The organism is Streptomyces sp. Q2, assembly GCF_056820935.1.
In genome coordinates this window covers 1-45,815 of sequence record NZ_JBXEJE010000066.1, presented here as the reverse complement: position 1 = coordinate 45,815, position 45,815 = coordinate 1, and the positions used below count along the sequence as shown (strand labels likewise).

The window sequence follows — 45,815 nt, the reverse complement described above, 5'->3', positions numbered from 1 at the left end:
CGGGCGCGGCATCCGCGGCGGGCACGGCATCCTGCGGCCCGGCGCCCGGCAGGGGGCGCGGGCCGGAGCCGGGTCCCGGACCCGTCGCGGCGTGCTCGTGATCGGTCATGAGTCCATGGTGACTGCCGCACCGCCGCGGCGGCAGTCGGAACGACCCTGGCCGGACCCTGATATCTGCCCTGAGCCGGCGCCGGGGAAGCGTTCGACGGACCCGCCCGCCGAAGATCAGGGGAGTCTCGGGGCACAACCCTGATGCCCCGGCCCTCGCGCCGTGTGAACATCGATGGCATGCCGGAAGCCGCAACAGCGCCACTCGTCGAACCGCGGCCTCCGCGCAAGCTCTACCGCAGCAGCGACGGTCGCTGGCTCGGTGGCGTGGCGCGGGGGCTCGCCGGGCATCTCGGCCTGCCGGTGATCTGGGTGCGACTCGTCTTCGTCGGCCTGTTCATGGCGGACGGCCTCGGCGCCCTGCTGTATGCCGCGTTCTGGTTCTTCGTACCGCTGGGTGTCGGTGGCGTCGGCGGTCAAAGACCCCCGTCCCTCGTCGCCACCGAGACCTCGGCGGACGGCCGCCGCAGACTCGTCACGCGCCGGCCGGACAAGGGCCAGATCGTCGCCCTGCTGCTCATGGTCGTCGTGGCCATGGTCTTCGTCGGCAACGTGAACCTCGGCAACGGCGCCAAGGCGTACCTCTGGCCGGTCGTCCTCGTCGGCGCGGGCGTCGCCCTCGTCTGGCGCCAGGCGGACAACGCCCGCCGGGCCCGCTGGGTCGAGGCCGGCCGTCGCCGGCGCACGCTCACCCTGCTGCGTGGCGTGGCCGGCGTCCTGCTGGTCACCGCCGGCGTCTCCGGCATGTTCGTCCTGCAAGGCTCCGCCGCCCACCTCGGCTCGGTCCTGCAGGCGGCCCTCGCCGTCCTCGTCGGCATAACGCTCCTGGCCGGCCCCTACCTCGTGCGCATGACCCAGGACCTCTCCGAGGAGCGTCTGATGCGCATCCGCGCGCAGGAGCGCGCCGAGGTCGCGGCCCACGTCCACGACTCGGTGCTGCACACCCTGACCCTGATCCAGCGCAACGCGGAGAACGCGGGCGAGGTGCGCCGCCTCGCCCGCGCCCAGGAGCGCGACCTGCGCACCTGGCTCTACAAGCCCGAGGGCACCGGCAAGGACGAGGCCGACGAGCCCACCACCCTCGCCGACGCGGTGCGGCGCAACGCCGCCGAGGTCGAGGACCAGCACGGCGTCCCCATAGAGGTGGTCGTCGTCGGCGACTGCCCCCTCGACGAGAGAATCGGGCCACAGATGCAGGCCGCACGCGAAGCGATGGTGAACGCCGCCAAGTACGGTGGCGAGGGCGGCGCAGTCCAGGTCTTCGCCGAAGTCGAGGGAAAGACGGTCTTCGTGTCCGTCCGGGACCGCGGCCCCGGCTTCGACCTCGACTCGATACCCGCCGACCGCATGGGCGTCAGAGAATCGATCATCGGCCGCATGGAGCGCAACGGCGGCACGGCGCGGCTGCGCGCGGTGCCGGACGGTGGCACGGAGGTCGAGCTGGAGATGGAGAGGGCGGAGACGTCATGAGCGACCCGACCGAGGGGAACGCGGAGCCCATGGACACGACGGCCGAAGGCACGGGCGGGCGCCACGTACGCGTGGTCCTCGTCGACGACCACCGCATGTTCCGTACGGGCGTCCAGGCCGAGATCGGCCAGACCGAGCAGACCGGCGTGGAGGTCGTCGGCGAGGCCGCCGACGTCGACCAGGCGGTCACCGTCATCACCGCGACCCGCCCCGAGGTGGTCCTGCTCGACGTCCACCTCCCGGGCGGCGGCGGCGTAGAAGTCCTGCGGCGCTGCGCCCCGTTGATGTCCGACGCCGAGCAGCCGGTGCGTTTCCTCGCCCTGTCCGTGTCGGACGCGGCGGAGGACGTGATCGGCGTGATCCGCGGCGGCGCGAGGGGCTACGTCACCAAGACGATCACGGGTACGGACCTGATCAACTCCATCTTCCGTGTCCAGGAAGGTGACGCGGTCTTCTCCCCGAGGCTCGCCGGCTTCGTCCTGGACGCCTTCGCCTCCACGGACGCGCCCCCGGTCGACGAGGACCTCGACCGCCTCACCCAGCGCGAGCGTGAGGTGCTGCGGCTGATCGCGCGGGGGTACGCGTACAAGGAGATCGCCAAGCAGCTGTTCATCTCGGTGAAGACGGTCGAGTCCCATGTGTCGGCGGTGCTGCGCAAACTTCAGCTGTCGAACCGGCACGAGCTGACCCGGTGGGCGACGGCGCGGCGGTTGGTGTGACCGTTGGTGTGAGCAGCCGGAGCGGGGACTCTCACACCACCCGAGTCGCCCCCGCGAACGGCATCTCGCTGATCGGCGCCAGTCGCACCGGCGCCGACGGGTTCGGGGCATGGATCATCTGGCCGTTGCCGACGTAGATGCCGACGTGGCTGACGGCGGAGTAGAAGAACACCAGGTCGCCCGGGAGGAGTTCGGAGCGGGAGACGCGTTGGCCGGCGTCGATCTGGGCGTACGTCGTGCGGGGCAGGGAGAGTCCGGCGGAGCGGTAGGCGGCCTGGATGAGGCCCGAGCAGTCGAAGGCGTCGGGGCCGGTCGCGCCCCAGACGTAGGGGCTGCCGAGCTTGGTATAGGCGTAGGAGACGGCGGCCGCGGCGCGGGAGCCGGGTGCCTGGGAGGTGGCGGAACCGGGAGCCGCCATGCCGTCCCGGGGTGTCGTGGATGCCCGTGAGGCGCGGGTCGGGTCGCTCTCCCCGAGCTGGGTCCGCTCCTCGGCCGGCAGCTGGAACAGCAGCCGTCGGGCCGCGTCCAGCTTGCCGTTGATGGTCTTCTTGTGCCGCTTCAACTCCGTCTGACGCGACTTCAGGGAGGCGAGCTCGATGTGGGCGGCGCCGCGCAACTGCTCGATCTCCCGCAGCTGTTCGCGTACGCGCGCGACGGACGAGGCCTGGCGGTTGCCGGCCCGTTCGGCGAACTCGGCGCCGTCCAGGTACCGGTCGGGGTCGTCGGAGAGGGCCAGCTGGAGGGCGGGGTCCAGGCCGCCGTCGCGGTACTGCGCCGCGGCCATCGAACCCAGCGAGTCCCGCGCAGAGTTGAGGCTGTCCGTCCTGCGCGCCGCCTCGTCCCGCAGGGCCGCCAGCCGTGCCTGGGCCGCCTCCGCCTTCTCCTTCGCGCCGTTGTACTTCTCGGTGGCGACCTCCGCCTCCTGGTAGAGCTTGTCCACCTTCGCCTTGACCTGCGCCGGCGTGAGCTGCGGTTCGGCGTGTCCGATCCCGTCGAAGCCGGTCGCGGTCGCCGCGCCGGCGAGGGCGATCGTCGCCGCCGTGCGGGCCTTGGTGCCGCTGACCGAGCGTTGCCGGGGCTTGCGGTGCGCTGCCACGTGGACTGCACGTCCTTTCGTACGACCGCCTTGTCCGTACGAACGCCAGGCGGAGCGGACGTACGGCCCGCCCGGTGGCGGTCACGCGTCCGGCGGCGTCCCGCACAGGGGGAGCGGACCGCCGCCGGACCTTTCTCGGCGGTGGTGGCCGACTGCCGCCCCTGGCCCGGGCGGCGGTGGGGAGCCGGTCACCTGGTGGAGGACGCTAAACCCGACAGTGACGGTGAGGTAACGCGATGTACGGAAGTTCTTCCAGCTGACCGCCGGGTGACCGGATGCGACCGTGATCCGCCGTCGGGGCCGTCCACTTCACGCAGAGCGATGACCGATGTGCCGAATCGGGACCTATGGGGGCGGCAGAGTGCTATGAGGCGCATATATGCAAGATCCGGTCAGTACCGGAGGCGGACTCGAGAGGTGCCCTTGGGGCGGGGCGGTGTCGGGTGCCGCCCGGTCCCTGATTAGGCTCCGGGCTCATGGACGTACTCATCCATCTCTTCGTCGGCCTGCACATCGTCGGCATCGCCGCGCTGCTCGGCGGCTTCCTCACCCAGATGAGGGCGATGGGGCAGGGCACCGCCCGCTTCGTCCCGGCGATGCTGCACGGGGCGCTGACGATGCTGGTCACCGGCGTCATCCTGGTCGGCCTCAACCAGGCCGACGACCAGCCCGTCAACAACATCAAGATCGGCGTGAAGCTGGCCCTGCTGATCGTGATCCTCGGGCTCGTCTACGTGAAGCGTGACGAGGAGAAGGTCGACAAGGGCCTGTTCGCCCTGGTGGGCGTGCTGACCACCGCGAACATCTTCATCGCGGTGCTGTGGACCTGACCTCGGCCCGGCCGGCGGCGTAGGCCGCCGGCACCGCCCCCGAGCGTCACGTCAGGCCGGCCGTACCACGCTGTGGATGGACGACTCGCCGTCATAGAAGATCGACTCCTCGCGGACGTACGCGCCCGGCTTCGGGGCGTGGATCATCATGCCGTTGCCGATGTAGATGCCGACGTGGCTGATGTCGTCGTAGAAGAAGACCAGGTCACCGGGCTGGGCGGAGGAGAGGGAGACCGTGGTGCCGGCGTTGACCTGGTCGTAGGTGACCCGCGGGATGTCGACGCCGGCGGCCTTCCAGGCGGCCTGGGTGAGACCGGAGCAGTCATAGGACTCGGGGCCGGTGGCGCCCCACACGTACGGCTTGCCGATCTGGGCGCGGGCGAAGGCGAGCGCCTTCTCGGCCTTGGTGGCGTACGAGGAGTCCGTGGCGGTCGAGGTGGACGTGGAGGGGGCGGTGGAGGGCGACGAGCTCGACGAGCCGCTGCTCGACTCCTGCTGAGCCTCCTCCTCCTGGGCCTTCTGCTCAGCAGCCTGCTGCCGTGCCAGCTCGGCCGCCTTGGCCGCGGCCTCCTGCTGCTTCTTCTGCTCGATCGCCGCGAGCCGTGCCTTCTCCTCGGCGGTCAGCTGCGAGAGCAGCGTCCGGGCGTCGGCGAGCTTCTTCTGGACAGTGGCCTTGGCCGTCTTCAGGTCGCCCTGCGACTCGGTGAGCGTCTGGAGGCTCTCGGTGGCCTCCTGTCGCTTCTTCATCGTCGCGGACTGCTCGGTGACGTAGTCGTCGACCGCGCCCTTCTGGCGATTGGTCAGTCGGCCCATCAACTGGGTCTGGTCGAAGTAGTCCTGCGGGGAGTCCGCGAGCAGGAAGGTCGCGGTGTCGGGGGTGGAGGCGCCGCTGCGGTACTGGGCGGCGGCGAAGGAACCGAGTTCCTCCCGCGCCTCGTTGAGGCTCTGGGTGCGCTTGGCGACGTCGTCGAGGAGGGTGTCGACGCGCTTGCGCTGCTTGGCGGTCTTCTCCTCGGCCGCGTTGTACTTGTCGGTCGCCGACTCGGCCTGCCGGTACAGGTCGTCGACCTTCTTCTCGACCTCTTCGAGGCTCGGTTTGTCGTCGGCCGACGGGGCGGCGTTGGCCGTCTGGGACAGCAGGGCCACGGAGGTGAGGGCGGCCGTGGCAAGGGCGGGGGTCCGTATACCTGCTACGCGCGTGCCCGAAGGACGCGACTTGCGGTGCGACGCCAAGGGAGGCGACTCCTTCCACGTTCCGCCTACCGAGTTAGCTGTCGGGTTCGGGCGGGTGGTTAGGAAGGTTTGCCCTACGGCCCTTCCCCGGAGGGACGCGGGCCGATTCACCCCAAGGTCGGTGGGTCCCCGGCTCCGGGCGCACGGCGGCGCGTCGGACTCGGCGGAGGCCGTGCGGCCCGGCGACGTTCGCCGGAGGGGGTCGTACGGCCTGCCCGGCACGGTAGCCAACTGGTGTGGCCCCTGTGAAGGTTGATGTGCGATATGCCCGATACATTTTCGTGACCTTGGGTCAGCTTGCCGCGCGCCGAGATCAATCCAGAGTGATCCGCTGCGGTATGCGTGCATTTCGGCCGACGATCCACCGGCCCGGCCCGCCCGGTCGCGGAACGTGACGGCACCTTTGCGAACGGTAAGCCGGCCTGCCGGTCGACTCCGCGAGATCTTCGGCTCCCGAGCCCGCCGAATCAGACGATGTTCTCGGGGCGGCGGCGGGCTGTCAGTGGGGCGCCCTAGACTCGGAGAGCGATGAGCAGCCTCTTTGACGACAGCTTCCTGGCGAACCTCCAGGCCCCCCGGGCCCACGAGGAGGAACACCCGCCACCCCCCGAGGACGACCACGTACCGGAACCGGTTCCGGACGATCTGTTCGGCGGGAAGTTCGACGTGCCGCCGGACCGGGACGCGTACTACCGTGACGGCGCCCCGCGCCCGGTGGTGGACGCGGCCGCGCTCCTGGACGGGCTGAACGACAACCAGCGCGCCGCGGTCGTGCACCAGGGCACCCCGCTGCTCATCGTGGCCGGCGCCGGTTCCGGCAAGACCCGGGTGCTCACCCACCGCATCGCCCACCTGCTGGGCGAGCGGAAGGTGCATCCGGGCCAGATCCTCGCGATCACCTTCACCAACAAGGCCGCGGGCGAGATGAAGGAGCGCGTCGAGCAGCTCGTCGGCCCGCGCGCGAACGCCATGTGGGTGATGACGTTCCACAGCGCGTGCGTGCGGATCCTGCGCCGGGAGTCCAAGAAGCTCGGCTTCACCTCCTCCTTCTCGATCTACGACGCCGCCGACAGCAAGCGTCTGATGGCACTCGTCTGCCGTGACCTGGACCTCGACCCCAAGCGCTTCCCGCCGAAGTCCTTCAGCGCCAAGGTCTCGAACCTGAAGAACGAGCTGATCGACGAGGAGGACTTCGCCGCCCAGGCCACCGACGGCTTCGAGAAGACCCTCGCCCAGGCGTACGCCATGTACCAGTCACGACTGCGCGAGGCGAACGCCCTCGACTTCGACGACCTGATCATGACGACGGTCAACCTGCTCCGCGCCTTCCCGGACGTCGCCGAGCACTACCGGCGCCGCTTCCGGCACGTCCTCGTCGACGAGTACCAGGACACCAACCACGCCCAGTACGCCCTCGTCCGGGAACTCGTCGGCACCTCCGAGCACCCGGTGGACGTACCGCCCGCCGAGGACGACCTCCAGCCCGCCGAACTGTGCGTGGTGGGCGACGCCGACCAGTCGATCTACGCCTTCCGTGGTGCGACCATCCGCAACATCCTCCAGTTCGAGGAGGACTACCCGGACGCGACGACGATCCTCCTGGAGCAGAACTACCGCTCCACCCAGACGATCCTCACCGTCGCCAACGCCGTCATCGAGCGCAACGAGTCCCGCCGCCCCAAGAACCTGTGGACCAACGCGGGCGCGGGCGCGCGCATCACCGGCTATGTCGCCGACACCGAGCACGACGAGGCGCAGTTCGTCGCCGACGAGATAGACCGTCTCACCGACGCGGGCGACGCGAAGGCGGGAGACGTCGCCGTCTTCTACCGCACGAACGCCCAGTCCCGTGTCTTCGAAGAGATCTTCATCCGCGTCGGCCTGCCCTACAAGGTCGTCGGCGGCGTCCGCTTCTACGAGCGTAAGGAGGTCCGGGACGTCCTGGCCTACCTGCGGGTGCTGGCCAACCCGGAGGACTCGGTCCCACTGCGCCGGATCCTGAACGTCCCCAAGCGGGGCATCGGCGACCGCGCCGAGGCGATGATCGACGCCCTGTCCCAGCGGGAGAAGATCAGCTTCCCGCAGGCGCTCAAGCGCGTCGACGAGGCGTACGGCATGGCCGCGCGCTCCACGAACGCCGTGAAACGGTTCAACACGCTCATGGAGGACCTCCGGACGATCGTCGAGTCCGGAGCGGGCCCGGCGACCGTCCTGGAGGCGGTGCTCGAACGCACCGGCTACCTCGCCGAGCTGCAGGCGTCCACCGACCCGCAGGACGAGACCCGCATCGAGAACCTTCAGGAACTCGCCGCCGTGGCCCTGGAGTTCGAGCAGGAGACCGGGGAGGGCGAGGCCCCGGGCGGGCTCTCCGCGTTCCTGGAGCGGGTCGCGCTCGTCGCCGACTCCGACCAGATCCCCGACGAGGACGAGGACGGCTCCGGAGTCATCACCCTGATGACCCTGCACACCGCCAAGGGCCTCGAGTTCCCGGTCGTCTTCCTGACCGGCATGGAGGACGGCGTCTTCCCGCACATGCGCGCCCTCGGCCAGGCCAAGGAGCTGGAGGAGGAGCGGCGCCTGGCGTACGTCGGCATCACGCGCGCGCGGGAACGGCTGTACCTGACCCGGTCGTCGATGCGCAGCGCGTGGGGACAGCCGTCGTACAACCCGCCCTCGCGGTTCCTGGAGGAGATCCCGGCCCAGCACGTCGACTGGAAGCGCACCGGTGCCATGGCGCCGATGTCCTCCGGTCCGGCGTCCGGGGTGGCGGCCTCGCTGTCGTCCTCCCGCTCCCGCTCGTCGGCCTCGGGCGCCTCCGGCTTCGCCACCCGCCGGACCTCGGAGAAGCCGACCGTGTCGCTGGCGGTCGGGGACCGGGTGACACACGACCAGTTCGGGCTCGGCACGGTCGTGGGAGTGAAGGGCACGGGCGGCAACGCCGAGGCGACGATCGACTTCGGGGACACCAAGCCGAAGCGGCTGCTGCTGCGGTACGCGCCGGTGGAGAAGTTGTAGGAGAAGGGGCCCTTGCGGGAGCAGGGCCCGGGGGCGGTCGATCTGCCCGGGCTGTCGATCTGAGGGACAGCCTGGGGCGGCCCTCTCACCTCCTACGCCGGGTCCACGTCCTACGTCGGGTCGATACCGTGGCTGCGCAGCCACGGCAGCGGGTCGATGGCCGAGCCGCCCGCCGGCCGTACCTCGAAGTGCAGGTGCGGGCCGGTCGAGTTGCCGGAGTTGCCGGAGTACGCGATCGGGTCGCCGGCCTTCACGGTCGTACCGGAGGCGACGCGGTAGCTGGAGAGGTGGCAGTACCACGTCTCCGTGCCGTCCTTCGCGGTCACGATCATCATGTTGCCGTACGCGCTGTTCCACTGCGTGCGCACGGTGCCGTCGGTGGCGGCCATCACGGTCGTGCCGTAGGAGACCGGGAAGTCGATGCCGGTGTGCACGGACATCCAGTTGATGCCGGACTGGCCGTAGTAGGCGCTGAGGCCGCGCTGCGCGACCGGCAGCGCGTACTTGGGCCGCAGCCGCTCCTTGCGCGCCGCCTCCGCGGCCGCCTTCTTCTTCTCCGCGAGTTGCTGGGCCTTGAGGTCGATACGTTCCTGCGTACGGCTGGCCCGGTCGGCGAAGTCGTCGGCGCCGGCGGACAGGCTCTTCAGCTGGGTGTCCAGCTTGTTGTTCGCCGCGGACGGCTTGACGGCGGTCGCGTCCGCCGCGGTCGTCGTCGTGTCGCTGCCCTCGTCGGCCAGCGCGCTGACGGACGCGGCGGCGATCCCCACGACGCCCATGACACAGGCCGAGGGGACGGCCACCGTCAGCAGCGCCGAGCGCTTGGGGGGCGTACGACGGCGGGAACGGGACGCGCCGCGGGCGGCGGCGCGAGAAGAAGGGGCGGGTGCCGCGGCCGGGGCGGGCGCCGTGGTGACTTCCTCCTGGTCGTCCAGGAGGTGCGCGTCGGCGGTGGCGGGCGTGGCGCCGGTCGCGGTGCCAGTGCCGGCACCGGTCAACTCGCCGTCGTGCGAAACGTTTTCGTTGTACGGCTCGTCGTAGGCATCGTGGTAAGCGACCTGCTCGAAGGTGGCCGTCGCCGCCTGCTGCTCGTACTCGTCGTGGGCCGTCGTGGAGGCGCCGCCGTCGGAGTTCCACTGCGTGGCGTCGTAGGCGCCCGTGTCGAAGGCCTGCGTGCCCCATTCCCAGTGCTGGGTCTGGTCGGCCGGGCCGGCGCAGGACTGGTCGGGCTGGAGCCAGGCGCTCGCGTCCCACTGGCCGCTGGCGTCGGGGCTCGTGGCCTGCGGCGGGATCGCGGAGAGCTGCTGGTGCTCGCCGGTCCAGGCGGTGGTGTCGTACGCGCCGGTGTCGTAGGCGGCGTGGTGCTGGGCCGCGTACGCGTCGTAGTTCGGGGTCTGCTGACGGCCCGTCGACCATGCCGTGGTGTCGTACGAGCCCGTGCCGTCGCCGGGAAGACAGCCGAACAGGGGGTCGGCCTCGAAGGAGGTGGTGGCCTGGCCGGTGGTGTCGAAACCGGCGCCCGAACCCGTGTCGAAACCTGTGGCGTCGTAGTTGGCATACGTGGTGAAGTCGCCGTGCTGGACTTCCTGGGTGCCGTACGACGCGTAGTGCGCCGAGGCGGCTTCGGAAGCCGGAGTCGGGGTGGTCATGGTCCCCGACGGGTGACGGTCGTTCACCAACTTCTCTTTCGCCTCGACAACAGGGGCTGGCAGAGCAGTGCGGTGACTGTACCCGGCGGTATGCGGGCACGACAATCTTCGTCAGGTTTCGTGCTTGAAGGAAACGGGCATTCGGCCGTGTTTCGGGGGACTGCGGGCGCGGGTTTGGCCCTGTGTTCGAAGAATGTTCGATGTCCGGGGTCTTCGGCTGGGCCGTCTGCGGCTTGTCTGCGGCTTGTTCGCGGGGTGCCTGTGGCTTGTCCGCGAGTTGTCCGTGGCTTGTCCGTGGCCTGTTTGTGGCTTGTGTGCGGCTCTCGCCCGTGGCGGCTTCCCGGGCTGTTGTCCGGCCGCTGTTACGCCACTGTCAGACCGTCTGTGTGCGGGTCGGCCTCCGCTGCCGTCCGTGCCGTGTCGAGCACCTGCCGTATCCCGGTCGCGACGGCGGGATGCACGGGCAGGGCGAGATGTCCGACGCCGCTCACCCGGACGTTCTGTACGGACAGGTCGGGATGGTCGATGCAGGCGGCCTCCAGCGGGTCCATCAGGTGGTCGAGGTCGCTCCAGAAGCTGACGAAGTGCGTACGGCAGCCGGGTGCGGGGCGGGTCAGCTCCTCGATCAGCTCCGAACCGGGGCGCATCTGCCGCACGATCGGGTGCGCGTTCGCCAGCCGCGCCACCCGGGTGCCCGAGTGCGGGGTGCCGAGGGTCACCAGCGTCCGGACGCGGAGGTCGCCGCCGAGCCGCTGGACGTAGTAGCGCGCGATCAGCCCGCCGAGGCTGTGCCCGACGATGTCGACCTGGCCGTGGCCCGTGCGCTCGCAGATCTCCTCTATGTGCCGGCCGAGCAGCTCCGCCGCGGTACGGATGTCGCAGGTCAGCGGCGAGTAGTTGAGCGACTCGATCTGCTGCCTGCCGTGCTGGGAGAGGCTGCGGCGCAGCAGGACGAAGACCGAGCGGTTGTCGATGAAGCCGTGCAGCAGGACGACCGGCGGCTTGGCCTCCGTGGGCAACTGGGGTGTGCCGGCGTCGTCCGGAGAGGGGAGCTGAGGCAGGGGGGACCGGCGCTCCTGGATGATGCCGGAGGGGTAGAGGAGCAGATGGCCCGCGAGGATCGCGATCTCCAGGGCGGTCGCCTTCAGGAGTGCCACGGACAGACCCGCCAGCCTTCCCGGGAGCTTGCCCGGGAGAAGACGCTGGCAGAGCGGAAGAAAGGGCAGCGTTGCCCCGGTGACCTTCATGGCCGACCTCCTGTCGGCACGCTGGAGGACGGCTCTGTCCCCCGGGTGCCCTTGTGGGGAGGCGTGGCGGAGGTCCTCGACGGAGCGCGAGTGGGGCACGTGGGGTGAGGATGGTGCGCGGCGCGTGATTCCAGGATCGCCGATGTGGCGTGTGTTGTCGCGGCTGGTGGTGCCTGTGGTGTTGATGGTGCTGTTGTTGCGCCGATGACGTGACGAGGTTCCCTGCCCGTGTGGCGACGAGGCTCCCCGCTGTCGTGCCTTACCTGCCCTGCGTGCCTTTCGTGCCCTCGCCGAAGCGTCTCACCGCCGCGGCGCGCGGCCTGCGGCGCGGCGGTGAGACGACCTCGTTGCGGCTCCCGAACGTGTCCCACCGTGTGATTTCCCCCTCGGTATCCACCGCGAAACTGCCGGTTGCGGGATGCTGGCGATAACGTTCGTTCACTTTCCCGGCCGGTGCGGTACTTGTCGGTACGGATGGATGTAGTCGCTTCATGGAGGCAGTGATGGGTGTGGCAGCCGGTCCGATCCGCGTGGTGGTGGCCAAGCCGGGGCTCGACGGCCACGATCGCGGGGCCAAGGTCATCGCGCGAGCGCTGCGCGACGCCGGTATGGAGGTGATCTACACCGGGCTCCACCAGACCCCGGAGCAGATCGTCGACACCGCGATCCAGGAGGACGCCGACGCGATCGGCCTCTCGATCCTCTCCGGGGCGCACAACACGCTCTTCGCGGCCGTGATCGGCCTGCTCAAGGAGCGCGAAGCGGAGGACATCCTCGTCTTCGGCGGCGGGATCATCCCCGAGGGGGACATCGCTCCGCTGAAGGAGAAGGGCGTCGCGGAGATCTTCACGCCCGGTGCGACGACGCAGTCGATCGTGGACTGGGTTCGCGCGCACGTGCAGCAGCCGGCCGGCGCGTAGGCGCCCGCACCGTCGCGGGCAGTCGTGCCGCGGCGGGCAGTCGTGCCCCGGGGGCGGCGTGGGTGGGCGTGGGTGGCAGTCGGCAAGCGCCGGGCCGCGCGCCCGAGGGGTCGATGCGGCCCAGGTCGGCCCGCCCCCTACGCCGCCTCCAGCTCCTCGGCCATCGCCGCCCGCAGCCGCAACGTGGTCACCAGGCGCTGGAAGGCCTCCGCCCAGTAGCCCCCGGCCCCCGGAGACGCGTCCTCCGGTTCGTCCGGCACCGCCAGCAGGCCGGTGAGGCGGCTCGCTTCGGAGGGGTCCAGGCAACGCTCGGCCAGCCCCATCACTCCGCTGAAGCTCCATGGGTAACTCCCCGCATCCCGTGCGATGTTGAGCGCGTCCACGACGGCCCGGCCCAGTGGCGCGGCCCACGGCACCGCACACACCCCGAGCAGCTGGAACGCCTCGGACAGGCCGTGGACCGAGATGAACCCGGCCACCCACTCGGCCCGTTCGGCGGAGCCGAGCGTGCCGAGCAGCTTGGCGCGCTCGGCCAGTGACACCGCGCCGGGGCCGCCGGCCTCGGGTGCGGCGGGCGCCCCGAGCAGCGCCCGTGCCCACTCCGCGTCCCGCTGGCGCACCGCCGCCCGGCACCACGCCGCGTGCAGTTCGCCCTGCCAGTCGTCCGCGACCGGCAGGGCCACGATCCCCCGGGGCGTACGGCCGCCGAGACGAGCCGACCAGGTGGTGAGCGGTGTCGCCTCCACCAGCTGGCCGAACCACCAGGACCGTTCGCCACGGCCCGTCGGCGGCTTGGGTACTACGCCGTCGCGCTCCATGCTCGCGTCGCACTCGTGCGGTGCCTCGACCGCCAGGGTCGGCGCGGCCCCCGTGTGGTCGACGGCCACGCACGCCCCGGCACGGACCGCCATCCGGGCCGCGAGCGCCGAACCCGGCAGTGCCGACAGCAGCTCCGCGGCCGTGGACCGTACGTTGCGGCTCCGGTCGGACAGCGCCTGCTCCAGGAACGGCTCGTCCGCCGCGGTCAGGCCCGTGCGCAGGGAGTCGAGGAACATCAGCCGGTCCTCGGCCCGCTCCGTCGACCAGGTCGCCGCGAGCAGCTCTCGCGCGGCAGCGGGTTCGCGGGCGCGTATCGCGGAGAGCAGGGCGACCCGCTCGGCGAACAGACCCTCCTGCCACAGCTGCCGGATCTTGCCGGTGTCCTCGGAGGGCGGCAGTGCCGCGCCCCCGCCCGGCGTCGCGCGCAGGGCGAACCGCCAGTCCGGGTTCAGCCGGGCGAGCCACACGGCACGCGGACCGGCGAAGGCCAGCGCCGCCGGACGCAGGTCCGTACGCCCGCGGGCCGCGTCCAGGAGGGCGGGCAGCATCTCGGGGGGTGCGGCGTAGCCACGGCTGTTCGCCGTCGCCAGCCACTGCGGCAGCAGTTCCATCAGGTCCGGTGCCGTGCCTCTGCGTCCGCCGCCACCGGTGCCGGGGCGGTCGGCCAGAAGCATCGCCAGTCGGCGGGCCGCCGCGGCGGGCAGGGGCGGGCGCGCGTCCCGGGCCGCCGGTTCCGGACGCCGGGCCGCCTGCCCCGGCCGTAGGCCGGCCCGCCGACGCACGGTCTCCACGGCCGCCGCGTCCAGCAGTGCCACCGGCGCCCGGCGCCCCGGTGCCGAGCCCGGCGGTGTGCGCCGTTCCGTGCCGAGCAGCGCCGCCGTGACAAGTTCCTCCCAGGCGCCCGGCGCGGGCGCGTCCGCAGGAGCGGAGGTCCTGTTCATTCGGTTCCTTTCCTTGCGGTGCCTGGGAGTGGTTGAAGACTCACTCGATGCGAGTTTCCCGTGAGGCGGGTCACATGCGTGGATCGGGGGAGAAAGGGCGGATTGTCGGACCGTTGTGTGCGGCGTGGGACTGTCGGGGGTGGGGGTACGGACATCCCGACGGGGCCTACGGTGCTGGTGAGACGGCGTGTCATCCGGGTGAGTGCACGGCTGGTTACCTTGAGTGTCGCAAGCTTCGGCGGGTGCCGCCGGGCGGGTTCGTCCTGTCGGTTCAGCACAGCGGTACCGCCTCGCCCGGCCCCTCCGGCCAGGCCGTCAGCGGGGTGAAGCCCCGGTGGCCGCACTCGCCGAAGACCTTCACGGGTGCCCCGCCCGAAAGGGCGACGAGGCGCCACAGGCCCGGACGGGAGCGGGCCGTGGGGGTGATCGGCAGGGCCTCGTCCCCGTCGGCGTCCGCCAGCTGCCAGGAATCGCCGTCCGGGGTCGGGACGACCCGGTCCAGCGTCACCGGGACGGCATCCAGCCATGGATCGTCACGGAGGGCCTCGCCGTAGCGGTCGGCCGCCCGGGCCGGTGTCACTCCCGGCGGCCGGGTCGCCGCGGGAGCGGGCAGCGCGAACTGCTCGCCGAGTGCCGCCCGCTGTTGCCCGCTGCCTGGATAGGCGGAGACCTCCGCATCCAGGGCCAGACCGACCGGCAGCGCGAGTTCGGGTGCGCGGCCGGCGGCGCCGTAGGAGAGGAGCAGCGCCGTACGGGCCGACTCGGCGCCGTACAGCCATATCCGGCGCGTTGTCAGACGCGCGTCCGCCGTGTCGTACTGGGCGAGGACCAGCCAGCGGTCCCGCACCGGCGGGCCGTCCGCGGAGGCGGACAGGCCGATTCTCGAACGGACCGTCGCCGCCAGGCCGTCGGGCAGGCGCTCCCGGCGCAGCCAGCCCTGGTCGAGGAGGTGGAGGAGAGCGCACTCCTCCAACAGCCGCACCGGCCAGCCGGGACCGGACGACGGGATCGCCCCCAACTCCCGCACCCGCGCGGCCAGTCCGGAAGCCTGGGCGTCGACCATGCGGGCCGCCGTCTCCTCCCACAGTCCGTAGCCCGCCTGCTCCGCGCCCGCGAGGCCGCCGCGCAACAGGTCCGCCAGCCGCTGCTCCAGTTCCGTCGCGCCCGCGGTGATCCGCTCGGCCCGGCGCTCCGCCCTGCGCCGCGCCGCCTCCGGATCACCGGAGCCCGTCGAGGAACCGGCCGCGCCCGCCGCCCGTTTCTCCGTCGCGCGCCTCTTTCTCCCCTCTATCCACTCCCCGGCCCAGTCCGGCGGTTGCGGGGACGGCACCACACCGTCCCCGCCCGCCCAGAGAAGCAGCAGCCCGAGCGCGTGCTTGCACGGGAACTTGCGGCTCGGACAACTGCACTTGTACGCCGGGCCCGACGGGTCCGCGACGTCGACGACCGTCTGATACGGCTTGCTGCCACTGCCCTTGCACAGCCCCCACACCGTCCCCTCGTCAGCACTGCCCGTCTCGGACCACGGGCCGGCCGCACCGAGTTTGCTTCCCGCTTTGCGTGATGCGGCGTCAGGCGCCAGTGCCAGCACCTGATCCGCACTCCAGCGCACCCCCTGCTGAGTCATGACACCGAAGGTAGATCCCGCCACTGACAATCGGTCCGGCGAACACCTCCGCTGGGCCGTTTCCGCAGGTCAGATCGCATTGTCAGTGGCGTGGTGCACGGTTGGTACCAGATCCGAACCGGCCGAGCTGGAGGGGGCCTCAGCCATGTCTGTGTCCGTGGAACCGATGTCTGTCGAAGTACCTGACGAGGAGCCCACCGTCGCGTTGCGGCCGCACGCCGAGGACGCCTTCGCCGACGAACTCGGCGCACTCGCGCGGCAGGACGACCGACCGCGCCCGGCCCGCTGGAAGCTGTCCCCGTGGGCCGTCGCCACCTACCTGCTCGGCGGCACCCTGCCCGACGGCACGGTGATCACACCGAAGTACGTGGGCCCTCGCCGGCTCGTCGAGGTCGCCGTCACCACCCTCGCCACCGACCGCGCCCTGCTCCTGCTCGGTGTGCCCGGAACCGCCAAGACCTGGGTGTCCGAGCACCTCGCAGCCGCGGTCAGCGGCGACTCGACGCTGCTGGTGCAGGGCACCGCCGGCACCCCGGAGGAGGCGATCCGGTACGGCTGGAACTACGCGCAGTTGCTCGCGCACGGCCCGAGCCGCGACGCCCTCGTCCCCAGCCCGGTCATGCGGGCCATGGCGGAGGGGATGACGGCCCGGATCGAGGAACTGACCCGTATCCCGGCCGACGTACAGGACACGCTCATCACGATCCTGTCGGAGAAGACGCTGCCGATACCGGAACTGGGCCAGGAGGTGCAGGCGGTCCGCGGCTTCAACGTGATCGCGACCGCCAACGACCGAGACCGCGGGGTCAACGACCTGTCCAGCGCCCTGCGCCGCCGCTTCAACACGGTCGTGCTGCCGCTGCCGGAGAGCGTCGAGGCCGAGGTCGACATCGTCTCGCGACGCGTCGACCAGCTCGGCCGCTCCCTCGACCTGCCCGCCGCGCCCGACGGCATCGACGAGATCCGCCGCGTCGTGACCGTCTTCCGCGAGCTGCGCGACGGCGTCACGTCAGACGGCCGTACGAAGCTGAAGTCGCCGAGCGGCACGCTCTCGACGGCCGAGGCGATCTCCGTCGTCACCAACGGCCTCGCGCTGGCTGCCCACTTCGGCGACGGCGTTCTGCGGGCCGGCGACGTCGCCGCGGGCATCCTCGGCGCCGTCGTCCGCGATCCGGCGGCCGACCGCGTCATCTGGCAGGAGTACCTGGAAGCGGTCGTCCGCGAGCGGGACGGCTGGAAGGACTTCTACCGGGCCTGCCGGGAGGTGAGCTCGTGAACGATGCCGGGAGGGGGCGCCGGGGCGGAGGCCCGAAGGGGAACGGGCGGGCGGGGGCGGCCCTCTGTCCGGTGGGTGCCCGAATGGAGGCGGTGCACGTCGGGGGTGTGCGGGGCCCTGTGGCGGCGGCTTGCGCCGTGATGGTGGGTGGTCGTCCGGGGGTGGCGCTCGGCGGGGGCGGAGGCGGCCGTCTGGGGGCGGCGCTCGGCGGGGGCGGAGGCGGCCGTCTGGGGGCGGCGCTCGGCGGGGGCGGAGGCGGCCGTCTGGGGGCGGCGCTCGGCGGGGGCGGAGGCGGCCGTCTGGGGGCGGCGCTCGGCGGGGGCGGAGGCGGCCGTCTGGGGGCGGCGCTCGGCGGGGGCGGAGGCGGCCGTCTGGGGGTGGCGCTCGGCGGGGGCGGGGGCGGTCGTATGGGGGTGGCGCTCGGAGGGAGCGGAGGCAGAGCTACGGCGGTGGTGCGCGACGGGGGCTGGGGGCGACGTGGGGATGCCGGCGGGGGCGGTTGGTCGGTGGCGGTGTGTCGTGGGGGCGTTGGGCTGATTGAGGACGATTCGCGGTGGACTCGGAGGCGAGGGGGACGGTGTGACAGGCACTGAGGGGTCCGGAAGCTGGGGGTCCGGGAACACGGGCCCGGCGGCGGGGCCGTTTCTGCTCGGGGTTCGGCATCACGGGCCCGGTTCCGCGCGGGCCGTGCGGGCGGCACTGGCCGCGGTCCGGCCGAAGGTCGTGCTGATCGAGGGGCCGCCCGAGGCAGACGCCCTGATTCCGCTCGCCGCGGACGAGGACATGCGGCCGCCGGTCGCGCTCCTCGCCCACGCCGTGGACGAGCCCGGCCGCTCGGCGTTCTGGCCGCTGGCCGAGTTCTCCCCGGAGTGGGTCGCGATCCGCTGGGCCCTGGAGCACGACGTCCCGGCCCGTTTCATCGACCTGCCGGCAACGCACACCTTGGCGTGGGGGAGGGAAGACGAGCCCGGAGAGGGGGTGCTGAAGCCCGCCGGTGGGGGTGACGGCGGACCCTCGGCCGGGGAGCCCGTGGCCGGGGAAGGCGGCGAGCCCGTCGGTGGGGACGGCGGTCAGGCCGACAGTGACCCTGGTGACGAGGCCGTGGTCGGTGCCGATGTTCGGGTCGATCCGCTCGGGGTGCTTGCCGACGCTGCCGGTTATGACGATCCGGAGCGGTGGTGGGAGGACGTCGTCGAGCACCGCGGGGCGGGCGAGGGGGACGTCCTCGCGCCCTTCGTCGCGCTCGAAGAGGCCATGGGGGCGCTGCGGGAGACGTACGGGAGCGGGGGGCAGGACCGGGATCTCGTGCGGGAGGCGTACATGCGGCTCCAGATGCGCGCGGCGCAGCGCGAGTTCGGGGACGGCGTGGCCGTGGTGTGCGGGGCCTGGCACGTGCCGGCGTTGCGGCAGAGGAGCGCCGTCGCCGCCGACCGGGCACGGCTCAAGGGGCTGCCCAAGGTCAAGTCGGCGATGACGTGGGTGCCGTGGACGCATCGCCGGTTGTCGCGCCACAGCGGATACGGCGCGGGCATCGACTCGCCCGGCTGGTACGGGCATCTGTTCAGCGCGCCGGACCGGCCGGTCGAGCGGTGGCTGACCAAGGTGGCGGGCCTGCTGCGGGACGAGGACCGGCTCGTGTCCTCGGCGCACGTCATCGAGGCGGTGCGGCTGGCGGAGACGCTCGCCGCGATGCGCGGGCGTCCGCTGCCCGGGCTGAGCGAGACGACCGACGCCGTGCGGGCGGTGATGTGCGAGGGCTCGGACGTGCCGCTGGCGCTGGTGCACGACCGGCTGGTCGTGGGGGACGTGTTGGGTGAGGTGCCGCAGGCGGCGCCCGCGGTGCCGTTGCAGCGGGACCTCGACCGGATCCAGCGCCGGCTGCGGCTCAAGCCCGAGGCGTTGGAGCGGGAGTTGGAGCTCGACCTGCGCAAGGACACCGACGCCGAGCGCAGCAGGCTGCTGCACCGGCTGCGGCTGCTGGGCGTGGGGTGGGGCGAGCCGGTGGCCTCGCGCGGAAGTACGGGCACGTTCCGGGAGACGTGGCGGCTGCGGTGGGAGCCGGAGCTGTCCGTGCGGGTCGCGGAGGCCGGGGTCTGGGGCACGACCGTGCTCGGCGCCGCGACCGCCAAGGCCGAGGCGGACGCCGTCTCCGCACAGGCCCTCGCCGACGTCACCGCCCTCGCCGAGCGCTGCCTGCTGGCCGAACTGCCGGACGCACTGCCGACGGTGATGCGGATCCTCGCCGACCGCGCGGCGCTGGACACCGACGTCGGCCACCTCGCCCAGGCCCTGCCCGCACTGGTCCGCTCCCTCCGCTACGGCGACGTGCGCGGCACGAACACCGGCGCCCTGACAGAGGTCGCCGCGGGCCTCGCCGAACGGATCTTCGTCGGCCTGCCCCCGGCCTGTGCCGCACTCGACGCCGACGCGGCCGAGGAGATGCGGCGCCATGTCGAAGCGGTGCACGGGGCGGTGGGACTGCTGGGCGAGGCCTCCGCGGCTACCCACGGCGACCTGCGGGAGCGTTGGTACGGCGTGCTGCGGGTGCTGTCCGGGCGGGACACCGTGCCCGGTGTCGTCCGGGGGCGGGCCGTGCGGCTGCTGCTGGACGAAGGGGAGTTGGCCCAGGGCGACGCGGCACGGCTCATGGGACTCGTGCTGTCGCCGGGCACGCCGCCGGGCGACGCGGCCGCGTGGATCGAGGGCTTCGTCGGCGGCGGCTCCGGCGGCGGAATGCTGCTCGTGCACGACGAGCGGCTGCTCGGCCTGGTCGACGCATGGCTGACGGGCGTGCCGGCGGAGGCGTTCACGGACGTGCTGCCTCTGCTGCGGCGGACCTTCTCGGCGTACGAATCGGGGGTGCGCCGAACCCTGGGCGAGTTGATCCGACGCGGGCCGGGACAGCGGGGCAGCGGGGCGCCGACCGGGACCGGGATACCCGGCTTCGGAGCCGACCTCCACAGCGAGCGTGCGGACGCGGTGCTGCCGGTGGTGCGGCTGCTGCTGGGGTTGGACGGCGAGGCGGGCAGCACCGACGACAACGACCTTGTGGGGGTGGCGTGATGACGACCGTGACGGCCGCGACGGCCATGGCGAACACGACGGCCATGACGGCCATGGCGAACACGACGGCCATGACGGCTACGGCGCACATGACGGCTACGGCGCACACGACGGCCGGCCGGCCGAGCGAACCGAGGCAGCTGAGGGAGCCGATGCAGCCGGGCGAGTCGGTGGCGACGGTCCGGGCCGGGCACGGGTGCGGGGCGGCGGACGGACCGACCACGACCACGACCACGACCGTACCGGTGGTTCCGCTCTGGGAACGGCTTTGTGCGGGGGTGCGGGGATGACGAACGGGTCGGTGGGACGGGTGATCTGCGAGCGCGGAGGAGGGGCGGGATGACGGCGGAGCTGATCGTCGACCCGGCGCAGGAGCGGCTGCGGCGCTGGCGGCTCGTCCTCGGGGGCGACGCGGCCGACGGCACCGGATGCGCGCTGTCCGGGCAGGACGCCGCCATGGACGGGGCGCTGGCCGCGCTCTACGGCAAGGCGGACAAGGGGCCGGCGGGGCGGGACCGTTCGGCGGGGCTCGGGGCGTCGGCGCCGGCCGTGGCGCGCTGGCTGGGGGACATCCGGACCTACTTCCCCTCCTCCGTCGTGCAGATCATGCAGCGCGACGCCATCGACCGGCTGGGGCTGTCCACCCTGCTGCTCGAACCGGAGATGCTGGAGGCGGTGGAGGCCGACGTGCACCTCGTCGGCACGCTCCTCTCCCTCAACAAGGCGATGCCGGAGATCACGAAGGAGACGGCACGGGCGGTGGTGCGCAAGGTCGTCGAGGACCTGGAGAAGCGACTGGCGAGCCGTACCCGGGCCACCCTCACCGGCGCGCTCGACCGCAGCGCTCGGATCAACCGGCCGCGCCACCACGACATCGACTGGAACCGCACGATCGCGGCCAACCTCAAGCACTACCTGCCGGAGTACCGGACGATCGTGCCGGAGCGGCTCATCGGGTACGGGCGGGCGTCCCAGTCCGTGAAGAAGGAAGTCATCCTCTGCATCGACCAGTCGGGGTCGATGGCGGCGTCCGTCGTCTACGCGTCGGTGTTCGGGGCGGTGCTGGCGTCCATGCGGTCGATCAGTACGCGGCTGGTCGTCTTCGACACGGCGGTCGTCGACCTCACCGACCAGCTGGACGACCCGGTCGATGTCCTGTTCGGGACCCAGCTCGGCGGCGGCACCGACATCAACCGGGCGCTGGCCTACTGCCAGTCGCAGATCACGCGGCCCGCGGAGACCGTGGTCGTACTGATCAGCGACCTCTACGAAGGGGGCATACGGAACGAGATGCTCAAGCGGGTCGCGGCGATGAAGGCATCGGGGGTGCAGTTCGTGACGCTGCTGGCCCTGTCGGACGAGGGGGCGCCCGCGTACGACCGGGAGCACGCGGCCGCGCTCGCCGGACTGGGGGCACCGGCCTTCGCCTGTACGCCGGATCTGTTTCCGGAGGTGATGGCGGCGGCGATCGAGAAGCGGCCGTTGCCGATACCGGAGAGTGCGTGAGGGGCCAACGCGTGGTGGCTTGCCGGTGATTTGTCGACCCGTTGACCTGCATTGTCGGACGACCCGGGTCGGCAAACCGGACATGCCTACGCATCGGTAACAGGGGACTTGCGCAACCTCGGGAGTGCCGTGCGAGGATCAACGCGCCTGTCAGCGGCGCGTTGCGCTCCGCTTGTTCCGCACGGGAGGAACCTCCCCCTCTTGACCTCGCCAGCCGTTCTTTCCGGTGCCGCCCTGCGCGTGATGCGTACGGCGGCCGGGCGGCGTGCGCTGCAAGTGGCCGTGCTGGTGGGCGGGTTGTTCGCGCTCGGGTTCCTCTGCGGAGGGCAGGCGCATGCGGCGGACGGGGCGCTGTCGGCGACGTCGACGAAGTCCGTTGCTTCGACGGCCTCGCTTGATTCCTCGACCTCCCCTGGTTCCCGGACCGCCCTTGATTCCTCGACCTCCCCTGGTTCCCGGACCGCCCTTGGCTCCCCGACCTCCCCTGGTTCCCGGACCTCCGTGACGTCGGTATCGACAGGTGCGCCCGCGGACGACGATCACGTCGTCCGGCCGGTGGTCCGTCATGTCGTCCGGAGCGTGGACGCNCCGTGACGTCGGTATCGACAGGTGCGCCCGCGGACGACGATCACGTCGTCCGGCCGGTGGTCCGTCATGTCGTCCGGAGCGTGGACGCGCGCGTCGCGGAGCCGGTTCGCCGACTCGTGGGCGTCGTGGCCACAGGTCTGGCCGGGGCGGAGGCGAAGCTGCCGGCGTTCCCCGCGTCCCCTGCGCTGCCGAGCCTGCCGGAAGGTTCCCAGCCGCCCGCTCTTCCGGAGCTGCCCGGCCTGCCTGGTCCGCCCGGTACGCCCGCGCTCCCGGGGCAGACGTTGCCGACGCCGGTGACTTCCGTGCCGGGGCCGAGTTCCTCGGTCGCACCGCAGACGGTGAAGGAACAAGGGCCGGAGGGGCGTACCGCCGCGGCGGCGCCCCTGGCGTACGGACCGCGGTTCGCGGCCGGTGCCGTGGTGACCGGCGGTGTGGCGCACACGCCCGTACATCCTGCCGAGCCCGCCGGGCAGGGCCCCGAGCGTCACAGGCCCCCCGGCGATGCGGGCGGCGTGCTGAGCGGCAAGTCGGCGATCGACAACGGCACGCCGCGGCACGGTGACGCGCATGCCGTCACCGGCGACAGCCGGGCAGCGGTGCGGCTCATGGCCGGCGTCGCCGCGCGGACCGCGGCGGACGGCACCCGGGACAGGCACCGGGACATCCCCGTATTCCCCGGCTAGGGCAGGGCCTTCCCCCGCTGTAGACCTGCCGCGCGGGGGCGGAACAGGTCTGCCCGACCGTCCGGACGCCCCTCCGATCTCCGGATGGAGCCCCGGAGCCGCCACCGCATTCCGTGGTCCCTCATGGACGTGATCCCGGAGTTTCCGGATCCCTCACTCCAGGACCGCGGCCGGAGACGGCACCGGCATTGTCCCCAAGCCTGCCCAAGTCCCGAGGCCCTGAGTGCCCTGAGAGCCCTTCGAAGGAGCTCTCCCGTGTGCCTCGGACTCCCGAGGATCTAAGGATCTGACGTACGCATGAACAAGAACATCCGCCGTTCCATCGTCATAGCCGCCGGCGTCACCGGCGCGTGGGCGCTCGGTTCCGCCGTGGCCAGCGCCGACGAACTGCCCGCGTCCTCCCTCTCCGCGCCGGACGCCACCGCCACCGCCACCGCTGACGCGACGACCGACCTCACCGACACCCTCGGCACGGTCACCGGCACCGTCACCGACACGGTCGACGGAGTCGTCTCCGGCGTGCGGGACACCGTCTCCGGTGCCACCGTCACCACCGGCACGGCCACGAACACCGCGTCCACCGATGCCGCGGACCAGGCCCGCCGGTACGTCGACGCGAAGGTCACCGTCCCGACGGTGTCCAAGGTGAAGGGTGCCGCGGCCATCCAGGGCGCGCAGGCGGCCCGCGCGGCGCAGGCCGCCACGGCCACGGCGACCGTCACCGCCGACGAGAGCGTCACCGCCGTCCGCTCCACCGCCTCCGACGCGCGCGCTCACACTGCTCAGATCGATTCGAGCACTCCGAGCACTCCGAGCACTCCGAGTGCTCCTCAGAGCGAGATCGACTACCTCTTCGGTCCCCTCACCGCCTTCGCACCCGAGCTGGAGCAGGCGCTGGCCGCGGCCCAGACGAGGCTGCAGGGCGTCCAGTCCGCGGCCCGTTCCCAGGCGCAGGGCGTCGAGGGCGTCGTACGGACGAAGGCGCAGCACACGGTCGCCGGCGCGGGCCGCACGGCGGCAGGCGTGACCGGCGCGGCGCGGACCACGGTCTTGGGCGTCGAGAACCGGGGCGCCGGCGCGGCCACCACCGTCCAGGGTCCGACCGGTGCCGTGACGAGCGCCGCGGGGGCCACCGTCTCCTCCGTCCCGAGCCACCTCACCGGCACGGTAGGCGGAGTCGCCCGGCAGGTCACCGGCACGGTCGCCGGCCTCCCCGGCACCGTCACCCCGGTCGTCCAGCAGACGGCGGCAGCGGTTGTCCCGCCCGTGGCGACCGCCGCCGTCGGCGGGATCGTGCCGGTCGCCGGGCAGGCGGTGGCCGGTGTCGTGCCGAGTGCGGAGCACGCGGTCGCCGGTGTCGGGCCCGTCGCCGGGCACGCGGTCAACGGGGTGCACCCGGTCGTCACCGACACGGTGAACGGCGTGTATCCCGTGGTCACCGACGCGGTGAACCGCGTGGCACCGGTCGCGGGCGGCGCTGTGGCCGGGGTCGAGCAGACCGCCGGGCACACCGTCGACGCCGCGAGCGGGCTGGCGTACGGAGTGGTGGCCGACGTCCAGCCCGTCGCGGGCGGCGTCGTGCGGGGTGTGCAGCCGGTCGCCGCGGGTGCGGTGCAGGGCGTGCGGCCGGTCGTCGGCGGGGTCGGTTCCGACGTACCGCAGTACGCCGCCGCCACGGCCGGCGACGCCGGGTGGGTCGTGGACGGCGTCGCCACGGACGTGCCGCCGTACGCCACCGGCCTCCTCGGCCAGGTCGGCGACGGCACCACGGACGCCGTACTGCCGCCGGTCGCGAACGGCGCCGTGCACGGCGTGGCGCCCGTCGCCGGGCAGGCCGTCGCGGACGCGACCGCGCTGGCGTACGGCGTCACGCAGGACGTCCAGCCCTTCGCGTACGGCGTCGCCGCTGACGTACCGCCGCTCGCGCATGGTGTGAGCGGGCACGCGAGCGACCTCGGCCACGGCGTCGCCGGCCAGGTGGCGCCGTTCGCGCAGGGTGTCACCGGTGCCGTGCGGCCCGTCGTCGACACCGTCGTGGAGACCGTGCGGCCCCTCGTGCGGGGCGTGGGCGGCAGCGCCACCGCGCTGGCGTACGGCGTCACGCAGGACGTCGAGCCCTTCGCGTACGGCGTCGCGGGCGAGGCCGCCCCGTTCGCGTACGGCGTCGCGGGCGAGACCGCCCCGTTCGCGTACGGCGTCGCCGGCCAGGTCGCCCCGTTCGCGGAGGACCTGACCGGGACCGTCCGGGCCACCGCCGGTCCGCTCGCGGGCCACGCCGTCACCGGCATCGAGGGCGTCGCCCGGTCGGCCACCCCGGGCTACGTGCGGGACGTGCGGAACACGGCCGCGCAGAACCTGTGGGACGTGCAGCACACGCAGGCCGCACAGAACCTGCACCACGGCAGCACGTACGGCGTCTGAGTCCGACCGGACCACGGTCCGGGCGACTGCCCGACCACCTGACTCCATGAGGCCGCAGGACCCGGACGGCCGAAAGCCGTCGGTCCGTCCGGCCGGAACCTCATGGACGGGGCGCGTGGTCCCCATTGGGGTGGGGATCATCCGCCCCACGCCCCTCAGGGGCTGTTCAAAGGGCCTCACCGGGTCAACCCCAGCCCGGTGAGGCCCTCACACACGGCACCCCGTGCCGGTGAGCACGGCATCATGTGACAGGTATCACCGCTCAGGTGTGACCCGCGATTTAGAGGCCTCCGGCAAGCAGGGATAACCTGCGAGACGGACATGCCGCGCGCTCGGACACCGTGTGCGCCTCCCTTGTGACTGACAGACGGCGGACGTCACGTTGCCCTCGCGGCACGCCCACGCAGACAACGAACCGCGAGATCACTGATAGGGACGGAAGCGCGTGGACCTGTTCGAGTACCAGGCGAGGGACCTCTTCGCCAAGCACGATGTACCGGTGCTGGCCGGTGAAGTCATCGACACGCCTGAGGCGGCCCGCGCAGCCACTGAGCGTCTTGGTGGCAAGTCCGTCGTCAAGGCCCAGGTGAAGGTCGGCGGCCGTGGCAAGGCCGGTGGCGTGAAGCTCGCCGCCACCCCGGACGAGGCCGTCGCCCGTGCGACGGACATCCTCGGCATGGACATCAAGGGCCACACGGTCCACAAGGTGATGATCGCCGAGACGGCCCCGGAGATCCTGGAGGAGTACTACGTCTCCTTCCTCCTGGACCGCACCAACCGCACCTTCCTCTCCATCGCCTCCGTCGAGGGCGGCATGGAGATCGAGGAGGTGGCGGCCAACCGCCCCGACGCCGTCGCCAAGACGCCGATCGACGCCAACGAGGGTGTGACCCCGGAGAAGGCCCGCGAGATCGTCGCGGCCGCGAAGTTCCCGGCCGAGGTCGCCGACAAGGTGGCCAACGTCCTGGTCACCCTGTGGAAGACCTTCATCGCCGAGGACGCGCTCCTCGTCGAGGTCAACCCGCTGGCGAAGGTCGCCTCCGGTGACGTCATCGCCCTGGACGGCAAGGTCTCCCTGGACGAGAACGCCGAGTTCCGTCAGCCGGATCACGAGGCCCTCGCCGACAAGGACGCGGCCAACCCGCTCGAGGCCGCCGCCAAGGAGAAGAACCTCAACTACGTCAAGCTCGACGGTGAGGTCGGCATCATCGGCAACGGCGCGGGTCTCGTCATGAGCACCCTGGACGTCGTCGCGTACGCCGGTGAGGCTCACGGCGGCGTCAAGCCCGCCAACTTCCTCGACATCGGCGGCGGCGCCTCCGCCGCGGTCATGGCGAACGGCCTGGAGATCATCCTCGGCGACCCGGACGTCAAGTCCGTCTTCGTCAACGTCTTCGGTGGCATCACCGCCTGCGACGAGGTCGCCAACGGCATCGTGCAGGCGCTGCAGCTGCTCAAGGACAAGGGCGAGGACGTCACCAAGCCCCTCGTCGTCCGCCTCGACGGCAACAACGCCGAGCTGGGTCGCAAGATCCTCTCCGACGCCAACCACCCGCTGGTGCAGCGCGTGGACACCATGGACGGCGCGGCCGACAAGGCCGCCGAGCTCGCGGCTGCGAAGTAAGGAAGAGGGACAGACACAGCCATGGCTATCTTCCTCAACAAGGACTCAAAGGTCATCGTCCAGGGCATGACCGGTGCCACGGGCATGAAGCACACCAAGCTCATGCTCGCGGACGGCACCAACATCGTCGGTGGCGTGAACCCCCGCAAGGCGGGCACGTCCGTCGACATCGACGGCACCGAGATCCCGGTCTTCGGCACGGTCGCCGAGGCGATCGAGAAGACGGGCGCGAACGTCTCCGTCCTCTTCGTGCCGCCGGCCTTCTCCAAGGCCGCCGTCGTCGAGGCGATCGACGCCGAGATCCCCCTCGCGGTCGTCATCACCGAGGGCATCGCGGTCCACGACTCGGCCGCGTTCTACGCGTACGCCGTGTCGAAGGGCAACAAGACCCGGATCATCGGCCCGAACTGCCCCGGACTCATCACCCCGGGCCAGTCCAACGCCGGCATCATCCCGGGCGACATCACGAAGCCGGGCCGCATCGGCCTGGTCTCGAAGTCCGGCACGCTGACCTACCAGATGATGTACGAGCTGCGTGACATCGGCTTCTCGTCCGCCGTCGGCATCGGTGGCGACCCGGTCATCGGTACGACGCACATCGACGCGCTCGCCGCGTTCGAGGCCGACCCCGACACCGACCTGATCGTCATGATCGGCGAGATCGGCGGCGACGCCGAGGAGCGTGCGGCGGACTTCATCGCGAAGAACGTGACGAAGCCGGTCGTCGGTTACGTCGCGGGCTTCACCGCGCCCGAGGGCAAGACCATGGGCCACGCCGGCGCCATCGTCTCCGGCTCCTCCGGCACGGCCGCCGCCAAGAAGGAGGCCCTCGAGGCCGCCGGCGTCAAGGTCGGCAAGACGCCGACCGAGACGGCGAAGCTGGCGCGCGCCATTCTCGGCCACTGAGCACAGCTCACCGGCTGAACCAGGCGCAACGCCGCACAGCAGCGGGAAGGGCCCGCATCCTCACCGAGGATGGGGGCCCTTCCCGCTGTGCTCAGCCTCTGCTCAGCGGCCTTGCGGCACCAACCGCATCGGCCCGTTCACCGTCTCCTCCCGCAACCGCTCCCGCAGCTTCTTGTCCGCCTTGGACAAGGAACCCGGCGCCACCGGCGGCGGCACTCCCCGCACCGTCTCGCCCGGCGCCACCGGCGGCTCGTACCGCATGGGCGCCGTCCGTGCCGTCAGCGCGGTCGTCCCGATCAGCGCGACCGTGAAGGCGATGGCGGCCCGTGTCCAGAACCGGGCCCGGCGTTCGCTGCCCGTGCGCACCGTCGGCGGCTTGGCGGCCCGCAGCCGCTCCGCGGAGGCCAGTTCGACCAGCCGCCGGTTCAGCTCCTCGGGGTCGGACAGCTCGGGCAGCCGTGCGGCGACCGCCTCGCGCGCGTACAGCAGCCGGTTCGCGGTCGCCGGCGTGCTCGCCTCCGTCTCCGCCGCCGTCTCCGGCAGGTCGAGGCGGACACCGTCGTACAGCAGGAGCGTACGGCGGTACGGCGGCGGGAGTTGCAGGAGCACGTCCATCAGCGCGCGGTCGGACGCGTCGGCGGGCGGCGCCTCGGGGTGCCGGTAGCGCGGACGGAAGCGGTGCCAGGGGGAGAGGGCGTACTCGTACGCCGTGGCCCGCACCCAGCCCGCCGGGTCCCGGTCCACCGCCACCTCCGGCCAGCGCTGCCACGCGAGTTGGAAGGCCCGCTCGACCGACTCGCGTGCCAGTTCCCGGCGCCCGGTGAGCAGATAGGCCTGCCGGACCAGTGCGGGGGCGCAGAAGGCGTACAGGGCGTCGAAGGCCTGAGCGGGCGTCAGGGACTGCACGGTGACGTCCGGTTCGGGCGTCGGTGCGGTACTCGGTTCTGGTGGTGGCGCGGGACTCGGTTCGGGTGGCGGTCCGGCTGTCGGTGCGGGGCTCGGTTCGGGTGGTGGTTCAGGCGCCGGGGGGGCTTTTGTTCGTACGGGGCGCTCGGTGGCGCCGGTCGCCGGCTGGGCCGACTGGGCCGGCTGGGCCGACTCGGCCAGCTCCGCCAGCAGGCTCGCGTACGCCTCCCGCCTCCGGCGGCCGTGCGGTGCCGCACGGCCGCTCTCCCACGCCTGCAGCGTCTCGAGCCTGACGCCCATCCGTGCCGCGACCTGAGCCTGTGTCAGTGACCCTGCCTCGCGCAGGCGTCGGCGCTCTTTCGGCGGGGGGAGCTGGGTTGCAGGACTCTGCGTCACCGGGCGCCCCTTCGTACGAAAAAGTACATAAACGTATATTGAGCGACACTTCGGAGGTTCGCCTGTTGCGACGAGAAAGCGTGTGCCGTTGGGAGCATGACGGTCGTGATCCAGATGCCCGCACGCCGACCGTCGTTCTCGTCCCTGCGCACCCGGCTGCTCGACCGGTCACCCGGACTGGCCGCCGGCTTCCTGGGGGGTGCGTTCGCGGCCGGGCTGGGACTCGGTTCGTTCGCCGTCCTCGTGATGGTGCTGTGGATCAGCTCGCCCTACCCCGACAGCGGTCCCGGCGGCGCGCTGCACGTCGCCGTGGCGCTGTGGCTGCTGGCCCACGGTGTCGAACTGGTCCGCACCGACACGCTCAGCGGCGTCCCCGCCCCCGTCGGCGTCACCCCGCTGCTCCTCCTCGCGCTGCCGCTGTGGCTGGTGCACCGGGCGGCCCGGGACGCGACCGACGGGGGCGAGGAGGCCGACGGGCCGACGGCCGGCCCGGCGCGGCTCGCCGTCCCGGCACGGACGGCTGTCTCGGGACGGACGGCCTGCGCGGGTGTCGTCCTCGGCTACCTCGCCGTAGGCGTCGCCGCCGCGTTCCAGCTGACGGGCGGCGGCCTGCGTCCGTCCTGGGCGTGGACGGGCGTGTGGGTGCCGCTGGTCGTGACGGTGGCGGCGGGCACAGGGGTGTGGACGGCGTACGGCCGTCCGCGCGCGGTGCTGGACGACGCGCTGATCCTGCTGCCGACGGGCCTACGACGGCTCGTCCTCGGCCCGGACGCCCGGGTCCGCCTCGGCACGGCCGTGCACGCCGCGGGCGCGGGGACGGCGGCCCTCGTCGGCGGCGGGGCGCTGCTGCTGGCCGCGTCGCTGGTGTGGCACGGCGGCGCCGCCCGGGAGTCGTTCCTGCAGCTCACGGAGGGATGGTCGGGCCGGTTCGCGGTCCTGCTGCTCTGTCTCGCCCTGGCCCCGAACGCGGTGGTGTGGGCGGGGTCGTACGCCCTCGGCCCCGGCTTCGCCCTCGGCGTCGGCCACGCCGTGACCCCGCTCGACTCCGCGCCGGCCCCCCTGCTCCCGCCGTTTCCGCTGCTGGCGGCGGTACCGGACACGGGCCCCGGAACGCCACTGCACTGGGCGGCCGGTGCGGTGCCGGTGGCGGTCGGGGTGACGGTGGGGTGGTTCGTGGGTCGGGCCGCCGGCGCAGGGGCGGCCGACGGGGGCACGGTCGGCGGTCCGGTGACGGAAGCCTGGTCGCGAGGCCGGACCGCGGCTACCGCCGGACTGGCGGCCGTACTGTGCGCGACCCTGCTCGCCGTCCTCGCGGCGCTCGCGGGCGGACCGCTCGGCGTCGGCGCGCTGGCCCGCTTCGGACCGGTGTGGTGGCAGACGGGGGCGGCGGCCCTGGCGTGGACCTCGGCGCTGGGGGTTCCCACGGCCCTGGGGGTGCGGGCCTGGCGGAGCCGGGAGCGTGCGGTGCGGGTCGCAAGTGAGAGCGGGGAGCGCGGGGGGCGCGGGGCGACGATCGGGAAGCCGCGGGCGGAGGAACCGACGGCCTCGGGCGTGCCGGACGCCTCGGAGAGGCCGAAGACCTCGGGGGTACCGAAGGCGTCGGACGCACCGAACCCCTCGGACGCGGCGAAGGCCTCGGACGCACCGAAGCCCTGGGACATGCCGATGGACGACGACAGCACCTTCGAGCCGTACGACTTCCTGCCCACCGAGGCCGCGCACCCGCTGTGGCACGACGACGACGCGGCGCGCGAGGCGCGCTGGGCGGCGCTCAAGAAGGCGGTCTCCGAGCCGGAAGCCCCGGGGTCGCCCGACGCCCTCTGAGACTGAGGCGCTGAGGCGATGGGACGCTGAGCTGCTGGGGCGCTGAGAAAGCCGCCGTCAGCTGCTCGCCCCCAGCACCCCCCGCAGCTCCTTCGGCAGAAGGTCCGCGCAGGACTGCTTCGCCTCGTTGGTGAGGGCGTCGTTCGTGCAGGTGTAGTAGTCGCTGTAGACCAGCTTCACGGTGAAGCCCGCGGCGACCAGGGCGATGGCCAGGGACGCGGTGACCAGCCCGCTCACCGCGGCGGTCCGCTGCGGGCGGCCGCTCTGCACGGGTGCCGGGATGTTCGGGTCGGGCGCGGCGGGGGGCTTGGCGCGCAGGGCGCTGATGCCCCAGTACAGGGCCAGCGCACCGAGGAGCAGTGCCACGTAAGGCCAGCTGAACAGTGCGAAGAAGAAGGCCCACATGCCGCTCAGGAGGGCGTACCGCGCGCGCCGCTGGGACGGGTCCGTCGGGTCCCAGCGCAGGCCCGGTCCCTGCCCGCCGCCGTTCGGCCCCTCGGGACCGGCGCCCGGGCGCTCGCCGAAGCGGTCGGGGGAGCGGCCGGGCTGCCGGTCGCTCCACTGACTGCCCCAGGGAGTTCTGCCACCCTCACCGCTCGAACCGTCGGACCCCTGACCGCCTTCGCCGGTCTCACCGCCCGGCGGGTGGTGACGCGGCTGCCACGGCCGGTCAGGCGTGCCCTCCGGCGGGGGAGCGAACGGGTTGTCGTCCGAGGCAGGAGCCGGAGACGGAGCCGAGCCACCCTGCCCCTGCCCCGGAGCCGAGCCACCCTGGTCCTGGCCCTGCCCTTCGCCGGTCTGCCCGCCCGAGGGCGCGTCGGGCGGTGAGGTGGGGCGCTCCCGCAGAAGCACGCCGCTGCGCTCCCCTCCCTGCGATGACTGCGGGGGGAGCGTAAGGAGTCGCAGACTGCGGTCCGGCATCAAGTGAGCGTCTTCCCCTAGGTGATACGGCTGGCTGTCCTGAGCTGTCATGTGGAGAACGCGCCGCACGACGACCGCGTTCCCGAGCCCGTTCCTCCCAGACGCTACCTTCCGGCCACGCCCCCGTCCCGTGGGGGCCGCCCGGTGTGCCGGTATCGTTGCTGACGGTCGGCCGCTTCGTAGACTTCCCCGTATCCCGGGGCGCGAAGCATTCGTACGACCGTACAAACGCACCCCCGAGAAAGGGCCTCACCGTGGCCGCCAAGCCCGTGGCCAAGCGCCTCGTCGTGCTGGTCTCCGGTTCCGGTACCAATTTGCAGGCGCTGCTCGACGCCATCGCGACCATCGGCACCGAGGCCTACGGCGCCGAGATCGTTGCCGTCGGTGCGGACCGCGCGGGCATCGAGGGACTGGCCCGCGCCGAGCGCGCCGGAATCCCCACCTTCGTGTGCCGGGTGAAGGACCACGCCACCCGTGACCAGTGGGACGCGGCCCTTGCCGAGGCCGTGGCCGCGTACGAGCCCGACCTCGTCGTGTCCGCCGGTTTCATGAAGATCGTGGGCAAGGAGTTCCTCGCCCGCTTCGGCGGACGGTTCGTGAACACCCACCCCGCTCTTCTCCCCAGCTTTCCCGGCGCCCACGGCGTCCGTGACGCGCTCGCGTACGGCGCCAAGGTCACCGGCTGCACCGTCCACTTCGTCGACGACGGCGTCGACACCGGCCCGATCATCGCTCAGGGCGTGGTCGAGGTCCGGGAAGAGGACCACGAGGACGAGGGTGCCGCTCTGCACGAGCGCATCAAGGAAGTCGAGCGAAGGCTGCTCGTCGATGTCGTGGGGCGGCTCGCCCGCAACGGCTATCGCATCGAGGGACGAAAGGTAGTTATCCAGTGACCGCCGAGAGCAACAAGCGGGCCATCCGACGGGCGCTCGTCAGCGTCTACGACAAGACGGGCCTCGAAGACCTCGCACGCGGCCTGCACGAGGCGGGCGTGGAGCTCGTCTCCACCGGGTCGACCGCCTCCCGCATCGCCGCCGCCGGCGTCCCCGTCACCAAGGTCGAGGAGCTCACGGGCTTCCCCGAGTGCCTGGACGGCCGGGTCAAGACGCTGCACCCCAAGGTCCACGCGGGCATCCTCGCGGACCTCCGCCTGGAGGACCACCGACTTCAGCTCGACGAGCTGGGCGTGGAGCCGTTCGACCTGGTCGTGGTCAACCTCTACCCCTTCCGTGAGACGGTCGCCTCCGGCGCCTCCCCCGACGAGTGCGTGGAGCAGATCGACATCGGCGGTCCGTCGATGGTGCGCGCGGCGGCGAAGAACCACCCGTCGGTGGCGGTCGTCACCAGCCCTGCCCGCTACGCGGACGTCCTCGGGGCGGTCAAGGACGGCGGCTTCGACCTGCCCACCCGCAGGCGCCTTGCGGCGGAGGCCTTCCAGCACACGGCGTCGTACGACGTGGCGGTGGCGTCCTGGTTCGCCTCCTCCTACGCCCCCGTCGACGACTCCCGGTTCCCCGACTTCCTGGGCGCGACCTGGGAGCGCAAGAACACCCTGCGCTACGGCGAGAACCCGCACCAGCCGGCCGCCCTCTACGTCGACGGCACCGGCGGCGGCCTGGCCGAGGCCGAGCAGCTGCACGGCAAGGAGATGTCGTACAACAACTACACGGACACGGACGCCGCCCGCCGTGCCGCGTACGACCACGACGAGCCCTGCGTCGCGATCATCAAGCACGCCAACCCCTGCGGTATCGCGATCGGCGCGGACGTCGCCGAGGCGCACCGCAAGGCCCACGCCTGCGACCCGCTGTCGGCCTTCGGCGGCGTGATCGCCGTCAACCGCCCGGTGTCGAAGGAGATGGCCGAACAGGTCGCCGAGATCTTCACCGAGGTCATCGTCGCGCCCGACTACGAGGACGGCGCGCTCGAGGCCCTCGCCAAGAAGAAGAACATCCGCGTCCTGAAGGCCTCCGGCGCCCCCTCCACCCCGGCCGAGCTCAAGCCGGTCGACGGCGGCGTCCTCCTCCAGGTGACGGACCGCCTCCAGGCCGACGGGGACGACCCGGCCAACTGGACCCTGGCGACGGGCGAGGCGCTGAGCGCGGAGGAGCTGTCCGACCTCGCCTTCGCGTGGAAGGCCTGCCGTGCCGTGAAGTCCAACGCCATCCTCCTCGCCAAGGACGGCGCCTCGGTCGGCGTCGGCATGGGCCAGGTCAACCGCGTCGACTCCTGCAAGCTGGCCGTGGAGCGGGCGGGCGAGGAGCGGGCGCGCGGCTCGTATGTCGCCTCGGACGCGTTCTTCCCCTTCCCTGACAACATCGACGTCCTGAGCGAGGCCGGTGTCAAGGCCATCGTCCAGCCCGGCGGCTCGGTCCGTGACGAGCTGGTCGTGGAGGCCGCGGAGAAGGCGGGCATCACGATGTACTTCACGGGGACGCGGCACTTCTTCCACTGACGGTGGGGGACAGCGACGAGCGAGGGCCCGCCGGTCACCGACCGGCGGGCCCTCGCGTGCCCGGTGGCCGCGTAGATGATCGTGCCCGCGAGGGAGAAGACGTCGGAGACGGTGTCGCAGCGGCCCTCGCGCAGGTATTCGGGCGGCATGTAGGCCGGCGCCGACCCGGTTGCCGGTCGTGGTGATCGCGCTGCTGTCGGCGGCCTGCGAGATGCCGAAGGCGATGACGTGCGCGCCCTGCGGGGACAGGATGACGTTGGACGGCTTGAGGTCCCGGTGTACGACCCCGGCGGCGGCCAGCGCCGACAGCGCCTTCCCCAGCTCCGCCACCAGCCGCCACACCCCGGCCGGCTCCAGCGGGCCGCACTCGCGGACGGCGTCGGCGAGGTTGAGGCCGGGCAGGTACTGGGTGGCCATCCACAGCAGCTCGTCCCCGAACCCGGTGCCGAGCAGGCGCGGCGCGTGCGGATTGACGACGCGCGCGTGCACGGCGGCCTCCCGCTGGAACCGCCGTCGGAAATCCGGGTCCTCGGCGTACTCGGGACGGATCACCTTCACGGCGGCGAGTCCCGGTGCGTCCTCGGCGGGCCGCGCGAGATAGACCCGCCCCATGCCACCGCTGCCGAGCAGCCCCAGCGACACATACGGCCCGATACGCCCGGGATCGGCGGGCCGCAGCGGCGCCGCCCCGGCCTGCTTCAGAGCGGCGCCACCGGACGCCGGGTCGTACGACGCTTGGGGTGCCGTTGGTCTGTCATGGATCCCCCGCGTGCGGTTCTTCCCCAACCGGCTGATGAGTCACGTCAGTTGACGCGAGGCTATCGTGCCGGTGCGGGGGAGCACCCCGGAGGAGCAGAAGTGCGGAGGCTGCGGCGCCCCTGACGGATGCCGCAGCCGGTTGAACGCACGCCTCCCCCAGGTGACGTGTGAACACTGTGCCGGGTTGACGGGTCGGGCGGTACCTGGAACTTTCCAGGGGAACCGGGGGCCCTCAGTACCAGGAGATGGTCTCGGCGCGGTGGTGGATGCGGGTGCCCTCTGCGGGGATGCGGTACCCGTCGCCCTGCTTGACCTGTGCGAGGTGGTAGGCCCCGCCGTCCTGAGACTTGGAGCTGTCGCCTCGGTGGAACGTCACGTAGCCGTACGGTCCACTTCCGTCGTACAGCACGACGGAGCCGCTCCACTTGAGCTGGTCGTCGGCCTTGCTCCAGGTGTTGTCGCCGACCTTGCCGTCCGCGCCGAGTCCGTAGCGCTTCTGCCAGGCAATGGTGGCGTCTTTGGTCCCGGGGCCGAACTGCCCGTCGATCTCGAAGAGATCCAACAGGTGTTCGGAGGCCAGGATGCTCTGCCACAGGAAGACGATGTCGGTGTTCGAGGACTCTCCGCAGCCGTAGCAGAGGGAGTTGCCGAGTTCGTCGAAGTGGTCGCCGAAGTCGTCGGTGACCTTGTCGTCGCCGTCCACGAACGTGGTGCCGTACGCCCCGGAGTTCCCCGCGTAGGCGGCCTGCGCCGGGGCGGTGGCCAGTATCAGTGACAGTCCCGCGGCCAGTGCGCCCACGCCCAGCTTCCAACGAGTGATACGCATGAGAGTGTCCGTCCTCAGAGGGTGGTCAGTTGGTTGAAGTGGACGCGCGATCCGCGCATCGCCTTGACGCCGTCGTACTGGTAGACCTCGTGGACTCTGTAGGCGCCGCTGTCCTGGGTCTTCGACGTGCTGCCGCGGTTGAAGACCACAGCGCCGGAGTTGTACTTCCCGGTGTAGGTGATGTCGACGTTGGAGAGCCACACGAGCTGGTCGTCGGCCTTGCTCCAGGTGTTGTCGCCGACCTTGCCGTCCGCGCCGAGTCCGTAGCGCTTCTGCCAGGCAATGGTGGCGTCTTTGGTCCCGGGGCCGAACTGCCCGTCGATATCTCCGAAGTCCAGCAGATCCTCGGCCACGAGGATGCTCTGCCAGAGGACGACGATGTCGGTGTTCCGGGATTCTCCGCAGCCGTAGCAGAGGGAGTTGCCGAGTTCGTCGAAGTGGTCGCCGAAGTCGTCGGTGAGTTTGCCGGCGCCGTCCACGAACGTGGTGCTGTACGCCCCCGAGTTCTGCGAGTACGCGGCATGCGCGGGGCTGACAGCAAGCATCGTGGCCATTCCTGCGGCTATGGCGGCGAGGCCGATCTTCCCTTGTCTCTTCAACGCGGGTTCCTTTCGGGCGGAGGGGCAGCGCGTGGTCGTGCAACCAATGTGACCGGGATGCGGGGAAGGCGGTACCTGCAAAGTTTCAGGGGGAGGTGGGTGCATCCGTCTGCGCCGCCGATGCGTCCGAGTGAAGCTCGCACCACACGGTCTTGCCGGCGGATGTCAGCCACACGCCCCAGCGTCGGGCGACCGCGTCGAGCAGGAGAGCGTTGGTGAGCAACTCGCTGACGCAGAGCTGGGCTTGGGGGCAGGGTGCGCCCAGGTGCTCGCGTACCGCGTGGCGTACCTCGGCTACGGCCTTGGGGAGCGCGATCAGTTCGAGGACGAACGGTTCGGTCACGGTCCCGCCGCCTTGCGCAGGGCGGTGATCAGGGCGCGGGTGGTGGCCTGGTTGCAGTTTCCGAGCGCGATGAGAGGCCGTGTGGGGAGCGTCCCGGCGAAGGTCGGCAGGTCGACGCCGAGGGAGGGGAGCGTGATGCCGTTCGCCTCCAGGGCGGTGCGGAGGTCTTCGACGCAGGCGTCGGTTTCGTGATGGGGGTGGGGGTGCATGGGGGTACACCTCCGTGTGTGATCCGTGATGAATCACTCACAGGCTGGCGTCGAGTTGCGTACCGTGAAAGGGGTTTTGGCTGTGCACGAGCAGTTGTGCACGAGCAAGTGAGAAACGGCGGTGGTGGGTTGTGCCCGTGAAGAAGGACCCTGACGCGTCGATGAACGTCCCCTGTTTCCAGGGCGCAGAGTTGCGCTTCCGGAAGGAGCAAGCGCGGCTGACGCTGGAGCAGGTGGCCGAGGGGAGCTTCCGGGGGATCTCGCTATCCGGCCCATGTGCAGGCGTACCGTCGTAAGTACGATCTGCTCAGGGCCGTCGCGCTGTCACCCGAGGCGTCCCTGGCCTTGATGCCCGAGTTCTGTCGCTTGGCGCAGGAGCAGCTACAGCAACGCCGAAGGCGGCGAGTGCGTCGAAGTAGCTGACAGCCTCCCGGGCACCGTCCGTCCGCGACTCCAAGAACCCCGCAGGCCCCGTCCTCCTTTTCGGGGACAGGGCCTGGGCCCAGTTCGTCGGTGCGCTCAACGCGTAGCGGCTCCCAGCTGGTCGGACCACTGGTGGAACTTCGGGGCGACGCGCAGCAACTCCGCGCTGTTCGGCCCGGCCGTCAGGTAGTACAGCGACTCGTCCCCTGGGTCGTCGTCGCCGCCCCAGCGGACCGCTCCCGCGCAGTCCGCGACGATGTCCCGGATCGTCCGGACCTGCTGCGGGAAGTAGCTGCCCCGGGATCTGGCGCCGGGGACGAGCCGTAGGGCCGTGCCGGACGACAGGTTGGAAGCGGGGCTCGTCAGCGGCGTCCGGCCGATTCTGCTCCAGCCCTGTAGGTCGCCGGTGCGGAGTTCCTGGACCTCGTAGTGGAAGCGGCGCGCTATCTGGAGGAGAAGGAGCTCCGGCAGCCCGATCCGTACGTCGATGCTGAGCCCGGTTCCGGAGACGGAGCGGGTCCAGACCGTCGAGACGTGGTTGGCCTGGCTCTGGATCTGCCAGCCGTTCTGCGACAGTGGGATCTTCGTCGGCTGTGGGCCGGACGTCGGCGTGGTGCGGTCGGCCGCTGTGGCGGTGCCGGTCGGAAGGAGATATGCGGCCGTGGCCGCGGTGCCGACGGCCAGGACGGTACGTCGGTTGAAGTGTCCGCTCATGTCGAAGCCCTTCAGCTCGTCCGGATGGTCCGGTTGTACTGCTCCAGGACCTGGTACAGGCGGATCAGTTCGCGCCCGTACTGCTCGGCCTTGTCGCCCGTGCCGTTGTAGCGGGCGAGGATGGCCTGTGTGTCGCTGTCGCTCGTGTCGAGGCCGGGACGCGAGACGTTGATCTGATGCGCGTTGTAGATGGTGAGGTAGGCCGCGGTGCTGATGTTGTACGTCGGGTCGTCGTGCAGGCGATTCCACACGGACGTCTTGTCGTCGTCGGTGAGGAGGTCGCCGTTGATGATTCCCTTGTCGATGCAGTAGTTGCGGGCCTCGATGGCCACCCAGGCGAAGATCTGCCCCCAGCCGGTGCTCGAGTCGTCCCTGTCGCCGGCCTTGACCGCGTCGTCGGCGAACTTGTCCAACGGGTTCCACTTGCGCAGTTCCCACAGGACAGGAGCCTGCACCAGGGCCTTGCGCAGGCGGAGAATCCTGGCGAGGTCGGTGAAGAGCCAGTCCATGCCGATGACGGCTTCGAAGGCGTCGGTGGTGGAGATTCCACCGATGGTGGCCCAGTCGTTGTCGTTCCAGTTGTCGCCGCCGGTCTCGGGAACCCCGATCGACTCCAGGCAGCTCCGGACGTCCCGAAGGGCGGCGTCGTGGTAGGAGGAGACGAAGTCCTTGTCGAGACCGGTGGGGTCCAGGCCCGGGTCGAAGGAGTTCTGGCCCAGGTCGCGGCCGGAGACGATGTCGACGTCGATCTCGATTCGGCCGTCGCCGGAGCCGACGGTCTTGGTGACGATCTGGTCGAAGGCCCAGTTGCGGGGGAGGGGGTACCCGATGTTGCCGGAGAACCCGGCCGACATGTCGGACACGAAGCTCGTGACGGCGTACCCCTGGTCGGAGACGCGCTGACACACGTTACGGGCGCCGTAAATGCCCACGTTGTACGAGGAATTCTCGCCGATCGTCCGGTGCACACCCTTGAAGTGCGGGATGATGAAGTCGGTGACTTCCCAGTCGACGGCGTCGTAGTCGACGGCGAAGTAGATGGTGGTGCCGTTCTTGAAGCCGTGGAACTTCGCCCAGCCGATGGCCGCGAGAGCGGCGTGCACGCCCGCGTCGTAGGAGAAGTCGTCCGCGGCGCGGCTCCACGTCTGGTAGATCGGGTAACAGCTCAGGCCGTTGGTGGCGATGAAATGAAGCTCGTCGGGCTGGATCTGCTTCTCCGGCAGCTCGCTTCCTCCCGGGTTGAGATAGCGGCCGACGACCTCAATGCCCTCGGCCTTGAGGGTCCTGGCGCGGGCGCTGGTGATCCTTGTGACGCCGTCGCAGGCGGCTCCCTTGCGGGTCTGGTCGCCGTAGGAGACCAGCAGTGATGCCCAGGTCGAGGCGTCTGCGGTGCCGGTCACGGGGAGTGCCACGAACCGCTGGAAGGCGCGGACGGCGTCGGCCATGCTGGGGTCGTAGGTCGCGGTGAAGGTGGTGGATCGCTTGGTGAAGCAGAGCGCCGCGGAGAAGAGGCGCACCCAGTTTCCCGTGGAGCCGACGGCCAACTCGTGTCCCTTCAGCCCGGCCAGTGTCCCCGAACCGAACCAGCCGGTGGCGACGCCGTCGGCCATGCCCAGCTCGTACTGGACGGCGTAGATCATGGACGTGGCGACGTTGCGGGAGTAGTGGCCGTCGCAGGGCATGATGAAGAAGTCGCGGCGCTTGGCGTAGCGGCCGTTGAGCCACCGCTGGATGTCGCGGACCGTGTCCGACCCGTTGTTCACCACCACATAGGCGTCCATCGTCAGCAGGGCCTTGAAGACCTTGGGGACGAGGTCCGACCCGGGGAAGGCGGCGGCGACGCCCATCCGCTGCTTCATGAGGGTGACCGCGGCGGCGGTCTCGTCGTCGTAGACGCCGTTGATGCCGCTTCCGTTGTAGCCCTTGGCATAGAGCGCGGACTGGATGATCATGGTGACGTTGGCGGGGGTGTCGCGGAAGCCGATGCTCGGCCAGGTCGACTCCAGCCTGGACAAGGTCGTCGGACCGAAGTTGTTCGACAGGCCGGTGATCCCGAGCTCGTACTGGAGGGCGCGGGTCAGGGCATACATCAGATCCCAGCCCGTGTTGCCGTCCTCGTCGACCTTCATGCCGATCTTGGCTTCGCCGTAGACGGTGTTCACGAATCTCTGGGCCCTGCGGACCATCTCGTCTGCCACGTGACGTCCCTTTCCGGAGGGGTGGGAGGTCCACCGTGGCCGTGGACGGAGTGCAGGGGTACCTCAAAAGTTTCAGGGCAGCCGAGGCGGAGTGGTGTTCAACAGCGCTCCGCCCAGCTGCTCAGCGAGTCGTTCGCGTGGTGGAGGGGACGACGGCTCAGCCGTCCACCTCGTACCGCCCGACCTCCAGTGGCCGCTACGGTCAGGGCGGCGAGAGTCAGTCTCAAGAGGGGACCTTCGTCGCGAATGTCGGGAGAAGGGATTTCACGCAGAACCGGCGGATGACGCACAGGCTCCGGGCCGATGCCGCCGAAGTCGGGAACCGCGGCATACGGCCCTCCCCGAGCCCTGTGCCTCATCTGCCGGTGCGGATATCTTCCCTCCGATCACACCGGAGTTCATTGCCAGAACCAGGCAGTCCTCGGGGCTTGTTGTCGCTGCTCGGTTCTCGTCCTTCAGGGCCCTCGAACTTCAGGACCCTCGAATGTTCCAGGTTCCCCGGCCCTCACACCTGCGGCACAGTGACCGGCACGACCGAGAGCGGCGCATCAGGCCTCCCCGCCCTTGCGCAGCGCGCTCCACGTCGTCGGTCCCACGATCCCGTCCGCGTCCAGCCCGGTTCGCTTCTGGAACGTGACGACCGCCCCATGGGTCAGCGGCCCGAAGTCGCCGTCCACCTCGCCGACTTCGTTGATGCCGTGCAGGTGCCGGAGCAGGCACTGGGCCTCACGGACCTGGCTGCCGCCGTCGCCCTGGGCGATGACGAAGTCCCATGTGCTGTTCCAGCCCGCGGTGTAGCCGCGGCCGTGCTGCTCGTCCTCGTACGCCGCGGGCTTCTCGCAGCTGGGAGGCGCCGCGGCGGCGGGGGCGTCGTCGCGCAGGGTGTATGTCACCGTCGTCGAGCCCAGGGCGGCGGCCACGAGGAGCGCCGCGACCAGCACCGGGCGCCGCCACCGCCGGGGCCGCAGCCGCGGCAGCCGGGCCGACCGTAAGGCGCCCGCGGCCTGTTCCGCCCGGCGCAGGAGTGCCCCGGTGTCGGGGACACGAGCGGCGCGTTCGCTGTGCGTGGGGGCCAGACAGTCCCGGACGATCTCCCGCCAGGCCTCCGGGAGTTCGGGGGACAGCCGCAGCTCCTCGGCGCCGCCCGCGTAGCGCGTCGCCGCGTCGGTGCGGGCCTCCGTACTGCCGCCCGGCAGCGGGAAGGAGCCCGTCAGGACGAGGTGCACGATGACGCCGAATGCCCAGATGTCGGCGGAGGGCCGGATCCGCGTGCCCCGCTCGTCGATCTCGGGCCAGAGCAGCTCCGGCGGCGTGTAGTCCGGCGTGGCAAACGCGGGTGTGTACGCGTGGGTGCCCTGCAGCTCGGAGGCCAGGTTGAAGTCGGCGAGCCGTACCGAACCGTCCTTCATCAGCAGCACGTTGGCGGGCTTCAGGTCCCCGTGCACCCAGCCCGCGTGATGCAGTTGGTGCAGGCCCTCGCAGATCTGGGCGAGCAGCACGGGGCCCGCCTCCGGCTTCGGCGTGTGCTCCAGTACGGCGTCCAGGGCGCCCTCGGCGCGCTCCAGTACGAGGACGGTGGCCCCGTCGAGTTCGGGGTGTTCCGGGTCGTCGACCGTGAGCGTGTCGTACATCCGGATCAGGCGCGGTGCGCGCAGTTTCTCCAGCAACTCCACTTCCCGCTCGGCCAGTTCGCGCAGGTGGTGCAACTGGCGAGGGGTGCGGGTGCCGGTGGGCAGGAACTTCAGCGCCGCCTGGCGGGGTAGTTCCGGGTCCTTCTCGCCCGTGTGTCTGGCCGCGTAAACGGTGGCGAACGCGCCGGAGGCCAGAGGCTCGCGGACCTCCCAGGAGCCCACCCGGTAGCCCTTCGGCACGGCGACGGCGTACGACCTGTTCACCGCAGTACCTCGCTCCGGGCCGGGGCGAGCACCGCGAGGTCGTCCTCGCGGATGAGGTCGAAGCGGAGCGCCAGGGACACCAGCGACTCCTTCTTGCCGTTGACGCGCAGACCGGGCTCCGCGGTGTCCGGGGCGGGCCGCAGCCGCAGCTTGACAGCGAGGTAGTCGATGTTCCAGTAGACGGTGGAGCGGCTGACCGCGGGCCACACGGACCGCAGCCGGTCCACCAGTTGCTCGACGGCGGGCAGCGGAGCGTGCGGCTCGCCACGCAGGCGGGGTTCGCACAGCGCGGCCAGGACCGCGAAGTACCGCTTGGTGCGATCGAGGGCGAACGCCGGTGCGGTCAGCGCCCCGGAGAGCCCGTGGCGCTCGACACTGCGAAAGGCGTGGCGCGGCGCCCAGACGTCGAAGGCGAGCAGGTCGCCGGCGGCGGGGAGCACCACCCGGGAGAACTCGAACGGCACGGGCGCGTCCAGCCGGCCCGGCGCGACCTTGACGTGCTCGCCCGCCCCCTCCGGGTTGTCCACGACGTAGGTCTGGTCCTCGCTGAGATTGCTCAGCAGCCAGAAGTTCCGGTGTGCCGTGATCTCGCCGGCGACCCGGGGCACCCCTTGGTGGTCGATGGTGAGTCCGCCGTCCGTCTCGGCCCTGCCGAACGTGAGCCGTTCGCCCGCGGTGATCCTGACCTGCCCGTCCGCGCTGCCGCGCGTCGGTGGTACGACGATGACGCTGTACATGGAGTTGTCCCCCTCCTCCTACGACGCCAGGGGGCGCAGCCCCCCAAGTCCGACGAGGGGGAGGGTAAGGGACGTTCCCGAACGAGTACGAAGCATTGCGCCTGATACGGCGCGTCTGTGAAGAGTTCGTGAGAGAAGGCGGCGCAGCGGCCTCGGGCGTGACTCGCACCGTGCCGGGACCGAGGTGAAGGGGGTACCTCAGACCTCTCAGGGTCACTTCTTCCCGGCCGGCGTGTACTCCTTGAGGTAGTGAGCGACGCGGGCGGCGTAGTCGCGGTACTTCGGGGGAACCCCGCCCGCGTCGTTCACGCTCGTGGACGACGTCCGGTAGGCGGCCGCCAGCAGCACCCGGCGGTCGCCGGACAACCCGGTCTGGTCGAGGCGCGGTTCCATGAAGCAGAGGTAGCGGCCCACGGCCGGGATGGACTCGGCGGGGGTGAGGGGAGGCCGGGGCGTCGTGGTCGCGGGGGTGCCGTCCGCGCGGATGTACCAGCGCAGCAGGCTCGGGGTCCAGCGGGCGATGCCGTACTCGCCCTCCTCGCCCGCGCCGGGGTCGGACAGGCCGGGGTCGAAGTTGCTCTCCGCCTTCAGCAGCGCGGCGATCAGCGCGGGTGTGACCTCCGGCTGGCGGCAGTCGTGCGCCGAGTCGACGATCAGCCGGCGGTAGGCCACCGGGACGCCCTTGTCCGTACGCAGTTCCAGGGCGCCGTAGGTGGCGGCCGTGGCCTTCTCGGTCTCGGCGCCGGCCGACCCCTTGCCGTCCGCGCCGGAGCCGGCCCAGTCGCCGATGCCGTAGCCGAGGACCGCGACCGCCGCGGTGGCGGCCATGGCGGCCAGGACCGTCGTGCGGCGGGAGCGGCGGCGGGGGAGCAGGACCCCGGGCAGCCGGGGTGAGCGGCCGGTGCCCGCGGCCGTCTCGACGCGTCTCAGCAGGGCGTCGATGGCGATGCGGTCCGCACGCGTCCGGGTCAGGCAGGCCCGCACGATCTCCCGCCAGAGGTCCGGCAGTTCGGGGGACAGGCGCAGCTCGTCCGTGCCGCGGGCGTACGCGGCGGCCGCGTCCCGGCGGGCCGTCGGGGTGCCGCCCGGCAGCGGGAAGGAGCCGGTCAGCAGGAGGTGGGCCAGCACGCCGAAGGCCCACACGTCCGCCGAGGGGCGGATGCGGCGGCCGCGTTCGCCGATCTCCGACCAGAGGAGTTCCGGCGGGGTGTAGTCCGGGGTGGAGAAGGCCGGCGTGTAGGCGTGGGTGCCCTCCAGCTCCGCGGCCATGTTGAAGTCGGCGAGCCGGGCCGAACCGTCCTTCATCAGCAGGACGTTGGCGGGCTTCAGGTCCCCGTGCACCCAGCCCGCGCGATGCAGCTGGGCCAGCCCCTCGCAGATCTGCGCGAGCAGCGCGGGGCCGGTGGACGGCCGGGGCGAGGAGGCGAGCAGGGCGGACAGGGAGCGTTCCGCCTTCTCCAGTACGAGGACGGTGGCGCCGTCGAGCGCGGGGTGCCCGGGGTCGTCGACGGTGAGGGTGTCGTACATCCGGATCAGCCGGGGGCGGCGCAGCCTGCGGTGCAACTCCACTTCCCGGTCGATCAGTTCTCGCAGGTGGGCCAGCTGGCGGGGGGTGCCCGTGCCGGTCGGCAGGAACTTCAGGGCCGCCGTCCTCGGCAGCTCCTCGCCGCCGTCCGTGCGCCGCGCCTCGTACACGCTCCCGAACGCCCCCGTCGCGATCGGTTCGCGCACCTCCCACACGCCGAGCCGGTACCCCCGAGGGACCTGCACGGCGTAGGGCTCGGTCACCGTGGGCCCCGGCGGTCCGGGCCCGCCAGGACGACGAGGTCGTCCTCCCGGACCAGGTCGAAGCGGAGTGCCAGGGAGACCAGGGACTCCTTCTTGCCGTTGAGGCGGGGGCCGGTGTCCGCCGTCTCCGGGCCGGGCTTCAGCATGATCTAGCGCGGAACCCCGGGCGTTCACGCCCGGGAGGAAGCGCTTCTTAACGCTGCTCTGAGCTGCGCGGGTGCACGGGTCTGCGCTGTTGACCTCAGCCGGGACGTTTCTGGTTCTCGATGTACTCCTTGATGACGGCGAGCGGGGCGCCGCCGCACGAGGCGGCGAAGTAGGACGGCGACCAGAAGTGCTCGCCCCACAGGTACGTGCGGATGTGGCCGGGGAACTCCTGTCGCAGGCGCCGGGCGGAGACGCCCTTGAGGGAGCCGACGAGTCGGGAGATGGCGACCTTGGGCGGGTAGTGCACGAGCAGGTGGACGTGATCGCGTTCGCCGTTGAACTCCCGCAGCTCCGCGCCGAAGTCGGTGCACACGTCGCGCATGACCTCTTCGCAGCGCCGAAGGATCTCGTCGGTGAACGGTCCGCGCCGGTACTTGGGGGTGAAGACCAAGTGTGCGTGGAGGGTGTAGACGACGCTACGTCCCCTGCGGATATCGGGGTTTGGCTCCCAGCGTGGTGACATAGATCAATGCTACGATCACGCCCGTGAAGATGGTGACGCAGGTCAAACTCATGCCGGATGCCGTGCAGGCATCCGTGCTTGAGCGCACCCTGCGCACGGTCAATGACGCCGCGAACTGGGTGTCGGAGGTGGCGTTCGAGCACGGCGTGCCGCGTGAGTACGAGCTGCGCAAGCACACCTACGCCGAACTCAAAACCCGTGGGCTGGGAGCGCAGGCCGCGCAACACGTCATCAAGAAGGTGCGTGACTCGTACACCACGCTCAAGGCCAACATCCGGGCCGGGAACCTCGGCAGGGAAGGCTCCAGGCGTCGCCGCAAGGCGGAGTCCAGGCCCGTCACCTTTCGCCCCGAGGCCGCCCAGCCGTATGACGACCGGTGCCTGAGCTGGCAGTACGACCAGCGGTCCGTGTCCA

The 45,815-nt window shown here is 71.5% G+C and carries 34 protein-coding genes, 5 pseudogenes and 1 riboswitch; of the genes and pseudogenes, 19 read left to right on the top strand and 20 right to left on the bottom strand.

What is annotated here, in order from left to right; all coding sequences use genetic code 11:
* Positions 1-252: 252 nt before the first annotated feature.
* Together ACWBNA_RS44110 and ACWBNA_RS44105 are read left to right on the top strand one after the other, a co-directional pair.
* Positions 253-1,578 (top strand): ATP-binding protein, encoded by a 1,326-nt coding sequence (locus ACWBNA_RS44110; RefSeq protein ID WP_482710255.1) that lies wholly within the window; start codon positions 253-255, stop codon positions 1,576-1,578.
* Entirely contained in the window at positions 1,575-2,297 is a 723-nt protein-coding gene (locus ACWBNA_RS44105; RefSeq protein ID WP_482710254.1) for a LuxR C-terminal-related transcriptional regulator, read from the top strand. Before ACWBNA_RS44110 ends, ACWBNA_RS44105 begins: the two co-directional genes overlap by 4 nt.
* Positions 2,298-2,328: 31 nt before the next feature.
* Here the strand turns inward: ACWBNA_RS44105 and ACWBNA_RS44100 are convergent, their stop codons facing one another.
* Positions 2,329-3,393, bottom strand: a complete 1,065-nt coding sequence (locus tag ACWBNA_RS44100; RefSeq protein WP_482710253.1) for a C40 family peptidase — start codon at positions 3,391-3,393, stop codon at positions 2,329-2,331.
* Between the two features lie 476 nt (positions 3,394-3,869).
* Between ACWBNA_RS44100 and ACWBNA_RS44095 the strand changes: the two genes are divergently transcribed.
* A complete protein-coding gene (locus ACWBNA_RS44095; protein WP_482710252.1) occupies positions 3,870-4,223 on the top strand; it encodes a hypothetical protein in 354 nt (117 codons plus the stop codon).
* A 51-nt stretch (positions 4,224-4,274) separates the two neighbouring features.
* On the opposite strand, the gene ACWBNA_RS44090 is transcribed toward ACWBNA_RS44095, so the two are convergent.
* Positions 4,275-5,456 carry a C40 family peptidase gene (locus ACWBNA_RS44090; RefSeq protein WP_482710251.1) on the bottom strand — a complete coding sequence of 394 codons (1,182 nt, stop codon included), beginning with the start codon at positions 5,454-5,456 and terminating at the stop codon, positions 4,275-4,277.
* 8 nt (positions 5,457-5,464) lie between these two features.
* Positions 5,465-5,632, bottom strand: a riboswitch (cyclic di-AMP (ydaO/yuaA leader).
* A 352-nt stretch (positions 5,633-5,984) separates the two neighbouring features.
* Here ACWBNA_RS44090 and pcrA point away from each other — a divergent pair.
* Positions 5,985-8,471: a DNA helicase PcrA gene (gene pcrA, locus ACWBNA_RS44085; RefSeq protein WP_482710250.1), complete on the top strand. Its 2,487-nt coding sequence runs from the start codon at positions 5,985-5,987 to the stop codon at positions 8,469-8,471.
* Between the two features lie 110 nt (positions 8,472-8,581).
* On the opposite strand, the gene ACWBNA_RS44080 is transcribed toward pcrA, so the two are convergent.
* Both ACWBNA_RS44080 and ACWBNA_RS44075 read right to left on the bottom strand, forming a co-directional pair.
* On the bottom strand, positions 8,582-10,117 hold the full coding sequence (locus ACWBNA_RS44080; protein WP_482710256.1) for a M23 family metallopeptidase: 1,536 nt from the start codon (positions 10,115-10,117) through the stop codon (positions 8,582-8,584).
* 362 nt (positions 10,118-10,479) lie between these two features.
* Positions 10,480-11,364, bottom strand: coding sequence for an esterase/lipase family protein (locus tag ACWBNA_RS44075; RefSeq protein WP_482710249.1), 885 nt, complete (start codon positions 11,362-11,364; stop codon positions 10,480-10,482).
* A 503-nt stretch (positions 11,365-11,867) separates the two neighbouring features.
* On the opposite strand from ACWBNA_RS44075, the gene icmB reads away from it, so the two are divergent.
* The gene (gene icmB, locus ACWBNA_RS44070; RefSeq protein ID WP_482710248.1) at positions 11,868-12,284 is read left to right on the top strand and encodes a coenzyme B12-dependent isobutyryl CoA mutase small subunit; all 417 of its coding nucleotides are present in this window, start codon (positions 11,868-11,870) and stop codon (positions 12,282-12,284) included.
* Between the two features lie 137 nt (positions 12,285-12,421).
* Here the strand turns inward: icmB and ACWBNA_RS44065 are convergent, their stop codons facing one another.
* Together ACWBNA_RS44065 and ACWBNA_RS44060 are read right to left on the bottom strand one after the other, a co-directional pair.
* Positions 12,422-14,044, bottom strand: coding sequence for a DUF5691 domain-containing protein (locus ACWBNA_RS44065; protein WP_482710247.1), 1,623 nt, complete (start codon positions 14,042-14,044; stop codon positions 12,422-12,424).
* A 271-nt stretch (positions 14,045-14,315) separates the two neighbouring features.
* A complete protein-coding gene (locus tag ACWBNA_RS44060) occupies positions 14,316-15,671 on the bottom strand; it encodes an SWIM zinc finger family protein (RefSeq protein ID WP_482710245.1) in 1,356 nt (451 codons plus the stop codon).
* Positions 15,672-15,816: 145 nt separating this feature from the next.
* Here ACWBNA_RS44060 and ACWBNA_RS44055 point away from each other — a divergent pair, with 145 nt between their 5' ends.
* The 8 genes from ACWBNA_RS44055 to sucD all read left to right on the top strand — a co-directional run bounded on the left by ACWBNA_RS44055 (position 15,817) and on the right by sucD (position 27,738).
* Positions 15,817-16,947, top strand: coding sequence for an ATP-binding protein (locus ACWBNA_RS44055; protein WP_482710244.1), 1,131 nt, complete (start codon positions 15,817-15,819; stop codon positions 16,945-16,947).
* 579 nt (positions 16,948-17,526) lie between these two features.
* Complete coding sequence (locus tag ACWBNA_RS44050) at positions 17,527-20,010, top strand: DUF5682 family protein (protein WP_482710243.1); 2,484 nt, start codon at positions 17,527-17,529, stop codon at positions 20,008-20,010.
* On the top strand, positions 20,010-20,300 hold the full coding sequence (locus ACWBNA_RS44045) for a hypothetical protein (protein ID WP_482710242.1): 291 nt from the start codon (positions 20,010-20,012) through the stop codon (positions 20,298-20,300). The genes ACWBNA_RS44050 and ACWBNA_RS44045 overlap by 1 nt, the downstream gene beginning before the upstream one ends.
* Before the next feature lie 49 nt (positions 20,301-20,349).
* Positions 20,350-21,516 (top strand): VWA domain-containing protein, encoded by a 1,167-nt coding sequence (locus ACWBNA_RS44040; protein WP_482710241.1) that lies wholly within the window; start codon positions 20,350-20,352, stop codon positions 21,514-21,516.
* Positions 21,517-22,184: 668 nt separating this feature from the next.
* Positions 22,185-22,787 (top strand): hypothetical protein, encoded by a 603-nt coding sequence (locus ACWBNA_RS44035; RefSeq protein WP_482710240.1) that lies wholly within the window; start codon positions 22,185-22,187, stop codon positions 22,785-22,787.
* A gap of 297 nt (positions 22,788-23,084) precedes the next feature.
* Positions 23,085-25,208, top strand: a complete 2,124-nt coding sequence (locus ACWBNA_RS44030; RefSeq protein ID WP_482710239.1) for a DNA polymerase III subunit gamma/tau domain-containing protein — start codon at positions 23,085-23,087, stop codon at positions 25,206-25,208.
* 445 nt (positions 25,209-25,653) lie between these two features.
* The gene (sucC, locus tag ACWBNA_RS44025; protein WP_482710238.1) at positions 25,654-26,832 is read left to right on the top strand and encodes an ADP-forming succinate--CoA ligase subunit beta; all 1,179 of its coding nucleotides are present in this window, start codon (positions 25,654-25,656) and stop codon (positions 26,830-26,832) included.
* A gap of 21 nt (positions 26,833-26,853) precedes the next feature.
* Positions 26,854-27,738 carry a succinate--CoA ligase subunit alpha gene (gene sucD, locus ACWBNA_RS44020; RefSeq protein WP_217235135.1) on the top strand — a complete coding sequence of 295 codons (885 nt, stop codon included), beginning with the start codon at positions 26,854-26,856 and terminating at the stop codon, positions 27,736-27,738.
* Between the two features lie 102 nt (positions 27,739-27,840).
* Here the strand turns inward: sucD and ACWBNA_RS44015 are convergent, their stop codons facing one another.
* A complete protein-coding gene (locus tag ACWBNA_RS44015; protein WP_482710237.1) occupies positions 27,841-29,040 on the bottom strand; it encodes a helix-turn-helix domain-containing protein in 1,200 nt (399 codons plus the stop codon).
* Between the two features lie 96 nt (positions 29,041-29,136).
* Here ACWBNA_RS44015 and ACWBNA_RS44010 point away from each other — a divergent pair, with 96 nt between their 5' ends.
* Positions 29,137-30,864, top strand: coding sequence for a cell division protein PerM (locus ACWBNA_RS44010; protein WP_482710236.1), 1,728 nt, complete (start codon positions 29,137-29,139; stop codon positions 30,862-30,864).
* 57 nt (positions 30,865-30,921) lie between these two features.
* On the opposite strand, the gene ACWBNA_RS44005 is transcribed toward ACWBNA_RS44010, so the two are convergent.
* Entirely contained in the window at positions 30,922-31,785 is an 864-nt protein-coding gene (locus ACWBNA_RS44005) for a hypothetical protein (RefSeq protein WP_482710235.1), read from the bottom strand.
* A 254-nt stretch (positions 31,786-32,039) separates the two neighbouring features.
* Here ACWBNA_RS44005 and purN point away from each other — a divergent pair, with 254 nt between their 5' ends.
* Positions 32,040-32,678, top strand: coding sequence for a phosphoribosylglycinamide formyltransferase (purN, locus tag ACWBNA_RS44000; protein ID WP_482710234.1), 639 nt, complete (start codon positions 32,040-32,042; stop codon positions 32,676-32,678).
* Positions 32,675-34,240 carry a bifunctional phosphoribosylaminoimidazolecarboxamide formyltransferase/IMP cyclohydrolase gene (gene purH / locus ACWBNA_RS43995; protein WP_482710233.1) on the top strand — a complete coding sequence of 522 codons (1,566 nt, stop codon included), beginning with the start codon at positions 32,675-32,677 and terminating at the stop codon, positions 34,238-34,240. The genes purN and purH overlap by 4 nt, the downstream gene beginning before the upstream one ends.
* A 53-nt stretch (positions 34,241-34,293) precedes the next feature.
* On the opposite strand, the pseudogene ACWBNA_RS43990 reads toward purH, so the two are convergent.
* From ACWBNA_RS43990 to ACWBNA_RS43970, 5 genes and pseudogenes are all read right to left on the bottom strand, one after another.
* Positions 34,294-34,852 (bottom strand): annotated as a pseudogene (locus ACWBNA_RS43990) (serine/threonine-protein kinase); the annotation flags it as partial.
* 379 nt (positions 34,853-35,231) lie between these two features.
* Positions 35,232-35,825, bottom strand: coding sequence for a peptidoglycan-binding domain-containing protein (locus ACWBNA_RS43985; protein WP_482710232.1), 594 nt, complete (start codon positions 35,823-35,825; stop codon positions 35,232-35,234).
* 14 nt (positions 35,826-35,839) lie between these two features.
* Positions 35,840-36,424: a peptidoglycan-binding domain-containing protein gene (locus tag ACWBNA_RS43980; protein WP_482710231.1), complete on the bottom strand. Its 585-nt coding sequence runs from the start codon at positions 36,422-36,424 to the stop codon at positions 35,840-35,842.
* Between the two features lie 85 nt (positions 36,425-36,509).
* Positions 36,510-36,767: a hypothetical protein gene (locus tag ACWBNA_RS43975; RefSeq protein WP_482710230.1), complete on the bottom strand. Its 258-nt coding sequence runs from the start codon at positions 36,765-36,767 to the stop codon at positions 36,510-36,512.
* Positions 36,764-36,976 (bottom strand): hypothetical protein, encoded by a 213-nt coding sequence (locus ACWBNA_RS43970; RefSeq protein ID WP_482710229.1) that lies wholly within the window; start codon positions 36,974-36,976, stop codon positions 36,764-36,766. Before ACWBNA_RS43970 ends, ACWBNA_RS43975 begins: the two co-directional genes overlap by 4 nt.
* Positions 36,977-37,107: 131 nt before the next feature.
* Between ACWBNA_RS43970 and ACWBNA_RS43965 the strand changes: the two are divergent.
* Positions 37,108-37,239: pseudogene (locus ACWBNA_RS43965) on the top strand (XRE family transcriptional regulator); the annotation flags it as partial.
* Between the two features lie 92 nt (positions 37,240-37,331).
* Positions 37,332-37,506: pseudogene (locus tag ACWBNA_RS43960) on the top strand (DUF397 domain-containing protein); the annotation flags it as partial.
* On the opposite strand, the gene ACWBNA_RS43955 reads toward ACWBNA_RS43960, so the two are convergent.
* The 7 genes and pseudogenes from ACWBNA_RS43955 to tnpA form a co-directional block, all read right to left on the bottom strand.
* Complete coding sequence (locus tag ACWBNA_RS43955; protein ID WP_482710228.1) at positions 37,496-38,113, bottom strand: hypothetical protein; 618 nt, start codon at positions 38,111-38,113, stop codon at positions 37,496-37,498. The pseudogene ACWBNA_RS43960 and the gene ACWBNA_RS43955 sit on opposite strands and share 11 nt — an antisense overlap.
* Before the next feature lie 11 nt (positions 38,114-38,124).
* Positions 38,125-40,311, bottom strand: coding sequence for a glycoside hydrolase domain-containing protein (locus tag ACWBNA_RS43950; RefSeq protein ID WP_482710227.1), 2,187 nt, complete (start codon positions 40,309-40,311; stop codon positions 38,125-38,127).
* Between the two features lie 548 nt (positions 40,312-40,859).
* Complete coding sequence (locus tag ACWBNA_RS43945) at positions 40,860-42,206, bottom strand: protein kinase domain-containing protein (RefSeq protein WP_482710226.1); 1,347 nt, start codon at positions 42,204-42,206, stop codon at positions 40,860-40,862.
* Positions 42,203-42,943, bottom strand: coding sequence for an FHA domain-containing protein (locus tag ACWBNA_RS43940; protein ID WP_482710225.1), 741 nt, complete (start codon positions 42,941-42,943; stop codon positions 42,203-42,205). The genes ACWBNA_RS43945 and ACWBNA_RS43940 overlap by 4 nt, the downstream gene beginning before the upstream one ends.
* Before the next feature lie 213 nt (positions 42,944-43,156).
* Positions 43,157-44,731: a serine/threonine protein kinase gene (locus ACWBNA_RS43935; protein ID WP_482710224.1), complete on the bottom strand. Its 1,575-nt coding sequence runs from the start codon at positions 44,729-44,731 to the stop codon at positions 43,157-43,159.
* Positions 44,728-44,880: pseudogene (locus ACWBNA_RS43930) on the bottom strand (FHA domain-containing protein); the annotation flags it as partial. The gene ACWBNA_RS43935 and the pseudogene ACWBNA_RS43930, both read right to left, overlap by 4 nt.
* A gap of 92 nt (positions 44,881-44,972) precedes the next feature.
* Positions 44,973-45,401 carry an IS200/IS605 family transposase gene (tnpA, locus tag ACWBNA_RS43925; RefSeq protein ID WP_482710223.1) on the bottom strand — a complete coding sequence of 143 codons (429 nt, stop codon included), beginning with the start codon at positions 45,399-45,401 and terminating at the stop codon, positions 44,973-44,975.
* Between the two features lie 29 nt (positions 45,402-45,430).
* On the opposite strand from tnpA, the pseudogene ACWBNA_RS43920 reads away from it, so the two are divergent.
* Positions 45,431-45,815: pseudogene (locus tag ACWBNA_RS43920) on the top strand (RNA-guided endonuclease TnpB family protein); the annotation flags it as partial.

Excerpts from the sequence above, each read along its gene's own strand:
- sucD (WP_217235135.1), top strand. The coding sequence starts at position 26,854 with ATGGCTATCTTCCTCAACAAGGACTCAAAGGTCATCGTCCAGGGCATG.
- ACWBNA_RS44080 (WP_482710256.1), bottom strand. The coding sequence starts at position 10,117 with ATGACCACCCCGACTCCGGCTTCCGAAGCCGCCTCGGCGCACTACGCG.
- ACWBNA_RS44045 (WP_482710242.1), top strand. The coding sequence starts at position 20,010 with ATGACGACCGTGACGGCCGCGACGGCCATGGCGAACACGACGGCCATG.
- ACWBNA_RS44110 (WP_482710255.1), top strand. The coding sequence starts at position 253 with ATGCCCCGGCCCTCGCGCCGTGTGAACATCGATGGCATGCCGGAAGCC.
- ACWBNA_RS43970 (WP_482710229.1), bottom strand. The coding sequence starts at position 36,976 with ATGCACCCCCACCCCCATCACGAAACCGACGCCTGCGTCGAAGACCTC.
- tnpA (WP_482710223.1), bottom strand. The coding sequence starts at position 45,401 with ATGTCACCACGCTGGGAGCCAAACCCCGATATCCGCAGGGGACGTAGC.
- ACWBNA_RS44105 (WP_482710254.1), top strand. The coding sequence starts at position 1,575 with ATGAGCGACCCGACCGAGGGGAACGCGGAGCCCATGGACACGACGGCC.
- ACWBNA_RS44060 (WP_482710245.1), bottom strand. The coding sequence starts at position 15,671 with ATGACTCAGCAGGGGGTGCGCTGGAGTGCGGATCAGGTGCTGGCACTG.
- ACWBNA_RS44030 (WP_482710239.1), top strand. The coding sequence starts at position 23,085 with ATGAACAAGAACATCCGCCGTTCCATCGTCATAGCCGCCGGCGTCACC.
- ACWBNA_RS44010 (WP_482710236.1), top strand. The coding sequence starts at position 29,137 with ATGACGGTCGTGATCCAGATGCCCGCACGCCGACCGTCGTTCTCGTCC.
- ACWBNA_RS43985 (WP_482710232.1), bottom strand. The coding sequence starts at position 35,825 with ATGCGTATCACTCGTTGGAAGCTGGGCGTGGGCGCACTGGCCGCGGGA.
- ACWBNA_RS44095 (WP_482710252.1), top strand. The coding sequence starts at position 3,870 with ATGGACGTACTCATCCATCTCTTCGTCGGCCTGCACATCGTCGGCATC.
- ACWBNA_RS43955 (WP_482710228.1), bottom strand. The coding sequence starts at position 38,113 with ATGAGCGGACACTTCAACCGACGTACCGTCCTGGCCGTCGGCACCGCG.
- ACWBNA_RS44065 (WP_482710247.1), bottom strand. The coding sequence starts at position 14,044 with ATGAACAGGACCTCCGCTCCTGCGGACGCGCCCGCGCCGGGCGCCTGG.
- pcrA (WP_482710250.1), top strand. The coding sequence starts at position 5,985 with ATGAGCAGCCTCTTTGACGACAGCTTCCTGGCGAACCTCCAGGCCCCC.
- ACWBNA_RS44005 (WP_482710235.1), bottom strand. The coding sequence starts at position 31,785 with ATGCCGGACCGCAGTCTGCGACTCCTTACGCTCCCCCCGCAGTCATCG.
- ACWBNA_RS44075 (WP_482710249.1), bottom strand. The coding sequence starts at position 11,364 with ATGAAGGTCACCGGGGCAACGCTGCCCTTTCTTCCGCTCTGCCAGCGT.
- icmB (WP_482710248.1), top strand. The coding sequence starts at position 11,868 with ATGGGTGTGGCAGCCGGTCCGATCCGCGTGGTGGTGGCCAAGCCGGGG.
- ACWBNA_RS44055 (WP_482710244.1), top strand. The coding sequence starts at position 15,817 with ATGTCTGTGTCCGTGGAACCGATGTCTGTCGAAGTACCTGACGAGGAG.
- ACWBNA_RS44040 (WP_482710241.1), top strand. The coding sequence starts at position 20,350 with ATGACGGCGGAGCTGATCGTCGACCCGGCGCAGGAGCGGCTGCGGCGC.
- ACWBNA_RS43940 (WP_482710225.1), bottom strand. The coding sequence starts at position 42,943 with ATGTACAGCGTCATCGTCGTACCACCGACGCGCGGCAGCGCGGACGGG.